This is a genomic window from Mycobacterium kyogaense (assembly GCF_003254575.1).
GTDB lineage: Bacteria > Actinomycetota > Actinomycetes > Mycobacteriales > Mycobacteriaceae > Mycobacterium > Mycobacterium kyogaense.
Window position 1 is genome coordinate 228071 of sequence record NZ_QJUA01000001.1, and the last position, 56952, is coordinate 285022.

A 56952-nucleotide genomic window follows, 5' to 3' on the forward strand; every position below is an offset into this window, starting at 1 on the left:
CTCGGCATCGTCAAGGCCGGGGCGATCCTGGTGAACGTCAACTTCCGCTACGTCGAGGGCGAGCTGAAGTACCTGTTCGACAACTCCGACATGGTCGCGCTGGTGCACGAGCGCCGCTACGCCGACCGGGTGGCCAACGTGCTGCCCGAGACGCCGAATGTGAAGACCATCCTCGTCGTCGAAGACGGCACCGACGACGACTTCCAGCGGTACGGCGGGGTGGAGTTCTACGAGGCCCTGGCGCAGGGCTCGCCCGAGCGGGACTTCGGTCCGCGTAGCGAGGACGACATCTACCTGCTCTACACCGGTGGCACGACCGGGTTCCCGAAGGGCGTGATGTGGCGCCATGAGGACATCTATCGAGTCCTGTTCGGCGGCACCGACTTCGCGACGGGTGAGCCCATCGCCGACGAGTACGACCTCGCCAAGGCGGCGGCGGCGAACCCGCCCATGATCCGGCTGCCCATCCCGCCGATGATCCACGGCGCGACCCAGTCGGCGACGTGGATGTCCTTGTTCTCTGGTCAAACCGTGGTGCTGGCACCGGAGTTCGACGCTGACGCGGTGTGGCGGATGATCCATGAGCACAAGGTCAACCTGCTGTTCTTCACCGGTGACGCGATGGCTCGACCACTGCTCGATGCGCTGCTCGCCCACCAGGATGCCGGGAACGAGTACGACCTGTCGAGCCTGTTCCTGCTCGCCAGCACCGCCGCCCTGTTCTCGACCAGCCTGAAGGAGAAGTTCCTCGAGCTGCTGCCCAACCGGATCATCACCGATTCGATCGGCTCGTCGGAGACCGGCTTCGGCGGCACCAGTGTGGTCGCCAAGGGACAGTCGCACACCGGCGGCCCGCGCGTGACCATCGACAAGAACACCAAGGTGCTCGACGACGATGGCAACGAGATCGAGCCGGGTTCGGGTAAGCGCGGCATCATCGCCAAGTGCGGCCACATCCCGGTCGGCTACTTCAAGGACGAGAAGAAGACGGCCGAGACGTTCCGCACCTATCACGGTGTGCGATATGCGATTCCGGGTGACTATGCCGAGGTGGAGGCCGACGGCACCGTGACGATGCTGGGCCGCGGCTCGGTATCGATCAACTCGGGCGGCGAGAAGATCTACCCCGAAGAGGTGGAGGCTGCTCTCAAGGGCCACCCCGACGTGTTCGACGCGCTCGTCGTCGGTGTGCCCGACCCCCGCTTCGGGCAGCACGTCGCTGCCGTCGTGCATGCCCGCGAGGGCAGCCGGCCGACGCTGGCCGAGCTCGACGCCTTCGTGCGCAGCGAGATCGCCGGCTACAAGGTGCCGCGCAGCCTGTGGCTGGTCGACGAGGTGAAGCGTTCCCCTGCAGGCAAACCCGACTACCGATGGGCCAAGGACGTGACCGAAGAGCGGCCTGCCGATGAGGTCCACTCCAAGCATGCGGCGGTGAAATAGTATGAGAACTGAACTGTGCGATCGCTTCGGCATCGAATATCCGATTTTCGTCTTCACCCCGTCCGAGAAGGTCGCCGCGGCCGTGACCAAGGCAGGCGGACTGGGCGTGCTCGGCTGCGTGCGGTTCAACGACGCCGACGACCTCGAGAACGTCCTGCAGTGGATGGATGCCAACACCGATGGCAAGCCCTACGGCGTCGACATCGTGATGCCGGCCAAAGTGCCGACCGAGGGCACGTCGGTCGACATCAACAAGCTCATCCCCGCCGAGCACCGCGAGTTCGTCGACAAGACGCTCGCCGACCTCGGGGTGCCCCCACTGCCGGCCGACGAGGAACGCTCCGAAGGCGTTCTCGGATGGCTGCATTCGGTGGCGCGCAGCCACGTCGAGGTCGCCCTCAAGCATCCGATCAAACTGATCGCCAACGCGCTGGGTTCACCGCCCAAGGACGTCATCGACCAGGTGCACGAGGCCGGCGTGCCGATCGCAGCGCTCGCGGGCTCGGCCAAACACGCACTGCGGCATGCCGAGAACGGTGTCGACATCGTCGTCGCCCAGGGCCACGAGGCCGGGGGGCACACCGGTGAGATCGGCTCGATGGTGCTGTGGCCGGAGATCGTCGATGCCCTCGACGGTAAGACGCCGGTGCTCGCGGCCGGCGGCATCGGCACCGGTCGGCAGGTTGCCGCTGCTCTGGCCCTTGGCGCACAAGGGGTCTGGATGGGCTCGGCGTTCCTCACCTCGGCGGAGTACGACCTCGGGGTGCGCCTGGACTCCGGCCGCTCCGTGATCCAGGAAGCGATGCTGAGCGCGACGTCGGCCGACACGGTGCGCCGCCGCATCTACACGGGCAAGCCGGCGCGGTTGCTCAAGAGCCGCTGGACCGACGCCTGGGACGCCGACGGCGCGCCCCAGCCACTGCCGATGCCGCTGCAGAACATCCTCGTCAGTGAGGCCCATCAGCGGATGAGCGAATCGAGCGATCCCACCGCGGTCGCGATGCCCGTCGGGCAGATCGTCGGTCGGATGAACGAGATCCGGCCCGTCGCCGACATCATCGCCGAACTGGTCAGCGGCTTCGACGAGGCGACGAAACGGCTGGACGGAATCCGCGGGGCCTGAGGGGGCGTATAAAGCAGGGGTGAACGGCGCGCACTCTCTGCTCACCACGCTGCTCGATGCCGGCGTGGACGTCTGCTTCGCCAACCCCGGCACGTCGGAGATGCACTTCGTCGCCGCTCTCGACACGGTCGACGGTATGCGCGGCGTTCTGACGCTGTTCGAGGGTGTGGCGACCGGCGCGGCCGACGGCTACGCACGCATCGCCGGCGGACCCGCCGCGGTGCTCCTGCATCTGGGGCCGGGACTGGGCAACGGACTGGCCAACCTGCACAACGCGCGCCGGGCGCACACACCGATGGTCGTCGTGGTCGGCGACCACGCCACCTATCACAAGAAGTACGACGCGCCACTGGAATCCGACATCGACGCGGTCGCGGGTACGGTCTCGGGCTGGGTGCGTCGCACGTTGCGTCCCGAGGACGTCGCCGAAGACACCATGGCCGCTCTGGCCGCGGTGCGCCGCGGCGAAGTGGCGACGCTGATCCTGCCCGCCGACGTGTCGTGGACCGACGGGGCCGATCCCGCACAGTCCGCCGCGACGTCGGCACAGCCCGCCGTCGACGGCGATGCGGTGCAGGCGGTCGCACAGGCGCTTTATTCCGGGGAACACACCGTGCTTCTCATCGGCGGCGACGCCACCCACGGGCCGGGACTCGCCGCTGCCGTCCGCATCGGCGAGGCGACCGGCGCGACGGTGCTCTGCGAGACCTTCCCCGCGCGGCTGCAGCGGGGCGCGGGCGTGCCCGCTGTCGACCGGCTCGCTTACTTCGCCGAAGCCGCAGCCGAACAACTGGCCGGTGCGCGGCACCTCGTCCTCGCCGGTGCCGCGTCCCCGGTCTCGTTCTTCGCCTACCCCGGCAAGGCCAGCGATCTGGTGCCCGACGGCTGCGCCGTGCACCTGCTGGCCCCGCACCGCGGCGCTGCCGACGCCCTGCAGCGGGTCGCCGACGACGTGGCACCCGGCACCACGGCGCCCCTCGCGCCACCCGCTCGGCCGGAGCTACCCAGCGGGGAGCTCACCGCGTTCACGGCGGCGGCGGTGATCGGCGCCCTGCTGCCCGACGACGCGATCGTGGTCGACGAATCCAACACCGCCGGTGTGGGTATCGCCGCGGCGACGGCCGGTGCACCGGCCCACGACGTGCTGACACTGACCGGCGGCGCGATCGGCTACGGCCTGCCCGCCGCGATCGGTGCGGCGATCGCGGCTCCGCATCGTCCCGTTCTCGCTCTACAGGCCGACGGTTCGGCGATGTACACGATCTCGGCGCTGTGGACGCACGCCCGCGAGAACCTCGACGTGACCACCGTGATCTTCAACAACGGCGCCTACGACATCCTGCGCATCGAGCTGCAGAGGGTCGGGGCGACCAGCGGCACCGAGCCCGGCCCCCGGGCCCGGCAGCTACTCGACTTGGGTTCGCCCGGAATCGATTTCGTGCAGATCGCCGAGGGTCTCGGGGTGCCGGGCCGGCGGGCGCGCACCGCGGAGGAATTCGCTGCCGCGTTGGCCGATGCGTTCGCCGAGCCGGGCCCGCACCTGATCGACGCGCTGGTGCCGTCCCTGCTGGGTTAACGCGGCTGCGTCTGCCCGGCCGTGTGCGCCCGTAGGTTCTCTTCCACTTCCTGCTGCCACAGGTCGTAGGCGTGGGTGGTGTCGACCTCCTGCTCGAAGCGGTCGGTCATGTCGGGGGTGACGTCCGCGGCGTCGACGTAGAACTGTTCGTACCAGCGCCGGTGCTGGTACACCGGGCCGTCCTCCTCTGTCAGCAGTGGATTGTCGATGCGCGACTTGTTCTTCCAGATTTCCACGTCTTCGAGAAATCCCTCGCCGAAACTGCGGTTCATCGCCGAGGCCAGTTTGGCGGCCTTGTCCGCGGGCAGACCGGGCATGGCGGCGACCGAGACGCCCCACTGCAGCATGAACGAGTCGTGGGTGACGGGGTAGTGGCAGTTGATCAGCGCCACTTCGACGGTGAAACCCGGTGCCAGGTCGTTGTGCAGCCAGTTGATCATGTACGCAGGCCCGAAGTAGGTGGCCTCAGACCGCAGATAGGTTCCCTCCCAGAGCTTTTCCGGGTCGGCGACGTAGTCGGGCCGAGGCTTCGACTCCATGTACTGACTGGCGGTGTGGCCCTCGATGACGTTCTTGAAGTACGTGGGATAGGCGTGGTGGATGTAGAAGAAGTGCGCCATGTCGACGTTGTTGTCGACGATCTCGCGGCAGTGTGACCCTTCGATCAACACCGAACTCCACTGCCACGGCGACCAGCGGCCCTCGGCGTAGCCGTCGATGGTCGGCGGGGTCAGTTCGGGGGCCGGCGTCGATCCCTGGGGGTCGTGCCACACCAGCAGCTGGCCGTTGACCTCGGTGGTGAGCCAGGCGCGGGTGCGCGCCATCCGCGGTGTGCGCTTGGCGTAGGGGACCAGCGAGCAGCGGCCGTCTCCGCGCCAGCGCCAGTCGTGGAACGGGCACGCGATGTCGTCACCCTTGACAGTGCCCTGGGCGAGGTTGCCGCCCATGTGTCTGCAGTAGCCGTCGAGGACCTTCAGCTCGCCCGAGGAATCGGCGAACACCACCAGCATGGTCCCGAACGCGTTGATGCCGTGCGGTTTTCCGTCCCGGAAGTCCTCGGCGAGACCCAGGCAGTGCCAGCCCCTGGCGAAACGCGTCGGTGTGGTGCCGGTGTCGATCTCGCGAATCGGCTGGGTCATGTGCCGTCTCCTGTCATGTCCAGCACGGCCAGGTGGCTGAACACCATGGACGTGCCGATGGGATTGCCGCCGCCGGGATAGGCGGTTCCGCTGGGGGCGGCCATGGTGTTGCCCGCCGCGTACAGACCGGTAATCACCGCTCCGGTGGTGTCGAGCACGCGGGCCGACGCATCGGTGCGCAGGCCGCCCTTGGTGCCCAGGTCGGAGACCCCGAAGGCGGCAGCGTGGAACGGCGGCCGGTCGATCGGGAGCAGCGGGGACGCGCCGCCGGAGAACGCGCGGTCGTACGGCTCACCACCGCGATCGAAATCCTCGTCCACACCGCGGCGCGCGAAGTCGTTGAATCGGCGCACCGTCTCGACGAGGGCGTCGGCGGGTACGTCGATGGCCGACGCGAGATCCTCGAGAGTGTCCGCGGTACGCCACAACCCGGCGTCCACGTAGCGCCTCGTCTCGACCATCGACACGTTGGGCGCCTTGACCGGCGGCACGGCCCCCTCGCGATCGTCGTAGACCATCCAGTAGGGCAACGTGACCCTCCCGTCGGTCATCGCGGCCAGCACGGCGCGCCCCAGCCGGTCGTAGGCGGCGGACTCGTTGACGAACCGCTCGCCACGATCGTCGACGAAGATGCCCCCGGTGAACCACAACGCGAATGCCGCTGTGCCGTCGGGATGGATCAGCCCCGGCGACCACCACGCCTGATCCATCAGATCGATGTCGGCGCCGACGGCGAGGCCGGCCTGGTGGGCGAGCCCACGGTTCGACGGCGGACCCATCGTGTCGTGGGACCGGCCCGGGACGCCGTATTGCTCTCGCATCTGGTCGTTGTGTTCGAATCCGCCGGCGGCGAGCAGGACTCCCCGTCGCGCCCGGATCGCGCGGCTGCCCTGCGCGTCGGTGACGACGGCGCCGACCACGGTGCCGTCCTCGACGACGAGGTCGGTGAGCTCGGTTCCGAGGCGGGTGTGTGCGTGGGGATAGCGGCGCAGCGCGATCAGGAATCGCGCGATCAGGGCTCGGCCGCCCACGAAGTAGTCCTCGGGCTGCGGCTGCCCGAGCCGGTCGGTGTCGAGCGGGCCGCGGATGAGTTCGCGAAGATCAGGCGCGGCAGCCACTTTCAGTGGTTTGGCTGCGATGTGTCGCATGCCGTCCGCACGTGCCTTCGGGGCGTGGCCGAAATAGTCCGGCCACGGCAGCAGCGAGAACTTCAGCTGGTCGTCGGATTCCAGGTAGGCGATCAGCGGGGCGCCGCCGCGTACGTAGGCGTCGCGCAGCGCGGCCGGGGTGCGGTCGCCGACGACGGCGTTGTAGTACTCCAGCGCGTCGTCCATCGTGTCGTCGGGTGCGTCTCCGTAACCGGCGCGCTGCAGAACGGGATTGCACGGGAACCACATACCACCGCCGCCGGAGTATGCGGTGGTACCGCCGAACCGGTCAGACGCCTCGACCAGCACGACGTCGAGGCCTTCACGGGCCGCGGTGTAGGCGCCGGTGACGCCACCGGCACCCGACCCGGCTACCACGACGTCGGTCTCGACGTCCCAGTGCCGAATGGTCTTCGCGCTCGTCCGATCAGACATGGCGGTCCCTTCCATGCGTTGCGAATTCGGAATCGAGTGCGTCACGGTCGGCAGCGCTCATGGCTCGATACTCGGGCCGGCCCCGACCGGCCCAGCGATACACGGGGTCGTCGGTGTGCCAGCGCTGCGCCTGCAGGTCCCGCTTGAGCACCTTGTTCGACCCGGTCACCGGCAGGTTCGCCGACACCCGCAGCAGCCGAGGCGCACCCTTGGCGCCCAGATCAGCTTGATCACACAGGAATCGGGCGAACCGACCGACGTCGAACGCCTGCGGGTCGGCGACCTCGATCGCGGCCATCACCTGATCTCCCGAGCGTGGGTCCGGCACGCCGTACACCGCGGCCGCGATGATGTCTGGATGCCGGCGCAGCACGCGTTCGGTGGTCAGCGCCGAGATGTTCTCCCCGTCGACGCGGATCCAGTCGCCGCGCCGACCCGCGAAGTAGAGGAATCCGTCGGCGTCCACATAGCCGAGGTCTCCCGACCAGTACCAGCCGTTGCGGGTGCGCTCGGCCTCGGCGGCATCGTTGCGGTAGTAGCCCTCGAAATCACGCGCGCCGCGCCGGTCGACGATCTCGCCGATCGCCTCGTCGGCATTGCAGACCCGGCCGGTGTGGTCGAGAACTGCTGCCGCACAGGGCTGTAGTGTGCCTGGATCGATGACGACGACATCGTCGTGTGCGGGCCGCCCCAGCGCGCCTGACGGCGCCTGCGGCGCGGGTGCGGCCACTGCGCCGCCCTCGCTGGAGCCATAGCCTTCGAACAGTTCGGCGCCGAAGCGGCGGCGGAACTCCTTCTGGTCTTCCGGTGAGGCCTCGGTGCCGAAGCCCCGCTGCAGCGTGTTGTCGGCGTCGTTGGGCAGTTCGGGGGTGGCCAGCAGGTAGGCCAGCGCCTTGCCGACATAGGTGAAGAACGTGGCGCCGAAGAACCGCACATCGGGCAGGAAACCGGAGGCGGAGAACGATGGTGTGAGGCAGACCGTCGCGCCGTTGGCCAGGGCGGGCGCCCACAGCGCCATGAGCGCGTTGCCGTGAAACAGCGGCATGCAGCAGTAGTCGACATCGCCGCGGTGGTGCCCGAACTTCTCCGTTGCCGTGTACGCGATGCGGGCCAGCCGACCCTGTGTGCACCGGACTGCCTTCGACGCGCCCGTCGTGCCGGAGGTGAACAACAGCAGAAGCAGCGTCCTCGCGTCGACACCCGTAGCCCTGACGGCGGTCACCCCCGCATGGTCCTCGACCCGGCGCCGGTACTGCGGATCGTCGACGTTCCAGATCAGATCTGCAGCGACACCGTGATCGAGGGATCGCAGCCGGTCCGCACCTTCGGTGTCGGTGACGATCACCGCGCAATCGGCATGGCGGATGTCGGCCGCCAGATCCTGCGCGCCGCGGGTCGGATTGAGCCCGACGACCGTGGCGCCGGCCAGTGCGGCACCGCAGAGCCAGAACACGAACTCGGGCTCGTTGGCGAGCAGCACACCGATGTGAAACGGTGTGTCAGTAGCCATCCGGGATCGTGCCGTGCTCCCCAGCGCTGCCCGCGCTGCCGCACACGACACCACCTCGTCCCAGGTCCAGGTCTGCTCTCGCGTACGTAGCCCGGGATGGGTGTCACCGGCACGCGCCAAGAGCATCGACGCGATGTCCTCGTGTCTGGTCATGGCCGGACGATCTCGTGCACGGCATCGGAGCAGTCGATGCCTTCGGCCGACAACTGCCGTTTGATCACCTTGAAGGTCTCGGTGCGCGGCAGCGTGGTCGCCACCCGCACGTAGACCGGCCACTGCTTCGGGCCCAGGTCATCCTGGGCGGCGAGGAATTCGGTGAATGCTTCCTTGTCGAACATCGCGGGATCGGGCAGCACCAGTGCCGCCATGACCCGGTCGCCGACGGCCTCGTCGGGTATCGGATAGACGACGGCTTCGGTCACCCCTGGATGGCGCATCAGGATGCGTTCGATCGGCGCGGTGCCGAGGTTCTCCCCGTCGACCCGCAGCCAGTCACCCAGTCGGCCGGCGAAGTAGGCGAACCCGAGGTCGTCGCGGTATGCGAGGTCGCCGCTGTGGTAGACGCCGCCCCGCAGCCTCTCGGCGTCGGCGTCGGGGTCGTTGTAGTACCCGCGGAATTGACCGGGGCCCGCGGTGTTGACCAGCTCGCCGACCACCCTGGCAGGACATTCGGTTCCCGTCTCGACGTCGACGATGGTCACCCCGCCGACGAGTGGGCCGAGCGCGCCCTCCGGGGTGTCGGGCGTTCGCGCGATCGCGACGCCCCCCTCGCTCGACCCGAATCCGTCGACGACCTCGACGGCGAAGCGCTGCGCGAACCGACTCAGATCCCGCGGAGCGCCCTCGTTGCCGTAGGCGATCCGCAGCGGATTGTCGGCGTCGTCGTCGCGCTCGGGAGTGGCGAGAATGTAGGACAGCGGCTTGCCTACGTAATTGGCGTACGTCGCACCGATCCGGCGGACATCGGGGAAGAATTGCGAGGCAGAGAACCTGCGCCGCAATGCAATCGAGGCGCGGCCGGCTAACGCCGGGGCCCAACCGGCCATGATGGCGTTGGAGTGGAACAGCGGCATCGACAGATAGCAGGTGTCCGAAGGTCCGAGACCGAACCGCTGGGCCAGCATCAACCCGGGTACCGCGACCTTCTCGTGCGTGCACCGCACCGCCTTCGGGTCCCCGCTGGTGCCCGAGGTGAAGATCAGCATGAAGAGATCGTCGGGGCCGGCGTCGCGGAACCCGATCTCAGCACCGGCGTAGGTGGCGAGTTCGGCAGCGAACGAACAGGATTCGATGTCGACGGAAGCGATTCCTGGCACGGCACTGTCGCGGTCGGCCAGCACCAGCTGGCAATCCGCGTGGTCGATGTCGCGCTGCAGTGCAGCCCCGCGTCTGGTCGGGTTGAGCCCGACCGGAACGATGCCCGACATCGCCGCGGCGATCAGCACGCAGGAGAAGAACGGTGTGTTCCCGGCGAGCACGCCGACATGCGGCGGCCGATCCGGGTCCAGTCGCGCCCGCAACGCAGCGGCCAGCGCGGCGGCGTCAGCGAGGTGATCACGCCAGGAGACGAACGAGATCTGTCCGGAGCCATCGATGCCGTGCACCCCGCCGTCCTGCACATCGGCCAGCGGGGCCACTAGGGCGGTGACGGTGGATTCGACGGGGGCGCCCACCGTGTCTCAGGCCGGCGTGTCGGCCAACTCCCGGCCGATACGCAGTAGCTGCCCGGTCGCCCCACCGAGCGTGAACTCCGTCTGCTTGGCGGCCAGGAAGTAACGGTGGATCGGGTGATCGGTGTCGATACCCACGCCACCGTGCACGTGAACGGCGGTGTGCGCCACCCGATGTCCCGCCTCGGCCGCCCAGAACGCCGCGCTGGCGACGTCGATGTCGGCCGGTAGGTCTTCTGAGACCCGCCACGCGGCTTGGGTCACGGTGAGCCGCAGCCCCTTGATGTCGATGTAGCCGTCGGCAAGCCGCGCCGACACCGCCTGGAAGCTGCCGATGGGGCGGTCGAACTGTTCGCGTTCCCGGGCGTAGACGGCCGTCATCTCCAGCGCGCGTTCCACGACGCCCAGCTGGTAGGCGCTGCGGCCGAGTGAGCCGCGGGTGATGAGCCAGTCGACGACCTCGGGTCCGCCGATGCGGCGGTCTGCGGGCACGGTGACCTCATGCAGGTCGATTGCTCCGACACTGCCGTGCCCCGTGGTGTCGAGTGCGGTGACAGTCACCCCGCTGTCGCTCGCAGCGATCAGGAAAACGCCGACGCCCGAATCGGTTTCGGCAGGGACGAGGAACGCGTCGGCCTTCTGCGCGAAGGGCACCAACGTCCGCGCGCCGGTGAGCGTCACCTCGGAACCCTCGGTGCGCGCTCGGACCGGGCCCTCACCCATCTCGCCGTCGAGCGCGACGGTGAGGATCTTCTCGCCGCGCACAGCCGGCGCGGCCCACACCTGTGCGACGTCATCGGAGCCGAACCTCGTCAGGGCTCCTGCGCCCAGCACGACCGACTCCAGGTAGGGCACGGCAGCCAGTTGCCGTCCGAGTGCGACGAGCACCGCCACCTCCTCGAGCACGCCGTACCCGCCGCCGCCCACCGCGTCGGGCGCTGTGGTCGACAAAATGTCGGCGTCGATCAGCTTGCGCCACAGGGCGTCATCGAATCGGCCCCCCTGCTGCGGACCCAGCCCGTCGAGCTCGCGCTGATGCTCGGCCGTGCACACCGATTCGGTGATCGTGCGAACCAGCCCGCCGAGATCGTCACTGGCCTCTGTCGTCGAGAAATCCATGTCGTTGGTCCCCTTTACCGGTTCACTCGGGGTAGCCCGAGCGCCACCATGCCGATGATGTCGCGCTGGATCTCGTTGGTGCCGCCGCCGAACGTGAGGATCAGGCAGGACCGGTGCATCCGCTCGATCCGGCCGCGCAGCAGTGCACCCGGAGTGTCGGCACGCAGCGTGGCCGCGGTGCCCATCACCTCCATCAGCAGCCGGTAGGCCTCGGTGGCCAGCTCGGTGCCGTACACCTTGGCCGCCGACGCGTCCGCGGGGGAGGGGGCGGCGTCCTCCGTGGACGCCAGCTCCCAGTTGATCAGCTTGAGGACCTCGGCTTTGGCGTGCACGCGGGCGAGGTTGAGCTGCACCCACTGCGCGTCGATGAGCCGGCTGCCGTGCACGTCCTTGGTGTTCTGGGCCCACTCGCGCACGGCGCCGAGGGCGACGAAGATCGGCTGCGCCGACACGAGGGCGACCCGTTCGTGATTGAGCTGGTTGGTCACCAGCTTCCAGCCGGCGTTCTCCTCGCCGACGAGGCTGCTGACTGGGACCCGGACATCCTGGTAGTAGGTCGCGCTGGTGTCCACGCCGGCGACGGTGTGCACCGGTGTCCACGAGAAGCCCTCGGCCGTCGTCGGCACGATCAGCATCGAGATGCCGCGGTGCTTCTTGGCCTCGGTGTTGGTGCGCGCGGCGAGCCACACATAGTCGGCGTAGGCGATCAGCGACGTCCACATCTTCTGCCCGTTGATCACGTACTCGTCGCCGTCGCGCACCGCGGTGGTGCGCAGTGAGGCCAGGTCGGTGCCTGCGCCGGGCTCGGAGTAGCCGATCGAGAAGTGCAGTTCGCCGGCCGCGATCTTGGGCAGGAAGAAGTTCTTCTGCTCGTCGCTGCCGAAATGCATGATCGTCGGCGCCACGCTGTTGATGGTCAGGAACGGCACCGGGACATTGGCGATGGCCGCCTCGTCGTTGAAGATCAGGCCGTCCATCGGGGGCCGCGCTTGGCCGCCATACTCTTTCGGCCAGGACAGTGTCAGCCAACCGTCCTTGCCCATCTGTGCCACGGTCTCGCGGTAGACGTTCCCGCGTCCCATCTCGCCGTCGTTGCTCGCCAGCGCCTCGGCACGCTCGGGGGTCATCAGCTTCGAGAAGTACGCGCGCAGCTCGCGGCGCAGCTCCTCTTGCTCGGGGGTGTAGCCGATCCGCATCGTGATCCTCACTAGTCTGCGAGCCTGTACCCGGTGCCATCCCGGACGCCCGCGTGGATACCTCAGGTCTTCCCCGGTTGTAACACGTTCTAGTCTTGGGGTCCAGGCTGGTGTCACACTGGGTGCTCTGCGAATCGGCCTACAGCCCTAGACCGTCAGGAGGAAGTCATGCGAGTTGAAGTGGATCGTGACCGTTGCGAGGGCAATGCCGTGTGCGTCGGAATAGCGCCCGACCTGTTCGACCTCGATGACGAGGACTACGCGGTGGTCAAGGCCGACCCCGTCCCCGAAGGGGAGGAGGCGGTGGCCGAGCAGGCCATCATCGAGTGCCCCCGCGCCGCCCTGATCCGGCACGACTAGAGGTATTCGTAAGTGACAACTTCTGCAGCTGACATCGACCTGTCCGGACGCGTCGCGGTCGTCACCGGCGCCGCCGCCGGACTGGGCCGGGCCGAGGCCGTCGGGCTCGCGCGCGCCGGGGCCACCGTGGTGGTCAACGACATCGCTCCCGCGTTGGACCGTTCCGACGTTCTCGACGAGATCGCACAGGTGGGCGCCAAGGGAGTCGCCGTGGCCGGCGACATCAGTGAACGCTCGACCGCTGACGAACTCGTCGAGACCGCCGACGGTCTCGGGGGTCTGGGCATCGTCGTCAACAACGCCGGCATCACCCGCGACCGCATCCTGTTCAACATGACCGACGACGAGTGGGATGCGGTCATCAACGTGCATCTGCGGGGGCACTTCCTGCTGACGCGCAATGCCGCGACCTACTGGCGATCCAAGGCCAAGGCCGGAGACGGTCAGATCTACGGCCGGATCATCAACACGTCGTCGGAAGCCGGACTCTCGGGCCCTGTCGGGCAGCCCAATTACGGCGCGGCGAAGGCGGGCATCACCGCGCTGACGCTGTCGGCGGCGCGCGCACTGGGACGCTTCGGCGTCCGGGCGAATGCAATCGCCCCGCGGGCCAGGACGGCCATGACGGCCGGGGTTTTCGGTGACGCGCCCGAGTTGCCGGAGGGTGCGGTGGATCCACTGTCACCCGAGCACGTGGTCAACCTCGTGCGGTTCCTGGCGTCTCCGGCCGCCGAAGCGGTCAACGGACAGCTGTTCATCGTCTATGGTCCGACGGTGACGCTCCTGGCGGCGCCGACGGCCGAGAAGCAGTTCAGTGCCGACGGTGACGAGTGGGACGCGTCCGCGTTGTCGACGACCTTGCAGGATTACTTTGCTGATCGCGACCCGGAAAAGAGCTTCTCGGCGGCGATGGGGCTCGGCGACCGAGACTGACAGTCTCTGTTGTCACAGGTAGTCCCCAGGTAGAACGTGTTCTAGAATGACCTAGGTCACACTGGCCCTGAACAGCGCGAACATAAGAATTTGGCGCGGATTAGCGGTCTTTGACACTGCGAACGTGTTCTAGTTAGTATGATCCCGCTCACGGGAGCTAGCGCTGGGCGCGGGGGTAGGAACCCGACGCAGGCAGCTTCTCAGTAAGAGTTCGCCAGGCGTACGTAGTCGACACCTTCGGACCGAGATCGGAGCACAGGTTTGATCGAACAGCTTGCGGCGCCCGCGCGGGCCGTGGGCGGGTTCGTCGAGATGTCCTTGGACACGTTCGCCAAGTCGTTCCGTCGCCCGTTCCAGTTCCGCGAATTCCTGGATCAGACGTGGATGATCGCGCGCGTCTCCCTGGTCCCCACCCTGCTGGTGGCGATCCCGTTCACCGTCCTGGTGGCGTTCACGCTGAACATCCTCCTGCGCGAGATCGGCGCGGCGGATCTGTCCGGTGCCGGTACGGCGTTCGGCACGATCACCCAGTTGGGGCCGGTCGTGACGGTGCTGGTGGTCGCCGGGGCCGGGGCGACGGCAATCTGTGCCGACCTGGGGGCCCGCACCATCCGCGAGGAGATCGACGCCATGCGGGTGTTGGGCATCGACCCCATCCAGCGGCTGGTCGTGCCCCGCGTACTCGCGTCGACGTTCGTGGCGCTGCTGCTCAACGGACTGGTCTGCCTGATCGGCCTCGCCGGTGGCTACGTGTTCTCGGTGTTCCTGCAGGGCGTCAACCCGGGTGCGTTCATCAACGGGTTGACGGTGTTGACCGGTCTCGGGGAACTGGTGCTCGCCGAGATCAAGGCGCTGTTGTTCGGCGTGGTCGCCGGCCTGGTGGGCTGCTACCGCGGCCTCACCGTCAAAGGTGGCCCCAAGGGCGTCGGCAACGCGGTCAACGAGACCGTGGTCTATGCGTTCATCTGCCTGTTCGTGATCAACGTGATCATGACGGCCGTAGGAGTGAGAGTGCTGGCCCGCTGATGAGCGCTCGCGCGAAGAACAGACGATCATGAGCTATGACCTCACTGTCCGGTTCCGCCGTGCGTTCCGCGGCGTGCCGCGCGCCGTGGACACCGTGGGCGAACAGGCGCTGTTCTACGGCGAATCGGTCAAGTACATCCCGAACGCGATCACGCGGTATCGCAAGGAGACCATTCGGCTCATCGCCGAGATGACCATGGGCACAGGCGCGCTCGTGATGATCGGCGGCACCGTCGGCGTGGCGGCGTTCATGACGCTGGCCTCGGGCGGCGTGATCGCCGTGCAGGGTTACTCGTCGCTGGGCAACATCGGTATCGAGGCGCTCACCGGGTTCCTGTCGGCGTTCCTGAACGTGCGCATCGTCGCCCCGGTGATCGCAGGAATCGCACTCGCCGCGACCATCGGCGCGGGTGCCACGGCGCAGCTCGGCGCGATGCGCGTGGCCGAGGAGATCGACGCCGTGGAGTCGATGGCCGTGCATGCGGTGTCCTATCTGGTGTCGACGCGGTTGATCGCCGGGCTGATCGCCATCGTTCCGCTCTATGCGCTGTCGGTGCTCGCGGCGTTCTTCGCCGCCCGCTTCACCACCGTCTACATCAACGGCCAGTCTGCGGGTCTGTACGACCATTACTTCAACACGTTCCTGGTGCCCAGCGATCTGCTGTGGTCCTTCCTGCAGGCCATCGTGATGTCGATCGCGGTGATGCTGGTGCACACCTACTACGGGTTCAACGCCTCCGGCGGTCCGGTCGGCGTGGGCATCGCGGTGGGCCAAGCTGTGCGTACCTCGCTGATCGTCGTCGTGACGATCGTGCTGTTCATCTCCCTGGCGGTCTACGGCGCCTCGGGCAACTTCAACCTCTCCGGATAGGACAGACCAGCCATGGCCAACGGTGACGCCAAGCGCAGCCACGTGAGAATCGCTGCGGCGATTCTCGCTGTGGTGGTGCTCGCCGCCGTGGTCTTCACGTACCTGTCCTACACGGCGGCCTTCACCTCCACCGACAAGGTGACGGTGCTCTCGCCCCGCGCCGGTCTGGTGATGGAGACCAAGGCGAAGGTGAAGTACCGCGGTATCCAGGTCGGCGAGGTCGAATCGATCGACTACGCCGGGCAGGACGCCAAGTTGACGTTGGCGATCCGCAGCGACGACATGCGCTACATCCCGAGCAATGCGCAGGTCCGCATCGCCGGGAACACGATCTTCGGCGCCAAGTCGGTGGAGTTCCTGACCCCGCAGGATCCGGATACGACGTCGCTACGGCCGGGCACCCAGGTGCAGGCCAAAGATGTGCAGCTCGAGGTCAACACGCTGTTCCAGACTTTGACCGACGTGCTGGGCAAGATCGATCCGGTCAACCTGAACGCGACGCTCTCGGCGCTGGCCGAGGGGCTGCGTGGGCACGGCGACGATCTCGGTGCCGGCCTCTCGGGCCTCAATTACTATCTGCAGCAGCTCAATCCGAAGCTCCCCACCCTGCAGGACGACTTCCGCAAGGCGGGGATCGTCACCAACATCTATGGTGACGCCGCACCGGATCTGGCCAAGATCTTCGACAACGCGCCGACGGTCAGCAAGACGGTCGTCGACGAGCAGGACAATCTGAACACCACACTGCTGGCCGCCACCGGTCTGGGCAACAACGCCGCCGACACCCTGGAGCCGGGGGCGGACAACCTCATCGCAGCCATCCAACGGCTGCGGGCGCCGCTGAAGGTCGTCGGCGACTATTCGCCGGAATTCGGCTGCCTGCTCAAGGGCATCTCGATCGGCATCGACCGGTTCGCGCCGATCATCGGCGGTATCCGGCCCGGCCTGTTCGTGGCCTCGAACTTCATCCCCGGCTCGCCGGCCTACACGTATCCCGAGAGTCTGCCCATCGTCAACGCCTCAGGCGGTCCGAACTGCCGCGGCTTGCCGGATGCACCGAGCAAGCAGTTCGGTGGATCGTGGTACCACAGCCCGTTCCTCGTGACCGACAACGCCTACGTGCCCTACCAGCCGAACACCGAATTGCAGTTCGATGCACCATCGACCCTGCAGTTCCTGTTCAACGGGGCCTTCGCCGAACGGGATGATTTCTAGTGGCGCGCAGACTCGGTGCGCAGGACCGCACCATGATCAACGTCGGGGTGTTCACCGTCGTCATGCTGCTCGTCGCCGCCATGCTGGTCGTGGTGTTCGGCGAGTTCCGCTTCGGGTCGGACAAGAACTACCACGCCACCTTCGCCGACGCGTCGCGGCTCAAGGCCGGTCAGGACGTGCGCATCGCCGGCGTTCCCGTCGGCGCGGTCAAGGACGTGACGCTCAACGACGACAACACCGTCGACGTCGCTTTCACCCTTAACGAGCGCTACCAGCTCTACACCTCCAGCAAGGCGATGGTCCGCTACGAGAACCTGGTGGGCGATCGGTACCTCGAGATCGCCTCGGGTCCCGGAGATCTGGTCAAGCTCCCGCTGGGGGGCACGATCACCAACACCGCGCCCGCCCTCGACCTGGATGCCCTGCTGGGCGGTCTGAAGCCAGTCTTCAAGGGCCTGGACGGACGGAAGATCAACGAGGTCAGCAACGCGATCATCGAGTTGCTGCAGGGCCAGGGCGGTGCGCTGTCGCAGATGCTGTCGTCGACCAGCGCCTTCACCCAGGACTTGGCTGCGCGTGACCAGCTGATCGGCGACCTGATCACCCACCTGAACACGGTGCTCGGCACGGTCGACGAGAAGGGTGCCGAGTTCGACGCAACGGTGGACAAGCTGCAGAAGGTGATCACCGGTCTGGCGCAGGGGCGTGACCCGATCGCCGGCGCCATCGGCCCGCTCGCCTCGGCGACGAACGATTTGACCGAGACCCTGGAGAAGAGCCGCCGACCGCTGCAGGGTGTGCTGGAGAACGTCCGGCCGCTGGCGCAGCGCATGGACGAGCGCAAGGGTGACATCAACAAGGTGATCGAGCCGCTCGCGGAGAACTACCTGCGGCTCAACGCACTCGGCGCGTACGGCTCGTTCTTCAACATCTACTACTGCTCGATCCGTATGAAGATCAACGGCCCGGCCGGTAGTGACATCCTCATTCCGTTCGGCGGCCCGGCGGACCCGTCGAAGGGGAGGTGTTCTGAGAATGGCTAGGCCCGACGGTGGAAATCCGTTACGCACCGGCATCTTCGGCATCGTGTTGGTCACCTGCCTGGTGCTGGTGTCGTTCGGCTACAGCAACCTGCCGTTCATGCCGCAGGGCAAGGTGTACGAGGCGTTCTTCACCGACGCCGGCGGCATCTCGCCGGGCAATGACGTCAACGTCTCGGGCATCAACGTCGGCAAGGTCAAGAACGTGGCGCTGGCGGGGGACGCCGCGAAGGTGACGTTCACCGTCGACCGCAAGATCATGGTGGGCGACCAGACGCTGGTGGCGATCAAGACAGACACCGTGCTGGGCGAGAAGTCGTTGGCCGTGACCCCCAAGGGCGGCGGGTCGGTGACCTCGATTCCGGTGGGGCGCACCACGACTCCGTACACGCTCAACACCGCGCTGCAGGATCTCGGGCAGAACGCCAGTGAATTGGACAAGCCGCGATTCGAGCAGGCGCTGCAGACGCTGACCGACTCGTTGCGCGATGCCAAGCCCCAGTTGCGCGGCGCGCTCGACGGAGTCACTAACCTCTCGCGCAGCCTGAACAAGCGCGACGAGGCGCTCGAGCAGTTGCTCACCCACGCCAAGCGCGTCACCGACACGCTGGCCCAGCGGTCCGGCCAGGTCAACCAGCTCATCGTCGACGGGAACATGCTGTTCGCCGCCCTCGACGAACGCCGTCAGGCGCTGAGCACTCTGATCGGCGGGATCGACGATGTCTCACAACAGCTCTCGGGCTTCGTTGCGGACAACAAGCGCGAGTTCGGCCCGGTGCTGGAGAAGCTGAACCTGGTGATGGACAACCTGTTGGAACGACGCGAGCACATCGGCGAGGCGCTCAAGCGGTTGCCGCCGTACGCCACCGCGCTCGGCGAGGTGGTCGGGTCCGGTCCCGGGTTCCAGATCAACCTCTACGGTCTGCCACCCGCCACGTTGTCCGAAGTCCTGCTCGACACCTACTTCCAGCCGGGCAAACTTCCCGACAGCCTCGCCGACTACCTGCGCGGATTCATCTCCGAGCGCCTCATCATCAGGCCGAAATCGCCCTCGCGCGGTGGCAACAAGGTGGTCGCCTACTTCCCCTCGGCGGTCGGCCTGTACTCCGGCGACGAGGTGCGGGTGATCGGCGTCCCGGTCGGGCGCATCGACTCGATTGAACCCCGTGCCAAGGACGTCAAGATCACGATGTCGATCGACGACGGCGTGAAGATCCCCGCGAACGCTCAGGCGCTGATCATCTCGCCGAACCTCGTCGCCGCGCGGTTCGTGCAGCTGACACCCGCCTACACCGGTGGCCCGGTCATGGCCGACGACGCCGAGATCGGGCTGGACCGAACCGCGGTACCCGTGGAGTGGGACGAGGTCAAAGAACAACTGACGCAACTCAGTTCGCAACTCGGACCTCAGCAGAACGCGGTGCAGGGTCCGCTCCAGGCATTCGTCGATCAGGCCGCCGACACCCTCGATGGCAACGGGGACTCGTTCCGCTCGGCGATCCGCGAGCTGTCCCAGACCGCGGGGCGTCTCGGCGATTCCAGGACCGATCTGTTCGGCACGGTGCGCAATCTGCAGGTGCTCGTCAACGCGCTGTCCAACAGCAATCAGCAGATCGTCCAGTTCACCGACCACGTGGCGTCGGTGTCACAGGTGCTGGCCGACAGCTCCGCCGACCTCGACAACACACTGGGCACCCTGAACCAAGCGCTCTCAGATGTCAAAGGCCTTCTCAGCGACAACAACAAGGCGCTCATCGACCAGGTGGGCAAGCTGACGGACTTCACCAATCTGTTGACCGAACACAGCGACGACATCGAGCAGATCCTGCACATCACGCCGAACGGCCTGGCGAACTTCTACAACATCTACAATCCGGCCCAGGGCACCGTCGGTGGTCTGCTGACGCTCCCGAACTTCGCGAACCCGGTGCAGTTCATCTGCGGCGGTACGTTCGACATCGGCGCGAATCCGGACAACTTCAAGCGCGCGGAGATCTGCCGCCAGCGGATGGGGCCCGTCTTCAAGCGCATCGCGATGAACTTCCCACCGCTGCTGTTCCACCCGATCAACAGCATCACGGCCTACAAGGGCCAGATCATGTACGACACCCCGGCGACGGAAGCCAAGGCCCAGACGCCCGTGCCGTACCTGCAGTGGCAGAACGCCCCCGGCACCACGCCGCCGCAGATCGCCCCGGGCACGGCGGATCTCGCGTCGATGTTCTTGCCGACGGCGCCGACGCAGGGCGCGGGTCCCGCGCCAGGTCCCGCCCCGGGTCCCGTGCCCGCTCAGGGTTCCGGACCGGCACCCGGTCCCGCTCCGGCAGCGGCGGGGGGAGGCTCATGATTCGCAAGGCCATCCGTCCCGCCCTCGCGCTCGGAACCCTGACGGTCCTGGTGTCCGGATGTGAGTTCGGCGGGCTGAACTCGTTGGACATGCCGGGCACCGCGGGGCACGGCGCCGGTTCCTACACGATCACCGTCGAGCTGCCGGATGTGGCGACGCTGCCGCAGAACTCGCCGGTGATGGTCAACGACGTGACCGTGGGCAGTGTGTCCGGCATCGACGCCGTGCAACGTCCCGACGGGACGTTCTTCGCGGCGGTGAAGCTCTCGCTCGACAAGGACGTCAATCTGCCGGCCAACGCGACCGCGAAAGTCGCACAGACCTCACTGCTGGGTTCCCAGCACGTCGAACTGGCCGAGCCTCCCGAGAAGCCCGTCGGCCGGTTGGCCGAAGGTTCCAACATCCCGCTGGACCGTACGGGTCGCTACCCGACCACCGAGGAAGTGCTGTCCTCGCTTGGCGTCGTCGTCAACAAGGGCAATCTCGGTGCGTTGCAGGACATCACCGAGGAGTTCTACAACGCCGTCGTCGGCCGCGAAGGCACGTTCACCGACCTCATGCCCCGGCTGGCCGAGCTGACGTCCTCGCTGGATCGGCAAACCGACGACATCATCTCCGCCGCCGAAGGTCTCGACCGCTTCGCCGGAATCCTCGCGCGCAGCAAGGACAGCCTGGGCCGCACTCTGGACACGCTGCCCGCGGCCCTGGACGTGCTGGACCGCAACCGCGCCAACATCGTCGACACCTTCACCGCGCTGCGCAGGCTCGCGGTGGTGGGCTCGAAGATTCTCGCCGAGACGAAGGTGGATCTGGCCGCCGACCTCAAGGACCTGTTCCCGGCTGTCAAGGCGCTCAACGACAACGCCGACGACTTCATCAAGAGCCTCGAGTTGTTGCCCACGTTCCCCTTCCACTACCAGTACCTGCGCAAGGCCGTGCGCGGCGACTACCTCAACGTGTTCGTCACGTTCGACCTGACCTTGCGCCGCCTCGGGGAGACGGTGTTCACCACGTCATTGGGGCTCGACCCGAACATGAAGCGCCTCAACGAGGTCGTCAACACGCCGGACTTCCTGACCGGCGAGATGGCGAACCTGTCCGGTCAGGCGGCTGATCCCTTCAAGATCGCGCCGGGCACGGCGACCCAGCACGGGGGGACACCGTAGATGTTGGACCGGCTCTCCAAGATCCAGCTGTCGATCTTCGCGGTCGTCACCGTGCTGACCGTCGGCGCGATCTCGATCTTCTACTTGCGGGTGCCCGAGGCGATCGGGTTGACCTCCTATCAGGTGACCGCCAATTTCACCGCGGCCGGTGGCCTCTATCAGAATGCCAACGTCACCTATCGGGGCGTCACCGTCGGCCAGGTCGAATCAGTCGGCTTGTCCGACAACGGGGTCGTCGCGCACATGCGGCTCGACAGCGGAACGCCGGTACCGGCGAACGTGACCGCGACGGTCAAGAGCGTCTCGGCCGTCGGTGAGCAGTATGTCGACCTGGTGCCGCCCGAGGATCCCGCCGGGGACGAGCTGCGCAACGGTGCGGACATCCCGGTGAGCCGGACGGCCATCGGGCAGGACATCGCGGGCCTGCTGCAGCAGGCGGATTCGTTGGTCAACAGCCTCGGAAACAGCCGGATCAAAGATCTGCTGCGCGAGACGTTCAAGGCGTTCAACGGTTCCGGGCCCGAACTCGCCCGACTTATCCAGTCCGCCCGGTTGCTCGTCGACGAGGCCAATGCCAACTACGGGCAGACCACTCAGCTGATCGATCAGGCCGGCCCGTTCCTGGACTCGCAGATCGCCAGCGGGGACAACATCCGCTCGCTCGCTGACGGCCTGGCCAGGTTCACCGGCGAGGTCGCCGGCGCCGACCCGCAATTGCGCGAGCTGCTCCAGACCGCCCCGGGCGCGGCAGGCGTCGCGAACGAGACCTTCGAGGGCATTCGCCCCAATTTCCCAATGCTGGCAGCGAATTTGGCCAACCTGGGCCGAATCGGGGCGATCTACCACAAGTCGATCGAGCAGGCCTTGGTGATCTTCCCGGCGCTGATGGCCGGCCTGAACACCGTCGCCGGCGGCGTGCCCGCCGACGAGGGCGGCAAGCTGGACTTCAAGATCCACCTCAACGATCCGCCGACCTGCTCGGTCGGGTTCCTGCCGCCGACGACCATCCGCTCGCCGGCGGACACGACGCTGCGCGAGTTGCCGACCGATCTGTACTGCAAGACGCCGCAGAACGATCCGTCGGTGGTGCGCGGTGCGCGCAACTATCCGTGCCAGGAGTTCCCCGGTAAGCGCGCGCCGACGATCCAGCTGTGCCGCGATCCGAAGGGCTACGTGCCGGTCGGTACGAACCCGTGGCGCGGGCCGCCGGTGCCCTTGGGCACTCCGATCGAGGACGGGCGGAACATTCTGCCGCCCAACAAGTTCCCGTTCATTCCGCCACAGGTGGATCCGGACCCGGGACCGCCTGTCGTGCAGCTGCCCCCGGGCGCGGTACCCGGGCCCGGGCCGGCACCGCACGCGCCGTTCCCGCTGCCGGTGCCGCCCAACGAGCCGGGGACGCCGCCCCCGCCGTGGCCTTACTTCGCGCCCCCGGACCAGGTGGTGCCGCCGTACGGCCGGACACCACCGGGCCCGCCCGCGGCACCCGCCCCCGTGGCGCCCGCTCCCGCGCCAGTCGCGCCACCCGCACCCGGCGCGCCTGCTGCCCCGTCGGGTCCGCTGCTGCCCGCCGAGGCGGTGCCGCAACCGACTGGGCCGACGCCGCAGGCGGCGGGACCAGCGATGGCGAGCTATGACCAGAACGGGAAGTTCGTCGACCCCGCGGGCGGAACTGGCACCTTCGCCCCCGGAGCTGACAAACTGGCGCCTGCAGAGAACTGGGTCGATCTGATGCTGGCCCCGAAGCAGCTATAGGCAGGACGAGTTGGTAGAAGCTAGCCCGCGTGAGGCGAGCCGGCCCGCCCGGCGTCGCGCTTCCCGCGCCGCCGGGCCGGCCGCCGGTGCCGAACCGGAGACCCCGCGCGCCGTGGTCCTCGACACCCCCGGGACCACGAAGGTCCGTCGACCGGTCTCCACGTCGGCGGCACCGCCGCCGCGTCGCAGGGCCAACCGTGGTCTCGTCGCGCTCGTCTCGCTGCTGTCCCTGGTGGTGCTGCTCGGCGCGCTGGGCGGCGGGGTGGCGTGGATGCTGCACGAACAACGCGTCCAGGAGGCGCAGTTGGCTCGCGACCAACGGTTCGTCGACACCGCGTCCCAGCTGGTGGTCAACATGTTCAGCTACACGCAGGACGACATCGACGACAGCGTGAACCGCTTCGTCAACGGCACGAGTGGGCCACTGCGTGACATGCTCAGCCAGGGCAACAACGTCGACAACCTCAAGGCGATCTTCCGCGACACCAACGCGAGCTCCGAGGCCGTCATCAACGGTGCCGCCCTCGAGAAGGTCGACCAGGTGAGCGGGAATGCCGCGGTGCTGGTGTCCGCGCGGGTCACCGTGACCGACATCGACGGCACCAACAAGCCGTCGCAGCCCTACCGGATGCGGGTGATCGTGCACGAGGACGACAACGGCCACATGACGGGCTACGACCTCAAGTACCCCGACGGCGGGAACTGATGGGAAACGGGTTCGCGCGGCTGCTCGCCGCCCTGGGCGTGCTGTTGGCGCTCGGTGTGGTCGCGCTCGGCGGCGTCGGAGGCTGGCTGTACTGGGACAGGGTGCAGCTGCAGGGTGAGCAGACGGCTCGCGAGGAGCTCGCTCCGCTTGCCCAGCAACAGATCCCGCAGGTGTTCGGCTACGACTACCAGACGGTCGAGGGCAGCCTGGGCAAGGTGTATCCGCTGCTGACGCCGAGCTATCGCCGGGAGTTCGAGGACCGCGCCACCAAAGACATCATCCCGCAGGCGCGAGATCGTCAGCTGGTCAGCCAGGCCAACGTGGTGGGCGTCGGAGTGCTGGAGGCGCAACGCAATTCGGCGTCGGTGATGGTCTACATGAATCGCACCGTGACCGACAAATCCCGCCAGCCCATCTACGACGGCAGCCGCCTGCGTGTCGATTACCAGAAGATCGACGGCAAGTGGCTGATCAACTACATCACGCCGATCTAGAGTCGGCCAGCGCCTCGAGGAAGGACCGTGCCCAGCGGTCCACGTCGTGGGCGAGTACCTGCCGGCGTAGCGCCCGCATCCGGCGCCGGCCCTCCTCCGGTGCCTGGGCCAGCGCCGCCTCGATCGCGTCCTTGACGCCTTCGAGGTGGTGGGGGTTGGTCAGGTAGGCCTGGCGCAATTCGGCTGCGGCGCCGGTGAACTCGCTCAACACCAGCGCGCCGCCGAGATCGCTGCGGCAGGCCACGTACTCCTTGGCCACCAGGTTCATCCCGTCGCGCAGCGGTGTCACCAGCATGACGTCGGCGGCGACGTAGAAGGCGATCAGGTCTTCGCGCGGCACCGGACGGTGCAGATAGTGCAGCACCGGGTGCCCGACCTCGCCGTATTCGCCGTTGACGTGCCCGACCTGACGTTCGATGTCCTCCCGCATCGCGATGTAGCTCTCCACCCGCTCGCGGCTCGGCGTGGCCAGCTGCACCAGCACGGTGTCCGTCGGATCGATGCGGCCCTCGTCGAGCAGTTCGGAGAACGCCCGCAACCGCACGTCGATACCCTTGGTGTAGTCCAGTCGGTCGACGCCGAGCAACACCTTGCGCGGGTTGCCGAGTTCGGCGCGAATTTCCCTGGCCCGCTGGCGGATTCGGCGGGTACGGGCCTGCTGGTCGAGATCGCCGGAGTCGATAGAGATCGGGAACGCGCCGACCTTGACGGTGCGGAAACCGACGAACACCTCGCCGAAGCGGGAGCGGACCCCGACATTGCCGCGCGAGGTGTTGGCGCCCACCAGCCGGCGCGACAGGATCAGGAAGTTCTGGGCGCCGCCCGGGAGATGGAAGCCGACCAGGTCGGCGCCGAGAAGCCCTTCGACGATCTCGGTGCGCCAAGGCATCTGCATGAACAGCTCGACCGGCGGGAACGGGATGTGTAGGAAGAAGCCGATGGTCAGGTCGGGCCGCAGCATGCGCAGCATCTTCGGCACCAGCTGCAGCTGGTAGTCCTGCACCCAGACCGTGGCGCCCTCCGCGGCGGTGCGGGCCGTCGCTTCGGCGAAGCGACGGTTGACCTCGACGTAGCGGTCCCACCACTGCCGGTGATAGATCGGCTTGACGATGACGTCGTGGTACAGCGGCCACAGGGTCGCGTTGGAGAACCCCTCGTAGTACTCGGCGACGTCGTCGGCAGACAGCCGGACCGGCACCAGCGTCATGCCGTCCTGCTCGATCGGCTGATCGAAGCTGTCCGGGTCGTCGGCCTCTTCAGGAACGCCGGGCCAGCCGATCCAGGCACCGCTGCGCTTGCGTAGGAGCGGCTCGAGCGCGGTCACCAAGCCACCCGGGCTGCGCTTGTACTCCGTGGAACCGTCGGGCCGGCGGACGATGTCTATGGGGAGACGATTGGCGACGACGACGAAGTCGGCCGACGCAGCCGAGCCCGAGCGGACGTCAGGGCCGCTCGGATCGGGCATTACGCGTCGAGCTTTGCCGGTCCGATGCCGAGCATCGACAGGAAGACCCGGCATTCATCGGGGTCGGTGGAGTAGGCGGCGACGACGCGTCGCGCCTGGCGCTCGGTGCTGTCGGCGATGGGCTCGACGTCGCCGATCTCGGCGGGATCAGGTTTGGCAGGCATGGGGACAACTGTAGCCAATACACAGGCGGGAAGCCGAAGCCTGTTCGCGGCCTCGCTCAGTGCCGTATAACTGGAACACGTTCTCGTTTTCTGCCGTGGAAGGTGTGCCGATGCAGCTCTCCGATGCGATGTTGTCCGGGCGAACGGTGCTGGTCACCGGCGGGGGCAGCGGAATCGGCAAGGGGGTGGCGGCGGCCGTCGTCGCCGCCGGCGGCAACGCGATGCTGATGGGTCGCAACGCGGACAAACTGGCAGCCGCCGCTGACGAGATCGGTGGCGCGGTCCGCTACGAGCCCGGCGACGTCACCGATGAGGACGAGGTGGCCCGCACCGTCGACGCAGCCGCGGCGTGGACCGGTCGCCTGGACGGTGTGGTGCACTGCGCCGGCGGTAGTGACACCATCGGCCCGATCACCCAGCTGGACTCCGAAGCATGGCGGCGGCTGGTCGACCTCAACATCAACGGCACCTTTTATGTCCTCAAGCATTCGGCGCGCGCGATGGTGCGCGGCGGTGGGGGATCCTTCGTCGGCATCTCCTCGATCGCGGCGAGCAACACCCACCGCTGGTTCGGTGCCTACGGGGTGTCGAAGGCGGGTGTCGACCACCTGATGCAACTGGCCGCCGACGAACTCGGCCCGTCGTCGGTGCGGGTGAACTGCATCCGACCGGGTCTGATCCGCACGGACCTGGTGGCGGCGATCTTCATGTCACCGGAGGTGAGCGGCGACTACGCGGCGGCCACCCCGCTCCCTCGGCCCGGCGAGGCCGAGGACGTGGCCAACGCCGCGGTGTTCCTGCTCAGTGATGCCTCGAGCTACATCACCGGACAGCTGATCAACGTCGACGGCGGCATGATGCTGCGCCGCGGACCGGACTTCTCGGCGATGCTGGAACCGGTGTTCGGCGCCGACGGGCTGCGCGGCGTCGTCTCGGGGTAGCCCACCCCGGCACTACGTGTCGTGATGGATGCGACCGTCCGTTTCTGTCAGCGGCCGGCCACCGCCGCCCCACCGCGACGAGATGATCTCCGCCGCGATCGACACCGCGGTCTCCTCCGGGGTGCGGGCACCGAGATCGAGTCCGATCGGGCTGGACAACCGGCGCAACTCGTTGTCGGTGAGTCCGATCTCTCGCAACCGGCGCATTCGGTCCTCGTGGGTGCGCCGCGAGCCCATCACGCCGACGTACCCGACGTCGAGCCGCAACGCCACCTCCAACACCGGGACGTCGAACTTGGCATCGTGGGTGAGCACGCAGATCGCGGTGCGGGTGTCGACAGCGCCCCGTTCGGCCTCGCCGGCGAGGTAGCGGTGCGGCCAGTCGACCACGACGTCGTCAGCTGCGGGAAACCTTGCGGCGGTGGCGAATACAGGCCGGGCGTCGCAGACCGTGACCCGATAGCCGAGCAGAGCTGCCTGGGCGGCGAGCGCCGTGCCGAAGTCGATGGCGCCGACGATGATCATCCGCGGCCGCGGGGCGTGACTGGCGACGAAGACGTCCATCCCGGCGTCCTGTCGCTGACCGTCCGGCCCGTAACTCAGGACACCGGAGCGGCCGGCGGCGAGCAGGCCCCTGGCGTCGTCGACGATCGCGTTGTCGGCGCGTCCGGAACCGACGGAGCCATGTGCGAAGTCGGGGCCGACCACGATCCGTCGTCCCTGCCACGTCGGATCGGGATGGTCGATGACCGTGGCGACGGCCACCGCCCGATGCGCGGCGATGTCGTCGGCGACGGTCTGCAACTGTGGAAAGGTCTGGCGCGAGACCGGTTCGGTGAAGATGTCGATGGTGCCGCCGCACGTCAACCCGACTGCGAACGCCTCGTCGTCGCTGACGCCGTAGCGCTGCAACTCCGGTCGACCATTCGCGACGACATCAGCCGACACCTCGTACACGGCGGATTCCACGCAGCCGCCCGACACCGAACCGGCGACCGAGCCGTCCGGAGCGACCACCATGGCCGCACCGGGCGGACGGGGTGCCGAGTGCATCGTGCGGACGACCGTCGACAGCCCTGCCGTGGCGCCGGCCCGCCAGACGGCGAGCAACTCGTCGAGCACGTCACGCACGTGCGCAGTCTAAGCCCGTCGTGGACGCCCTACACCTTGGTCAGATCGGTGTGCATCAACATCACGTTGTAGCTCGACCACAGCGAGAGATTGAAGTACAGATCCGATCCGGTGCCGTCGGTCGACGGCGACCACGGGTGCAGCATCGGTGCGTAGATGCCGCCGGGCTGTTGCGTCATCAGGACCGTGGCATCCGACCAGACGCCCTCGGGGGTGTCGGCGGTGCGCATCACGATGCTGTTGTTCTGATCGCCGTACAGCACGATGTACTTGCCCAGATATTCGTTGTACTGCACCGACATCTCGCTGACGGTGTAGCCGGGCTTGGTGAAACCGAGGAAACCGCCGGTCTTTCCGATGATCGCCGTCGCGGCCGACGGATTGCCCTTCACCCAGCTGGCCGGTGAGCTGCCCAGCCAGCTCCTCGACGCCGCCTTGTAGTACTCGTATTTCGACGGATCGAGGATGTTCTCCGGTGCGACGCGGGAGAGGTATGCCGCGCCCTGGCGGCCGTTCGGCGTGCCGTACATGTAGATGTAGCCGTCGTCGCCCTTGACGAAGGCGGACTGCTGAAAGTTCTTGTTGCCGCTCAAGAACGAGTTGTTACGGATGCTTTTCGGGTCGATGGTGAAATTCTCGCCGTTGTCCGTCGAGTAGCCGATGGCCGAGTAATTGGTGGTCCATTTACCTGACGAACCCCACTTGCTGACCGACATGTAGCTGACGTACTGGATGGTGCCGTACGGCGTGTCCTTGGTGACCGGCACGTTCACCGAGACACCCGCGGTCGGGATCATCGTCACCGAACTCGGCAACCACTTCTGCGGGTTGATGATCGGCCGCGCATTCACGGGGCCGTCCAGCGGCGCACCACCGAAGTAGTTGCCGGTGAACCACTCTCCGTTGGGGATCGTGATGCCGTCGCTCAAATCGGTGTCGGAGCTGCGGAACAGCGTGTTGAAGATGTGCCGGCCGGTCATGTTCGGGCCGCTGAACGTGTCGCCGACGGCGATCAGCACCTGGTGCTCGTTGTACGGGGTGGACGGATCGTCGACCATGCCGTTGTCCCACATCGTGCCGACGTCGGTGCCCCACACGCTGAACCGGTCCACGGTGTTGGCCTTCAACGGGTCACCGTAGGAGTAGCCGCCGGTCACCCAGCTGACGAAGTTGGTCGACGTGCTGACCTGAGGGTTCAGCCACGGCGAGTACGGCGTGACCGCTGCCGCGGCCGCCGCCGTGGCCAGCGGGGCGTCGGCGGTCAGGCTCGCCGCGGTCACGCGTGTGGTGCGCGCGGCCGACAGCGTCTCGAGTTCGCGCCGCGCCACCGACAGCAGTGCCCACAGGAACGGCGGAGGAGCCGTCTGGCCCTGGCCCGCGTCGGCTTTCTGGTGCGCCCAATCGACCATGCTGCGGGCCACCTCGACGACGGCCTTGACCACCGGTCGTTCGACGGCGCGCGCGGGTGGATCGGCCTCGGCTGCGGCGCGCACCAGTGTCAGCTTCCCTGTGCTGCGCGCCGGTGCGGCGGGGTCGGGGGAGACGACTTTCGTGGAGCGGACCGAGCGCGTCGGTGCGGGTGTCGTCTCGGTGCTGTCGGCGGTGGACTCCGCCGTCTGCTGCGTGGTGTCGGGCTTGGTGGCGGGCGTGGTGTCGGGCTTCTTCCACGACGGGTGCTTCCCGGTGGGCTTCGCGGCCGGCTCGTCGGTGGACCCGGCATCCGATCCGGCACCGGCGTCGGCCTCCGACTTGTCGGATTTGTCGGCCTTACCCCACCGTCGTGGCTTCTCGGCGCGGACCTTCGGCCCTGTTGTGGTCGCTGGCCTTTCTACCGACGAGGACGACGAAGTCGAAGCCGAGGAGGATGAGGACGCCGTGTCGTCGGCCCACGCCTGGCCCGCGAACACCGCCGATCCGATGCCCAGGGCCACGGCCAATGCACCGACACGGCCGACGTACGCTGCGGAACTCAACTGAAAACCCCTCCGGAACCGGTCTCTCGTCCCCCGACGTATGCGTCATTCAATCGCATCTCACAGGAGTCGGCCAGCAAAAGGGAGTAACGGCCCCGATTTCGTTTCGCGACTGTGATCGTTGGGTTTTCCAGCTGGGCGGGGCCAGGTGCGCAAACCTGAACGTCGACGCGGGTCGCAGTGCCGCCCGGCACACGTGGAGCCCCCTGTCAGGATTGAACTGACGACCTACGCTTTACAAGAGCGTTGCTCTACCGCTGAGCTAAGGAGGCACTGGCCACTGGAGCTTATCGGGTCAGGGCTCACTCCTCGACATCGATCACCCGCTGCGGTGTCGCCGGTCGCGCCATGAACCGGGCTCGTGGGCGGCGGCCGGGCAGCGGGATGCGGTCGGCGATGTTGCTCAGCGGGTTCACCACCTGGCTCAGCACGATGACGGCCTCCCGCAACGCCTCGATCGTCGGCTCCAGCGCCTCGAGTCCCGGAGTCAACCGGTTCAACGTGTCCGCCACCGCCGCGAGTTGCTCGAGCGGGCCGTTGCGTGCGGTCAGGGTGTCGACGACGCCACCCTCGGCGAAGAGCCGGTCTGCCACCCCGTCCTCCGCGAGCAGTCGGTCGACCAGGCCGTCCTCGGCGAGCAATTGATCGACCAGCCCGCCCGGCGCGATCGCGCGCATCAGCCCGCTGTCCTCTTCGGTCAGCCGCTCCAGCGCGCCGCCGGGGGCGGTCAGCCGGTCGACGACGCCGCCGGGCCGCAGCAGGCGATCGAGCGCACCGTCGGGGGCCAGCGCCCGGCCCAGCGGCTGATCCTCGTCCATCAAGCGCGCCAGCCGGTTCGCCCGCTCGACGGCATCCTGGACGCCGATCATCGCGGCGAAGGAGGTCGGTGGCTGGCGGGTCCCGCTCCCGGGCTCACCGAGGGCCTTGCGGGCGATGCCCAGCCCTCCGCTGGCCATCCCGAGCCCGGCGTCGGTCATGGCGAGACCCACCCGCACCGGCGTCAACGCGAGATCGGAGAGAGATCTGCCGAGGTTCATCCGCCCAGTCTAGGAACAGCGCAAGAATGAACTCACAGGAACCACACAGCGAGCGTGCAGCACTTTTCCAAGTCAGAGGATGAAACTGAGGATCATGGCCATGCCGGTGCAGGAAAACATCCCCGAAGCTCGCATTCTGGTGGTCGACGATGAGACGAACATTGTCGAGCTGCTGTCGGTGAGCTTGAAGTTCCAGGGCTTCGAGGTGCACACCGCGTCCAACGGTCCGGCCGCCCTCGACCTGGCTCGGGAGATGCGCCCGGACGCGATCATCCTCGACGTGATGATGCCGGGCATGGACGGCTTCGGGTTGCTGCGCCGGCTGCGCGCCGACGGCATCGATGCCCCGGCCCTGTTCCTGACCGCGCGGGATTCGCTGCAGGACAAGATCGCGGGACTGACGCTCGGTGGCGACGACTACGTGACCAAGCCGTTCAGCCTCGAAGAGGTGGTGGCCCGGCTGCGGGTGATCCTGCGCCGTGCCGGTGGCGGTGTGCAGGAGCCGCGCACCTCGCGGTTGAAGTTCGCCGACATCGAGCTCGACGAGGACACACATGAGGTGTGGAAGGCAGGCGAGCCGGTATCGCTGTCGCCCACGGAGTTCACTCTGCTGCGCTACTTCATCATCAACGCCGGCACCGTGCTGTCGAAGCCGAAGATCCTCGACCACGTCTGGCGCTACGACTTCGGCGGCGACGTGAACGTCGTCGAGTCCTACGTGTCCTATCTGCGCCGCAAGATCGACACCGGAGACAAGCGTCTGCTGCACACCCTGAGGGGTGTGGGGTATGTACTTCGCGAACCCCGGTGACAATGGGGGTGTGCCCCAGATCAGACGCGGGATTCCGCTTCGGGTAGGACTGGTCGCAGCGACGTTGTTGCTGGTCGGCTGCGGTCTGTTGGCGTCCGGCATCGCGGTGACGACGATCATGCACCACACGCTGATCAACCGCGTCGACGACACACTGCGTGACGCGTCCCGCGGCTGGGCCCAGGTACCCCGACAATCACCTGCCGATCCGGAGGATCAGGGCCCCAATCCGGGCAGGCCTCCGTCGGACTACTACGTGCGGGTCATCGAGCCCGGCGGCACCGCCTGGGTCGCGGTCAACGACCGCGACGCCGAGCCCGACCTCCCCGAGGACAACGACGTCGGGCCAGAACCGGTGACGGTCGGCAGCGCCGGCGATTCAGCGGTGGAGTGGCGCGCGATGACCGTGCCGGGGACCGGCGGCGAACTCACCACCGTCGCGATCGATCTGTCTGACGTGAAGTCCACGACCCGCGCGCTGGTCGCCGCCCAGGTGGGCATCGGCGTGGCGGTGCTGCTGGTGCTGGGCATCGTCGGGTACGCCGTGGTGCACCGCAGTCTGCGGCCGCTGGCCGAGGTCGAGCAGACCGCGGCCGCCATCGCCGCGGGGCAGCTGGACCGCCGTGTTCCCGAGCGCGATCCCCGCACCGAGGTCGGGCGGCTGTCCCTGGCGCTCAACGGCATGCTCTCCCAGATCCAGCGGGCATTGGCGTCCTCGGAGTCATCGGCGGATCAGGCGCGCGAGTCCGAGGACCGGATGCGCCGGTTCATCACCGACGCCAGCCACGAACTGCGCACGCCACTGACGACGATTCGCGGCTTCGCCGAGCTGTACCGCCAGGGCGCGGCCCGCGACGTGGAGATGCTGATGGGCCGCATCGAGAGCGAATCCCGCCGCATGGGCCTGCTGGTGGAAGACCTGCTGCTGCTGGCCCGGCTCGACGCGCAGCGACCGCTGGAGCAGCGCCGAGTGGACCTGCTCGCGTTGGCCAGTGACGCCGTGCACGACGCCCAGTCCATCGCGCCGCGCCGGCCTATCCGCATGGAGGTGTTCGACGGCCCTGGCACGCCGGAGGTGCTCGGCGACGAGGCGCGGCTTCGCCAGGTGCTGTCCAACCTCGTCGCCAACGCGCTGCAGCACACCCCGGAGACGGCTGCGGTCACGGTCCGTGTCGGCACGGACGGGGATTCCGCGGTGCTGGAGGTTCGCGACGAGGGCCCGGGGATGAGCACCGAGGACGCTCAGCGGGTGTTCGAACGCTTCTACCGCGCCGATTCGTCGCGGGCCCGCGCCAGCGGCGGCACCGGCCTCGGGCTGTCGATCGTCGACTCGCTGGTCTACGCCCACGGCGGCGCGGTGGGAGTGAGCACCGCGCCCGGCCAGGGCTGCACGTTCCGGGTCAGCCTCCCGCGCATCGCGGAAACCTCCGAGGCCAAGATGCCTGCCGAGGTCGACGTCCCGGTCAGCTGAGCTCGGCCAGGGCCGCCTTGATGCGGCGTTGCGCGTCGTCGAGCGATTCCGGCGACGGATTGTCGTCGACGTTGGCGAATCCGAAGTCCGCCAGATCGCGTGCCGGGAAGACGTGCACGTGCAGGTGCGGCACCTCGAGACCGGCGATGATGACACCGGAGCGCTCGGTGTCGAACGCCTTGCACACGGCCTTGCCGATCAGCTGGCACACCTGCATGACGCGGGCGAACTCACCGGGGTCGATGTCCTGCCAGTTGTCGATCTCGGCGCGCGGCACCACCAGCGTGTGCCCCTGCGTCATGGGCTGGATGGTCAAGAACGCCACCACGTCGTCGTCTTCGTAGACGAATCGGCCCGGCAGTTCGCCGTTGATGATCTTGGTGAAGACGGTCGCCATGGCACCGAGCATTCCATAGCCTGGCCCCATGCTGGGTTTGATGCAGGACCGACCACTGTTGATCTCGTCGCTGATCGATTACGCCGCCGCGTTCCACGGGGACGCCGAGATCGTGTCGCATGTGCCCGATGGCCCCAAGGGCACGGTACGGCGGTCTTCGTGGCGGGAGGTCGGCGAGGCGTCCAAGCAGGTCGCCAACGCGCTGGCGACATGGGGCGTGGAGGCGGGGGACCGGATTGCGACGCTGGCCTGGAACAGCGACCGTCATCTCGCGCTGTACTTCGGTGTCTCGGGGTCCGGCGCGGTGATGCACACGGTGAACCCGCGGTTGTTCCGTGAGCAGATCGTCTACATCATCAACCATGCCGAGGATCGAATCCTGTTCTTCGACATCACGTTTGCGGCACTGGTGGCAGAATTGGCGCCCGAGTTGACCACGGTCACGACCTATGTCGCGATGACCGATCGCGACCACATGCCCGAGGTGCCCGGGTTGCCCGACGGCGCACTGCTGTGCTGGGACGACGTGATCGCAGGGCAGTCCACGCACTACGAGTGGCCGGAGTTCGACGAGCGCAGCGCGTCCTCGCTGTGCTACACCTCGGGTACCACCGGCAACCCGAAAGGTGTTCTGTATTCCCACCGTTCGACGATGCTGCACACCCTGATGGCCGCGGCGCGCGATGCCAACGACGTCCACAGCGGTTCGGTGATCCTGCTCGTCGTGCCGATGTTCCACGCCAACGCCTGGGGTACTCCGTACACCGCGGCGATGGTCGGCGCCAAGCTGGTGCTGCCCGGCCCCCACCTCGATGGCGAATCGGTGTACCAGCTGATGAAAGCCGAAGGGGTGAACCAATCCCAAGGCGTGCCGACGGTGTGGATGATGCTGTTCTCCTATCTCGACGATCATCCGGAGATCGATCCCCACGAACTGGGTTTGCGCATCGCGGGTACGGGTGGGGCGGCCCTGCCGCTGTCCATGATCGAGCGGTTCGAACGGGACTTCGGCGCACAGGCCATGCAGGGCTGGGGCATGACCGAGACGTCACCGCTGTGTGTGATCGGCCGGCTGCTGCCCAAGCACGACGGGCTCTCCCAAGCCGAGAAGAATCAGATCATGCTCAAGCAGGGACGCGGGATCTGCGGGGTGGAGCTGAAGATCGTCGACGACGACGGCAACCGATTGCCATGGGACGGTAAGGCTTTCGGTGAGGTGTGGCTTCGCGGACCGTGGATAGCCAGCGGCTACTACCGGGGTGAGGGTGGGGAGAAGCTCGACGCCGAGGGGTTCTTCCCGACCGGCGACGTCGCGACCATCGATCCCGACGGCTATCTGCAGTTGGTCGACCGCGCCAAAGACGTGATCAAGTCCGGCGGCGAATGGGTCAGTTCGATCGACCTGGAGAACGCCGCCCTGGGGCACCCCGCGATCGCCGAGGCGGCGGTCATCGGGGTGCCGCATCCGAAGTGGCAGGAGCGACCGCTTCTGGTGGCCGTTCTCCGTCAGGGGCAGAGTGCGACGCGGGAGGACATCCTCGAGTATCTGGCGGGTGAGGTAGCCAAGTGGTGGCTGCCCGAGGACGTGGTGTTCGTCGACGAACTGCCGCACACCGCGACGGGCAAGATCCTCAAACTCGAACTGCGCAAGCAGTACCGGGAACACCAACTGCCCGGCGTCAGCTCCTGAGCTGTTCGCAGACTTTCCGGGAGATCTCAGCGACCGTCCACGGTGGCGCGTCGTGGTGGTCACGGTAGGCGAGGATCTGCGGAGAGGGCCGATCGAAGCGGCCCACGAAACCGCCTGCAGCGATGAAGATCTGGCCGGTGACGTCGGCGGCACGGTCGCTGACCAGGTAGGCGTAGGTGGGGGCGGCGTACTCCGGCGGTGCAGCGTCCAGGGCGCCGGCCATGCTGACGTCGTCGAGCAGCCCGCGCCGGTTCAGCTCGGCGATGTGTGCCTCGTAGTCGGGTCCACTCGACAGTCGCGTCTTGGCTCCCGGGCACACCACGTTCGCGCGCACCCCGTGTTCGGCCAGTTCGGCGGCGATCGCCAGCGTGAGGCCGTTCACCGCGCCCTTGCCGGCCGGATATCCGGTGCCCCCGTAATCGCCGAGGAACGCGAACGATCCGGTGTTCACGATCGCCCCCGAACGCTGCCGGGCCATCACCGGCGCCGCGGCCCGGCAGGTCTGGAACACCGTGCCCAGGTGGGCGTCGATGAGGTCCTGGAACTGCGTGGCGGTGACGGTGAGGATCGACGAGCCGGCCGGCTCGGGCGTGCCGGCGCAATTGACCAGGATGTCGATGCGGCCGAATTCCCGCACGCAGTCGCCGATCAACGCGTCCGCGGTGGCGGGATCCGCAGGCGAGCCCGCGAATCCGACGGCGCCGGGGATGGCGCGTGCGGCATCGTCGACGGCATCAGGGTCCCGGCCGTTGACGACGACACCGGCGCCGAGGTCGGCCAGCAGCGCCGCGACGGCCCGCCCGATGCCGCGCGTGCCGCCGACGACGACGGCAGCGCGACCGGCGAGCTCGCCGCTAATGCGTGCTTCCCGCTTCGGGGGATGTCGCTTCGGTGAACGTCATCGCGTCCATGTTCCAGTAGCCGCGCAGGTTGGTGATCAGACCTGCGTCGTCGACCCGGTAGGTGAACGCGCCGCGGACCGTCGCGACGAACCCGTTGGGAAACGTGGTCTCGAGCACCAGGATGTAGGCGATCTCGCGGGGGCTGCTGGACGGGAACGTCTCCTCGCACGTGACGCGGAGTGTGTTGGGTCCGATGTTCGTGTCGAAGAAGGCGGCCACCGCCTCCTTGCCCCGCACGCCGGTGCCGTCGGGATTGGTGACGGCCTCCCCGATCGGGTCCTCGATCACGATGTCGTCGGACATCAGCGCCAGCCAGCCCTCGCGGTCACCGCTCTGCACGCAACGCCACGACGCCTGGGACGCTGCGACCACCGGAGCCAGCGCGGTCTCGGTCATCGCGGTCTACCGGTCGGCGTCGGTGTAGCGGATGACACCGCGGATGTTGCGGCCCTCGAGCATGTCCCGGTAGCCGTCGTTGATCTGCTCGAGCTTGTACTGCCGAGTGACCATGTCGTCGAGGTTGAGCCGCCCGGCCTTGTACATCGACAGCAGCTGCGGGATGTCGAAGTGGGGGTTGCCGCCGCCGAAGATGGTGCCCTGCAGGTTCTTCTGCAGCAGGGTCAGCATCGACAGGTTCAGCGTGACGTCGGAGTTGGCCATGTTGGCGACCGCGGTGACCACGCAGGTGCCGCCCTTGGCGGTGATGTTGAGGTAGTTGTCGATCTCCTCGCCCTTGAGCTCGCCGGTGGTGATGATCGTCTTCGACGCCATCCGTCCCTGCGTGGTCTCGGCGACGCCCATCATCGCGGCGCCGATGTCGGGGTAGGCGTGCGTGGCGCCGAACTTGAGCGCCTGGTCGCGCTTCCACTCGACCGGGTCGATCGCGAAGATGTTGCGGGCGCCGGCGTTCAGCGCACCCTGCAGCGCGCCCATGCCGACGCCGCCGATACCGGCGATCACCACATCGTCACCGGGGCGCACGTGCGCGCTGCGCACCGCCGAGCCGTACCCGGTGGTGACGCCGCAGCCGACCAGGCAGGCCACCTCGAACGGGATCGACGGATCGATCTTCACCACCGAGCTCTTGTGGACGACCATGTACGGGCTGAACGTGCCCAGCAGCGTCATCGGGATGACGGGCGTGCCGTCCTTGACCGCGTGGATGCGGTGGGTGTTGTCCGAGACCGCGGTGCCCTGCAGCAGCATCGCGCCCAGGTCGCAGAGGTTGCGCATGCCGGCCTGACACGAGGGACAGGACCCGCAGGACGGGATGAACGACAGCACCACGTGGTCGCCGGGCTCGAGACCCTCGACGCCGGGTCCGACCTCGGTGACGATGCCGGCGCCCTCGTGCCCGCCGAGCACCGGGAAGCCGGCCATCGGGATGTCACCGGTGACCAGGTGATGGTCCGAGTGACACATGCCCGAGGCTTCCATCTGGATCTTGACCTCGTCTTTGACGGGGTCGCCGATCTCGATCTCCTCGATCGACCAGGGCTGGTTGAACTCCCAGATCAGGGCACCTTTGGTCTTCATATCTCCTGCTTTCGACGAGTGCTCGCACATCCAGACTAGAGGCTCTAGTTAGCCACATCACACCCTCCCCAAGCAACTGCTTGGTGGTGTGCTCACCAGATCGGGACGGGAGCCTCGCCGAGCGGGTAGTAGCCGGGCAGCTTTTCCCCTGCCAGCGAGCGCTCGATGCGCTTCTGCATCGTCGGCGTGAGGTCACCGGATCCGATGAGCTTCATGAACGCCTTCTGCACGTGGCCGAAGTCGAAGAAGTCCCGCTGCCACTCGATCAGCAGCTCTCCTTTTTCCCCACAAGCGGAGAGCCGGAACCAGCTGCCACCGATGCCGTAGATCTCGTCGCTGCTGCCGTCGCTCTTCTGGGCGATCTGCTTCCAGAACCCGACGATCTCGTTCTGCTTGTCGTCGATGAGCACCTTCTGGTACTCGTACACCCAGTTCTCCAGGCCTTCCATCTCCAGACCCAGTGCCACGTCTCGGATTTCGTCCTTGCTGACGCACATGACGTCTTCTTTGGGGCCGATGTTCCAGCCGTAGGTCGCGTCCTCGGTGTAGAACTCGGCCAGCGGCTTCCAGTCCCCGGCGGCCTCAGCAGCGCGGTTGGCATCCAGCCAGCGCTGTACCCAGTCTTCCAGTTCGTTTCGTGACGCCATTGTCGTTGCCTCTCAGTCTTTCTCGATGATGGATAGGGCCCTGGTCGGGCACATCTCGACCGCCATCTCCACCGCGTCGCGTAGGTCGTCGGGTGGTTCAGCATCGAGGATCTCGACCGCGCCGCGTTTGGGGACCCGGAACACGTCGGGCGCCTCCAGCTCGCACATGGCGTGCCCCTGGCACAGATCCTCGTCGAGTTCGATGCGATAGCAGCCCACGGCTCTCAACCCTTCACGCGCTTGCGGTAGCGCACCTTCGCGGGCTGGGCGAGCTGGACGACCATCTTCGAGTGGTCGTTCTGATATGTCTCGGCGGGTTGTGACATCTCGAATTCGTACTCGCGCAGCAGGACCGAGAAGATGGCCTTGATCTGCATCTGCGCGAACGCGGCGCCCACGCAACGGTGTTTGCCCGCGCCGAAGGGAATCCAGGTCCACCGATTGATGAGATCTTCCTGGCGGGGCTTCTGGTAGCGGTCGGGGTCGAAAGCGTCCGGGTTCGGGAAATCCTCGGGGATTCGGTTGGAGATGGCCGGCGAGGCGGCCACCATCTGCCCCTTGTGGATCGGATGGCCGACCACTTCGAATTCGTCCTGGGCCACCCGCATCAGGATGATCAGCGGCGGGTGCAGCCGCAGGGTCTCTTTGAGTGCATTGTCGATCTTCGGAATCTGGCGCAGCGCATGGAAACTCACCTCTTGACCGTCGGCGTAGAGCTCGTCGAGCTCCTGCTGCACCTGCGCGTAGTACTCGGGGTTGCGCAGCAGTTCGATCAGCGTCCAGCTCGAGGTGCCCGAGCTGGTGTGGTGCCCGGCGAACATCAGCGAGATGAACATGCCGGTGACCTCATTGGCAGTGAACCGGGGATCGCCCTGCTCGTCCTTGATCGAGACCAGCACGTCGAGCAGGTCGCGATCCTCCTTGCCCTTGGGTGGGCTGGCGATCCTCCCGTCCATGATCTCCTGCACCAGCGCAACCAGTTTGACGCGCGACTCGTCGCGGATGCGGAAGCTCTCGATGTCGAGGTACGGGTCGACGTAGCAGAGCGGGTCGGTTCCTCGCTCGAGTTGGTGGTAATAGTGCGCGAAGCGACTGTCGAGCTGTTCGCGGAACTTCAGTCCGATCAGGCAGGCCGTCGAGGTGTAGATGGTGAGTTCGGAGAAGAAGTCGAGCAGTTCGATCTCCCCGTCGTCGCCCCAGTTCTCGATCATCTTGCGGACTTCGTTCTCGATCGTCGCGGCGTGGCCCTTCATCTGCTCCCCGCGTAGCGCGGTGTTGTGCAGCATCTCCGCCCGGCGTTCCGGATCGGCGTCGAACACCACGCCCTCACCGAAGATCGGCGTCATGAACGGGTAGGCCTCGGCCTGGTTGAGCTCGCTGTCGCTGGACCGGAAGAAGAACTCGTTGGCCTCCGCGCCCGAGAGCATGACGACCTGCTTGTCCGCGAGCTGGAACCATCCGACGTCACCACACTCGTCGCGCAGGCGCTGCATCAGACCGATCGGGTCGGTGCGGAACTCCTCGAGGTGGCCGTGTTCCTCCCCGCCACCTGACACACGTTCCACGTCTTTGAGGATGGTCATTGATTCGGCATCCCTTCCTCGCCCAGTGCGAGCTTCTGGCGGTCCTTGGTGTCGGCCAACGGCGCCTCCGGCTGCAGCTCCATGTTCGCGATGAAGCCGCCGCGTGGTGTCTCGGCGACAAACGTGATCGCACGTGCGAGGTCCGCTGCGCGCAGGAAGTAGTCGTGCCGGGCCTGCCCCCACTTCGCCCAGTCCTCGAGTGCGGGCCCGATCAGCTCGGCAGGCAGGCTCCAGCCCATCGACGTCTTCGTCGGTCCCGGATGCACGATCGACGCGCGGACCCCGGTGCCCTCGAGTTCCATCTGGTAGTTGGTCACCATCGCGACCAGTGCCGCCTTCGCCGCACCGTAGGCACCCATGTGTGGCCGTTGCCGCAGTGCCACATCGGATCCCACGAAGATCAGGTCGCCACGTCGCCGCTCGAGCATTCCGGGGAGCACGGCGGTGGCCACCCGGTTGGCGCCGATCAGGTGGATCTGGATCTGCGATTCGAACTGCTCGGTGCTGATCGAGTCGAGCTTGCCGAAGTAGGTGTCTCCGGCGCCGGCCACCAGCACCTCGATGTCGCCGAGCTCTGAGGTGGTCTGCTCGACGCAGGCCTTCACCGAGTCGGGGTCGGTCACGTCGAGGTGCACCGCGATGGCCTCGCCACCGTCTGCGCGGATCTGCGCGACGATCTCTTCCAGCTTCTCCACCCGGCGAGCGCCGAGCGCCACGGGAAAACCGCGGGAGGCCAGATCGACGGCGGTGGCGGCGCCGATTCCGGAGGATGCGCCGGCGACGAGCGCCGGTCTGCGGTCGGGCAGGGGATCGAAACGGGGCATCAGCGCACTCTCACGTCGATGGGCAGATGGGCGAACCCGCGCACGTTGCTCGAGTGGACGCGGACGGCGTTGTCCTCGTCCACCTCGTAACCGCGGATCCGGGTGAACAGTTCGGTCAGGGCGACGCGGGCCTCCATGCGGGCCAGGTGGGCGCCCAGGCAGAAGTGCGCGCCGCTGCCGAAACTCATCAGCTTCGAGCCGATGTCGCGTCCGATGAGGAAATCGTCGGGCCGCTCGAACACGCGCTCGTCCCGGTGTGCCGATCCGGGGAGCAGCAGCACGATGTCCCCGTCGGGAATCACGGTGTCGTAGAGGGTGAGGTCGCCGCTGACGGTGCGGGCCAGGATCTGGCTCGACGTGTCGTACCGCAGCGTCTCCTCGACCCATGGGGCCACCCTGCTCAGGTCCGCGTACACGGGATCGAGCTGATCCGGGTTGCGATGGCCCCAGAAAGCCGCGTTGGCAAGCAGTTTGGTGGTGGTCTCGTTACCGGCGATCACCATCAGGAACATGAACCCGAGGATCTCGTCGTCGGCGAGGCGGTCGCCGTCGATCTCGGCCTCCAGGAGCGCCGAGGTGAGGTCGTCGGTCAGCGTCTTGCGACGTTCGGCCACCATGTCCTGGTAGTAGACGATCAGGTTCAGCGATGCCTCGATCGCCGCGGGCGGCACGTCCGTCACGCCCTCGTCGCGGTGCATCACCCCGTCGGCCCACGCCCGCACCTGCGTGCGGTCGGCTTCGGGCACGCCCATCAGCTCGGAGATCACGTCCATCGGCAGCTTGCCCGCGAACTCGTCGACGTAGTCGACCGTCTCACCGCCGGCGGCCTTCTCGAGCATCGTGTCCAGGTGACGGACCGCGATCTCGGTGACGCGGGGTTCGAGCTCCCGAATCCGGCGGGGGGTGAAACCTTTGGAGACCAGCGTGCGCAGCCGCAGATGCGCGGGATCGTCCATGGCGAGGAACGACATGGTCTTCGATGCGTGCGGACCGCGTGACGCCGGATCCAGCGAGACCCCGAACTTGTTGGACAGCGTGGTGCTGTTACGGAAACCGGTCAGGACGTCCTGGTGGCGCGACAGTGCCCAGAACCCCAGTTCGTCGTTGCGGTACAGCGGTGCATCGTCACGCAGCCGTCGGTAGTAGGGGTACGGATCTTCATGGAACGCATAGTCGTAGGGGTCGAGCAGGATCTCACTGACTGTCATTGATCGTCTCCGACGATGAGGCCCACCACGTAGCTGAGGCGGTCGGCGATCTGGTGATAGGTGAAAGCGCCGCTCCCGGCGTTGACCAGCGCGCCGAAGAACGTCATCTCCAATGCGGCCAGGGTGCGTGGGTCGGCATCGGGGCCGACGGCGGAGCGGATGCGGCGGTGGATCTCGGCGCCGATGCGGTCCCGCACCGTCAGTACTGCGGGGTCGCCGCCCGACAGCAGCGCTGTCGTGCACGCCGCCGCCACCTCGGGCTCGTCGGCGACGGTCAGCGCCAGGGCGCGCAAAGTCTTCTCGACGCGGTCGGCCGTCTTGTCGTTGACGTCGGTGAAGTACTCGACCTGGCGGATCAGATCGAGGTAGATCTCCGCGATCAGGTGGTTCTTCGACGAGAAGTAGGTGTACGCCGTGGCCGGAGCCACCTTCGCGCGCGCCGCGACCGCCCGGACCGTCAACTCCGCATACGAGGATTCCCTCAGCATCATCAGCCCGGCGTCGAGCACCTTGCGGAAGGTTTCCTCCTGTCGCCGGTTGCGACGGGAAGCACGGTCCGCGCCTGTGATCGCGGTGACGGCATCGCTGGACACATGTCCAACTTATCGGACGGCTGTCCAGGCAGGCAAGTGGTCGATGAAATCAACTGATGGAGAGCGTGATCGAGTGACGCCCGATGGCTGTCCTTGCTTGCCGACGACCACGACGCTATGGTGCGTCGGAGGGCATTGCCAGACAGCTGTCCAGAAATCAGACAGGGAGTGCGGATGGGTATCTCGGCCGACCGTGAGAGCAAACTGCTCATCGACGGCGCACTCGTCGCGGGCCGCGCCGGGGTCTTTTCGACGATCAATCCCGCCACCGAAGAGGTGCTGGGTGTCGCGGCCGACGCCGACGCCGACGACATGGGCGCCGCGATCGCCGCCGCCCGGCGCGCCTTCGACGAGACCGGCTGGTCCACCGACACCGATCTGCGGGTGCGGTGTCTGCGCCAGCTGCAGCAGGCCATGCGCGACCACATCGAAGAACTGCGTGAGCTGACGATCGCCGAGGTCGGTGCGCCGCGCATGCTGACCTCGGCGGCCCAGCTCGAGGGCCCGGTCGAGGATCTCAGCTTCTGCGCCGACACCGCCGAGTCCTACGCTTGGACGACCGATCTCGGCATCGCCGCGCCCATGGGGATCAAGACCAAGCGCACCATCGCCCGCGAGGCTGTCGGTGTGGTGGGCGCGGTGACCCCGTGGAACTTCCCGCACCAGATCAACCTCGCCAAGGTGGGTCCGGCGCTGGCCGCGGGAAACACGTTGGTGCTCAAGCCTGCTCCCGAGACACCCTGGGCCGCAGCGATCCTCGGCGAACTGATCGTCGAGCACACCGACTTCCCGGCGGGGGTGGTCAACATCGTCACCTCCAGCGACCACGGCGTCGGCGCGCTGCTGTCTCGTGACCCCAGGGTGGACATGGTGTCGTTCACCGGCTCCACCGCCACCGGCCGCGCGGTGATGACCGACGGTGCCGCCACTCTGAAGAAGATGTTCCTCGAACTCGGCGGCAAATCGGCGTTTCTCGTCCTCGACGATGCCGACCTGGCCGGGGCGTGCTCGATGGCGGCGTTCACCGCGTCGATGCACGCCGGCCAGGGATGCGCGATCACCACCCGGCTGGTCGTTCCCCGCGACCGGTACGACGAGGCGGTCGAGGCGGCAGCCGCCACCATGGGTGGTCTCAAACCCGGTGACCCGACCAAGAAGAGCACGATCTGCGGCCCGGTGATCTCCGAGCGGCAACGCGACCGGGTGCAGGGCTATCTCGACCAAGCGGTCGCCGAAGGTGGCCGATTCGCCTGCGGCGGCGGCCGACCCGCGGACCGCAACACCGGATTCTTCATCGAACCGACGGTGATCGCCGGGCTGGACAACGACTCCACGGTGGCGCGCGAGGAGATCTTCGGCCCGGTGCTCACGGTCATCGCCCACGACGGCGACGACGACGCCGTGCGCATCGCGAACGACTCGCCCTACGGGCTGTCGGGCACGGTGTTTTCTGCCGACGAGGAGCGCGCCAACGGTGTGGCCGCGCGGATGCGCGTCGGAACAGTGAATGTCAATGGCGGCGTGTGGTATTCGGCCGACATGCCGTTCGGCGGCTACAAGCAGTCCGGCATCGGCCGGGAGATGGGGATCGCAGGTTTCGAGGAGTACCTCGAGATCAAGGCGATCGCCACCGCGGTATGACAGCCCGAAACGACGAGAACGGAGGGCCTGCGCATGGGTCTTTATGGTGATCAGTTCAAGGACAAGGTGGCCATCGTGACCGGTGCCGGCGGCGGCATCGGGCAGGCCTATGCCGAAGCGCTCGCCCGCGAGGGTGCGGCCGTCGTGGTCGCCGACATCAACACCGAGGGCGCGCAGAAGGTCGCCGACGGCATCACCGGTGAAGGGGGCAACGCGCTGGCGGTGCGCGTCGACGTGTCCGATCCCGAATCGGCGAAAGACATGTCGGCGCAGACGCTGTCGCAGTTCGGCGGCATCGACTACCTGGTGAACAACGCGGCCATCTTCGGTGGCATGAAGCTGGACTTCCTGGTGACCGTCGACCCGGAGTACTACCGCAAGTTCATGAGCGTGAACCTCGATGGCGCGCTGTGGTGCACCCGCGCGGTGTACCGCAAGATGGCCAAACGCGGTGGCGGTGCCATCGTCAACCAATCGTCCACTGCCGCATGGCTCTACGCGAACTTCTACGGGCTGGCGAAGGTCGGTATCAACGGGCTGACGCAGCAGCTCTCGCGCGAACTCGGCGGGCAGAACATCCGGATCAATGCGATCGCTCCCGGTCCGATCGACACCGAGGCCAACCGCACCACCACGCCCCAGGAGATGGTCGCCGACATCGTCAAGAACATCCCGCTGTCCCGGATGGGCCAGCCGGATGACCTCGTGGGGATGTGCCTGTTCCTGTTGTCCGACCAAGCCAAGTGGATCACCGGGCAGATCTTCAACGTCGACGGCGGACAGATCATCCGCTCATGAGCGAGCCGAGGCTGGGCTACATCGGCCTGGGCAACCAGGGCGCCCCGATGGCGAAGCGGCTGGTCGACTGGCCCGGCGGGCTCATCGTGTTCGACATGCGAGCCGAGGCGATGACACCGCTGGTCGAGGCGGGCGCCACGGCGGCTGACAGCGTGGCCGATGTCGCCGCAGCCGACGTCATCAGCGTCACCGTCCTCACCGACGCGCAGGTGCGCGACGTCGTCGGCGAACTCGCCGCCCACGCGCGGCCCGGCACCGTGATCGCGATCCACTCGACGATCGAACCCGGCACTGCGCCCGAACTCGCAGAGACGCTGCGTAACAGGGGGATACGGATCGTCGACGCACCCGTCAGCGGTGGTGCGGGCGCCGCCGAGAACGGTGAGCTGGCCGTCATGGTCGGCGCCGACGACGACTCCTACGACATCGTCAAGCCCGTCTTCAAGCGGTGGGCCTCGATGGTGGTCCGCGCCGGCGAGCCCGGCGCGGGAACCCGGATGAAGGTGGCCCGCAACATGCTGACGTTCGTCGGGTTCGCGGCCGCCTTCGAAGCGCAGCGGCTCGCCGAGGCGGCAGGCATCGACCTGCAGAAGCTCGGGCGGGTGGTCCGGCACAGCGACGCGCAGAGCGGCGGGCCCGGCGCGATCATGGTGCGAGACGATCTCGGCCCGCTGGCCCCCGACCACTGGCTCTACCAGATGTTCAGCCACACCCGCGGGCTGGCTGACAAGGATCTGCGGCTGGCGCTGACGATGGGGGAGGCGAGCGGAGTGGAGCTTCCGTTGGCCAAGATCGCCCTGCGCGACCTGGCTGCCGGACTGGGTGTGTCGGAACAGATTCCGACGGGACAGGAGTGAGCGACATGGACGAGCTACGCCGCAAGGGCCTCGACAAGATGAACGAGGTCTACGGGTGGGAGATGCCCGACATGCCGGGCGACTACTTCGCGCTGACCGCCGATCATCTCTTCGGCACCATCTGGACGCGGCCGGGTCTGTCGATGCGCGACAAGCGGATCATGACGCTGACCGTGGTGACCGCCCTGGGCATCACCGACCTGGCCGAGATCCAGGCCAACGCGGCGCTGGCCAATGACGAGCTCACCGAGGACGAGCTCAAGGAGATGGCGATCTTCTTGACGCACTACCTCGGTTTCCCGCTGGGCTCCAAACTCGACGGCGTGGTGGCGAAGGTGGCCAAGCAGCGCCGCAAGGCCGCGCAGGCCGGCGGCGGCGAGGACAAGAAGGCCAACATGGACGCGGCGCTGAAGATGCACTCCGGGGGATCGGCTCATGAGCAGTAGGTTCGCCGCACTGACGCGCGAGCAGCTCGCAACGCTGGTGCCCGAACTGCTGCTCATCGGCCAGATGATCGACCGTTCCGGAATGGCCTGGTGCATCAGCAATTTCGGCCGCGAAGCCATGCTGGAGATCGCCATCGAGGAGTGGATGGGGGCCAGCCCCATCTACACCCGGCGGATGCAGAAGGCGCTGCGCTACGAAGGTACCGACGTCATCACGATCTTCAAGGGCCTGCAGCTCGACATCGGGGCACCGCCGCAGTTCATGGACTTCCGCTACACCGTGCACGATCGCTGGCACGGAGAATTCCACCTCGACCACTGCGGGGCGCTGCTCGACGTCGAACCGATGGGCGAGGACTACGTGCGTGGCATGTGCCACGATATCGAGGATCCGACGTTCGACGCGACGGCCGTCGCGACCAATCGGCGGGCGCAGATCCGGCCCATCCACCGGCCGCCCCGGCTCCCCGCCGATCGTCACCCGCACTGCGCGTGGACGGTCGTCATCGACGACGACCACCCTGAGGTGGCCGATCACCCGGTCCTGGAGACCATTGCGGGCACCCGCGCGGCACGCACCGAACTCGACCCGATCGACGCCAGCGACGAGGGCAGCAGCGACTACAGCGGAGAACTGTTGTCGGACTTCGACTTCGATGCATTCTCGCACTCAGCGCTGGTGCGGATGGCGGACGAGGTCTGCCTGCAGATGCACCTGCTCAACCTGTCGTTCGTGACCGCAGTGGGTGCTCGTGTGGGCGCCGATCAGGCCCTGGCGACCGAGATCTGCACCAAGCAGCTCACCGGGGTGGCCGGCCTGGCCGCCGAGCGCATCCACCGCGCGCTGGGTCTGCCTGCCGGCATCGACGGCGCCGTGGAGATGCTGCGGCTGCACCCCCTGTTCAATCCCTCCGCCTACGTCGACGCGGAGTTCGGGTCCGACTCGGTGCACGTGCAGCGCTCACCGGCGCACGATGACGGGGCCTGGGTGGCGCTGGTGCATCCCGGGGAGCGCCGCCCCCTGCAGGCGGCCGTCGCGGCCCTGGATCCCCACCTCGATGTGGAGCTGACGGGAACTCCCACCGAGTGGACCGCGCAGGTGGTGCGCCGCGAGACCCCGGCGCGGGAACTCGGCGAGGTGTCGGTGGTGAAGTTCAGCGGGGGAGCTTCCTTCGAGTTCCAGCCGAGGCGGTCGCTGCCGCTGACGGTGGTGTAGCGCGCAGCGCGCCGCCCACCCACCGCCGCAGGTAGGCGCGAAGCTCCGCGCCGCGGCGCGGTGGACGGCCCGGGTCGATGACGAACGACTGGATCACCCTCAGCAGATGCTCGGCGAGTTCGTCGACATGCTCTGCCGGGTAGCCCGCCGCTGCCCAGTCGACATCGAGCCGGCCCACCATGTCGCGGGCGAACCGCAACCCCACATCCGAGGTGACCGACTCGACGTGGGAGGTGCCGCCCGGCGCCATGAGCAATCCGATGTACTTCTCCTTCGGGAGCCACTCCAGGGCGGTGGCGACGGCTTCGGTGACCGCATCGGCGGGATCGGTGATGCCGGCGACATGGTCGGCCAGCCGCTGCAGGAAACCGTCGACGGCGCGCACTGCCGCGGCCACGAGCAACGCTTCGGTGCTGGGGAAGTACCGATACACGGTCTGCCGGGTCACCCCGACCGAGCGGGCGACATCGGAGATGGAGAAGTCGGCGCCGCGCTCCTCGATGGCCTTGCCCGCCGCCGCCAGGATCCGCGCGATGGCCTCCTCGTCGGAGGCCGGTTTGGCTCCTGACCAACCGTGGGTGCGCACGATGGCACCTTAGATCGCGGCCGACCGGACCGGGCGATGCTAGCGGTAGGCGACCCGCAACTCTTTGACTCCGTTGATCCAGCCCGAGCGCAGCCGCGTCGGTTCGGCCAGCTTGGAGATGTCGGGAATCTGCTCGGCGATCTGGTCGAAGATCAGCTTGATCTCCATACGGGCCAGGTTGGCGCCGATGCAGTAGTGCGCGCCGTTGCCGCCGAACGCCAGGTGTGGATTGGGGTCACGGGAGATGTCGAACTCGAAGGGGCGGTCGAAGACTGCCTCGTCGAAGTTCGCCGAGCTGTAGAACAGCCCGACCCGTTGGCCCTCGCCGATCAGCGTCCCGCCCAGCTCGACATCCTGGGTCGCCGTGCGCTGGAAACAGTGCACGGGGGTGGCCCAGCGGATGATCTCGTCGACGGCCGTGTGGGGGCGCTCGCGGGTGAACAGCTCCCACTGGTCGGGGTTCTCGAGGAACGCGTTCATGCCGTGCGTCATCGCGTTGCGGGTGGTCTCGTTGCCCGCCACGGCCAGCAGTATGACGAAGAAGGCGAACTCGACGTCCGACATACCGTCACCGTCGAGATCGGCCTGCACGAGCCGGGTGACGATGTCGTCGGCGGGACACCGGCGGCGCTCCTCGGCCATCGTGTAGGCGTAGCCCATCAGCTCGGCGTTGGCGGCCACGTGGTCGGTCTCGAAATCCGGGTCGTCGGTGTTCATGATCGCGTTGGTCCAGTCGAACAACTTCTCCCGGTCGGCTTCCGGCACGCCGATGAGATCGGCGATGGCCTGCAGGGGCAGCGCCATGGCGATGTCGTGCACGAAGTCGCCGCTGCCCTTCTCGGCGGCCGTGGCGACGATCTCGCGCGCGGATTCGGCCAGCTTGTTCTCCAGCGTCGCGATGGCCCGCGGGGTGAACAGCCGCGACACGATCTTGCGCAGCCGGGTGTGCTCGGGTGCGTCGTGGTTGATGAGCAGCGCTTTCGTCAGTTCGAGCTGGTCGCCGGTCACCCCGTCGGGCAGGCGCATCACCGCGCCCTTGCGGTTGGTCGACCACAGCGCGCCGTCCCGCGAGATCGCCTTGATGTCGGCATGGCGGGTGATCACCCAGTACCCGCCGTCGTCGAACACCGACTCCTGCTGGGGGTTCCACCAGACCGGGGCGGTCGCGCGCAGCTCGGCGAACTCGCGTGCCGGCAGGCCTCGGACCAGCACGTCCGGGTCGGTGAAGTCGTAGCCGGCGGGCAGGAAGGGGCAGCTGGTCATGCGGGCCTCCGTGGTGTGACGTAGAGCACGTGAGGTTGACCATACACCTAACGCTGCAACTGTATGATCGGTCGGCGCCATGGCCGTGCGATTAGGGTGTTCACCTGTGCACGTCCTGGTGATCGGCTCCGGAGCCCGTGAACACGCGCTGCTGCTCGCACTGCGCCGAGACCCCGCGGTGGATGGGCTGTCCGTCGCGCCAGGCAACGCCGGCAGCGCTGCAGTCGCCGACCAGTACGACGTCGACGTGACGTCGGCCGACGAGGTCGTCGCGCTGGCTCGCAGGGTGGCGGCGGACCTGGTGGTCATCGGTCCGGAGGTGCCGTTGGTCCTCGGGGTGGCCGATGCCGTGCGGGCGGCCGGTATCGCCTGCTTCGGCCCGACTCGGGACGCTGCGCGCATCGAGGGCTCCAAGGCCTTCGCCAAAGACGTCATGAGCGCCGCGGGGGTGCGTACCGCGACCAGCGAGATCGTCGACAACCCCGGACATCTCGACGCAGCGCTGGACCGCTTCGGCCCGCCCGCTGGCGAACAGGCCTGGGTGGTCAAGGACGACGGTCTCGCGGCCGGCAAGGGCGTGGTGGTCACGAGCGATCGCGAGGTGGCCCGGGCGCACGCTGCGAGCCTGTTGGAGGCCGGCCACCCTGTGCTGCTCGAATCGTTCCTCGACGGCCCCGAGGTGTCGCTGTTTTGCCTCGTCGACGGCGACACCGTGGTGCCGCTGCTGCCGGCCCAGGACTCCAAGCGGGTCGGCGACGGTGACACCGGGCCCAACACCGGCGGCATGGGCGCCTACACCCCGCTGCCGTGGCTGCCCGCCGAGATGACCGCGCGCATCGTCGACGAGATCGTCAGACCTGTTGCCGCGGAACTGGTTCGGCGCGGCAGTGCATTCTCCGGACTCCTGTACGCAGGTCTGGCGATCACGTCGAAAGGCCCCGCCGTCGTCGAATTCAACTGCCGCTTCGGCGATCCCGAGACCCAGGCGGTGCTCGCCCTGCTCGATTCGCCGCTCGGGGCCCTCCTGATGGCCGTCGCCACCGGCGACCTGGCTGCCGCGCCGGCGCCGCGCTGGCGCGACGGCGCCGCCATCACCGTCGTCATCGCCGCCGAGAACTACCCCGGCCGGCCACGAGTCGGTGACGTCATCACCGGCGCCGACGCCGACGAGGTGCTGCACGCGGGCACCGCACGCCGTGACGACGGGGCGCTGGTGTCCTCCGGAGGGCGGGTCCTCTCCGTCGTCGGCACCGGTGCCGATCTGGCCGCCGCGCGTACCTCGGCCTACTCGACCATCGAATCGATTCGCTTGCCGGGCAGCCACTTCCGCACCGACATCGGACTCGCCGCCGCCGACGGGAAGATCAGCCTCTAGGCCGTCAGCAGCGGTGCCATCCAGGTCAGCTCCGAGCTCAGCTGCGACGACCAGAACGCGGCGTTGTGGCCGCCGGGGGAGAATCCGCCGGCGGGCGGATTCGGCAACTGGGCGATGAACTGCCGGGTCGCCGACGCGAACGGATCGTCGTTGCCGATGTCGATACGCAGCGGGATGCCGGTGAGCCCCGGCAGACCCCACACACTGTTCGCCTGGTAATCCTCCGCGCCGTCGAACGCGCCGGGAGCCGCCGACCCCGGTGACGTCCACAGTGCCGGGCTGACCGCACAGATCGCCGCGGTGCGCGGCGCGCCCAGCCGGGCGCCCAGCAGCATGGCGCCGTAGCCGCCCATCGACCACCCGAGGAATCCGACCCGTGATGTGTCGAGGCCCTGCCCGGCCAACAGCGGCAGGAACTCGTCGAGCACCATCGCGCCCGCATCGTCTCCGGAGACACGCCGATGCCAGTAGCCGTTGCCGCCGTCGACAGCGGCGAGCGCGAACGGCGGCACACCTGCGGCCACCGCGTCGGCGAGGAACTGTTCGGCGCCCATCGACATGACCGTCGCGGCGCTGCTGTCCTTGCCGTGCAGCAGGATCACCGGGCGCAGCGGCGCGCTCTGGCCGGGCGGGCGGGCGATGATCCAGTTGGTCGGTGCGCCGCCCCGGGCGGCGGAGGTGAACGTGCCGGCCGCGTACGTCGGCGCCGCGGCAGGCGGTGCCCCCGCTGCCGCTGCCCGGGTCAACGCGGACACGGCGGTGGCTCCTGCTGCGGTCACGAGTCCCGCCCGGCATCCGAGGCCGAGCATGGCTCGCCGGCTGATCGTCGGCATGCGCGCCATCATGCCATCGGTGCGGAGGCGAATTGCCGAAAGCCCGATGCCGTACCCCCGTGGCTGGCACGATGCTAGACGTGACGGCAGCAGTCACTCCCAAGGGAGAACGTCGGCGGTATGCGCTGGTCAGCGCCGCTGCCGACCTGCTGTGCGAGGGTGGCTTCGACGCGGTGCGCCATCGCGCGGTCGCCCGCCGCGCCGGCCTTCCGCTGGCCTCGACCACGTACTACTTTTCTTCGCTGGACGACCTGATCGCCCATGCCGTCGAATACGTCGGCCTGCTGGAGACCCAGGACCTCCAGAACCGGGTGGCGGACCTGTCGCGGCGGCGGCGAGGCCCCGAGTCGACCGCCGACATCCTGGTCGACCTCCTCGTCGGTGACAGCCGCGAACGGGTGACCGAACACCTGATCTCCCGGTACGAGCGGCTGATCGCGTGCGCGCGCCAACCCAACCTGCGCGACATCCAACGCAGAATCCTCAAACACCGCACCGACGCGGTGATCGCGGTCGTCGAACGGTGTGGCCGTTCGGTACATCCCGAGTTGCTGACCGCCCTGGTGTGCGCCGTCGACGGTGCGGTGGTGGCCGCGCTCGTCGGTGACGGCGACGGACCGCGCGCCACGGCGAGGGCGACGTTGATCGACGTGATCGACGTGCTGGCTCCCTACACTTAGCCTCTGCGCCGCAGGGCGCCGTGACCGAAGATGGGTGGACCGAGCGAGAGGTAGGGGGAGGCGCATGGCGGATTCGGCGACCGATCAGGAGACTCAGCAGCCCGAGTTGAAGCGGGTGATGGGACCCGGCCTGCTGCTGCTGTTCGTGGTCGGCGACATCCTCGGCACCGGCGTGTACGCGCTCGTCGGGGATGTGGCAGCCGAAGTCGGTGGTGCAGCGTGGCTTCCGTTCTTCGTCGCGTTCGGCGTCGCCACGATCACCGCGTTCAGCTACCTGGAGCTGGTCACGAAGTATCCGCAGGCGGCGGGCGCTGCGCTCTATGCGCACAAGGCGTTCGGCATCCACTTCGTCACGTTCCTGGTCGCCTTCGTCGTCATGTGTTCTGGAATCACCTCGGCGGCAACGGCTTCCAGAGCCTTCGCGGCAAATTTCTTCACCGGTATCGATGTCGACGCATCCAAGCTCGCCGTGGCCCTGTTGGCCCTCGGATTCATGGCGGCCCTGGCCGCCATCAACTTCCGCGGTGTGGGGGAGAGCGTCAAGCTCAACGTCGTCCTGACGATCGTCGAGATCACCGGTCTGGTCATCGTGATCCTCGTCGGGCTGTGGGCGTTCACCAGCAGCGCCGACGTGGACTTCTCCCGAATCGTCGCGTTCGAGACCGCCGAGGACAAGAACACGTTCCTCGCGGTGACCGCCGCGACGTCGCTCGCCTTCTTCGCGATGGTCGGTTTCGAGGATTCGGTCAACATGGCCGAGGAGACCAAGGACCCGGTCAAGACGTTCCCCAAGATCCTGCTGTCGGGGCTCTCGATCGCCGGCGTCGTCTACATCCTCGTCTCGATCGTCGCGGTGGCGCTGGTCCCGATCGGCGAGCTGGAGGCCAGCGACACCCCGCTGGTCGAGGTCGTCAAGGCCGGTGCGCCCGGGCTGCCGATCGACTCGATCCTGCCGTTCATGACGATGTTCGCCGTCTCGAACACCGCGCTGATCAACATGCTGATGGCGAGCCGGCTGATCTACGGCATGGCCCGCCAACACGTGCTGCCCCCGGTGCTGGGCACCGTGCATCCCACGCGCCGCTCGCCCTGGGTGGCGATCGTGTTCACCACGCTGATCGCGTTCGGTCTGATCCTCTACGTCAGCGCCTTCGCGAGCAGCAACGCCATTTCGGTGCTCGGCGGCACCACGAGCCTGCTCCTACTCGCGGTGTTCGCGGTGGTCAACGTGGCGGTTCTGGTGCTGCGCCGCGACGTGCGCGAGACAGGCGGTCATTTCACGACCCCGACGATCCTGCCCGTCATCGGATTCCTGGTCTCGCTGTACCTGGTGACGCCGCTGTCCGGCCGTCCTGCTCAGCAGTACATCGTGGCCGGGGTGCTGGTGGCGCTCGGCGTCGTGTTGTTCTTCGTCACCCAGCTGATCAACCGGCAGCTCGGCATTCGCGACGCCCACATCAGCGATCCGACGCATCTGGGCGCCGGACCGGACGACTGAGTCAGACCGCCGCGGGGTGGTCGTGCCTGCGGGCAGCGGCCCGGTCCAGCAGATCCTGATCGGCGGGCGCCAACGGCACATGCGCCGAGAGGTACACGTCGACGACAGCGTCGAACCGGCGAATGACCGCGCCCGGAGTGAGGCCGAACCCGCGGCGGCACTCCGTGTCCGGCAGTGGCCGGTCGGCCGGCCGCGCGGTCACGAACGACAGAATCTGGCGGTCGTACCAATCAAGGTGCATCTCTTCCACCTCAGCATTCGACGTAGTTCACGGGCACATTGACGGCCAAGCCTCCGGTGGAGGTCTCCTTATATTTGGCGAGCATGTCGGCTCCGGTGGTGCGCATCGTCTCGATCACCTGATCCAGCGTCACGTGGTGGGACCCGTCGCCGCGCAGCGCCATCCTGGCGGCGTTGATGGCTTTGCCCGCCGAGATCGCGTTGCGTTCGATGCACGGGATCTGCACCAGGCCCCCGATGGGATCGCAGGTCAGACCCAAGCTGTGTTCCATCGCGATCTCGGCTGCGTTCTCCACCTGTTCCGGTGTGCCGCCGAGGATCTCGGCCAGCCCGGCGGCCGCCATCGACGCGGCTGAGCCGACCTCGCCCTGGCACCCGACCTCGGCCCCGGAGATCGACGCGCGTTCCTTGTACAGCGAGCCGATGGCCCCCGCCGCCAGGAGGAAGCGCACCGCGGTGCCGTCGGGATCGCGCTTGCCGGCATCGGTGTAGTGCACCGCATAGTGCAGCACTGCGGGCACGATACCCGCGGCGCCATTGGTGGGTGCAGTGACGATCCGTCCGCCGGAGGCGTTCTCTTCGTTGACGGCCAGCGCCACGAGATTGACCCAGTCTAAAGCGAATTCGGGCAGTCGGTCGGGGTCCTCGGCGATGAGGCGGTCGTACCAGTCCTTGGCACGTCGCCGGACGCGCAGCGTGCCCGGCAGGTAACCGGCCCGGCTGACACCGCGCTTCTCGCACTCGACCATGACGTCGCGGATGTGCAGCAACCGGCGCCGGACCTCGTCTTCTGCGCGGTTCTCACACTCGACGGCCAGCATGAGTTCGCCGACGCTGCAGGTGCGTCGGTGGCAGAGTTCGAGCAACTCTTTTCCCGAGCCGAACGCCAGCGACTGTGGGTCCGCGGTGCGAGGTGCCGTATCGAGGGTCTCGGCCTCGGAGACGACGAACCCGCCGCCGACCGAGAAATAGGTCTGGCGGTACAGTTCGCGACCGTCGGCGTCGACTGCGGTCAGCGTCATGCCGTTGGGATGAAACGGCAGGATCGTCAGCGGCCGCAGTGTGAGGTCCTGCTCGCTCAGCCGGATGGGATGGGTGCCCGCCAACTGGATCGTGCCCGTCGCGCGCATCGCGTCGACGCACGCCTCCAGATCCGCGGACAGGATCTCGTCCGGCCGGTGGCCCTCGAGCCCGAGCAGTACTGCGGTGAACGTGCCGTGCCCGGCGCCGGTGGCCGCCAGGGACCCGTACAAGTCGGCGCGCACGTCGGCAACCGCGTCGACGGCGGCGAGTGTCTGCAGATCGTCGACGAACCTTGCGGCGGCCCGCATCGGACCGACCGTATGGGAACTCGAGGGGCCGATACCGACCGAGAAGAGGTCGAATACGCTGATCGTCATGCGGGGCCTCCTCTGATCGAATATTGATATATGAGTTGAGACGTCAACCGTAGGTCAGCCTGGTCAGCGCGTCAAGGAAGGAAGCCTGACTGATTCGACCGCTTGACCACGGGCTTGCGGTGGAATACCTTGCTCCCAAGCTGAGGTTTTAGTAAGTACCTCTGAAATGTCAGAAAGCTGGTGCCCGATGACGCAGCTCATCGATCCCCTCCTGCAGCCCTTCGCGCTGAAGCAGATGACGCTGCGCAACCGCGTCGTGAGCACGTCGCACGAGCCCTCCTACACCGAGGACGGGATGCCGAAGCGGCGCTACCGCCTCTATCACGAGGAGAAGGCCAAAGGCGGAATCGGTCTGACCATGATGGGCGGATCCGCTGTCGTGGCGCCCGACAGCCCCGCCGCCTTCGGCAACCTGCACCTCTACAAAGACGAGATCGTGCCCTGGCTGAGCGAACTCGCCTACGGAGTGCACGAGAACGGCGCGGCTGTCATGTGCCAGATCACCCATCTCGGCCGCCGCACGAGCAACTACGACGGCGATTGGCTGCCGGTCATCGCCCCCTCGCCGATCCGCGAACCCGCGCACCGCGCCTTTCCGAAAGTCGCCGAGGAGTGGGATCTGGATCGCATCGTCAAGGCCTATGCCGACGCGACCACGCGATGCCGCGAAGCGGGACTCGACGGCGTCGAGATCGAGGCCTACACCCACCTTCTCGACTCCTTCTGGTCCCCGCTGACCAACCGTCGCGACGACGCCTACGGGATGGGCAGCATCGAGAATCGACTGCGGTTCCCGCTGAGAGTGATTCGCGCCGTTCGGGAAGCCGCCGGCCCGGACTTCGCGGTCGGCATCCGGATGTCGCTCGACGAGGACATCGAGGGCGGCCTGCAGTACAACGAAGGTGTCGAGATCGCCAAGCTCCTCGTGGCCGAGGGCATCGACTTCATCAGCGTCATCAAGGGCTACATGGCCAGCGACGAGGCGCTCTCTCGCGTGATCCCCCCGATGGGCACCCCGGTGGCACCCCATCTCGAGTTCGCCGGCCAGGTGAAGGCGGCTCTGCAGATCCCGGTGATGCACGCCGCCCGCATCAACGACGTCTCGACCGCGCGTCACGCCATCCGCGACGGGCTGGTCGACCTCGTGGGAATGACCCGGGCGCACATCGCCGACCCCCATATTGTCGCGAAAATCCATGCGGGAGAGGAAGACCGAATCCGGCCCTGCGTCGGGGCGAGCTACTGCCTGGACGAGATCTACCAGGCCCGCGACGCTAAATGCGTACACAATGCGTCGACCGGGCGTGAGGACCGGATGCCCCACCGAGTGCCCGCAGCCACCGGAACTCCCCGCCGCGCGGTCGTCATCGGCGGCGGCCCGGCAGGCCTGGAAGCCGCCCGCGTGCTCGGTGAGCGCGGACACAAGGTCGTCGTGTTCGAGGCCGCCGACGCCCCCGGCGGCCAGATCCGGCTCGCC

General features: G+C 67.4%; 53 protein-coding genes, 1 tRNA gene and 1 pseudogene (2 of these 55 only partly in view). 28 read left to right on the forward strand and 27 right to left on the reverse strand.

The window, feature by feature from the left end; translation table 11 throughout:
- The 3 genes in view from DMB80_RS01125 to DMB80_RS01135 are tightly spaced (at most 19 nt apart) and all read left to right on the forward strand, a layout consistent with a single transcriptional unit that may run on beyond the window.
- A protein-coding gene (locus tag DMB80_RS01125) for an acyl-CoA synthetase (protein WP_111508182.1) crosses the window boundary here: on the forward strand, positions 1 to 1440 show its 3' portion. 210 nt of this gene lie to the left of the window's left edge; 1440 of the gene's 1650 nt are visible here — the last part of the coding sequence; the start codon falls outside the window, past its left edge; its stop codon occupies positions 1438 to 1440.
- 1 nt (position 1441) lies between these two features.
- Positions 1442 to 2563 carry an NAD(P)H-dependent flavin oxidoreductase gene (locus DMB80_RS01130; protein ID WP_111508183.1) on the forward strand — a complete coding sequence of 374 codons (1122 nt, stop codon included), beginning with the start codon at positions 1442 to 1444 and terminating at the stop codon, positions 2561 to 2563.
- Between the two features lie 19 nt (positions 2564 to 2582).
- Positions 2583 to 4139 (forward strand): acetolactate synthase large subunit, encoded by a 1557-nt coding sequence (locus tag DMB80_RS01135; RefSeq protein WP_111508184.1) that lies wholly within the window; start codon positions 2583 to 2585, stop codon positions 4137 to 4139.
- On the opposite strand, the gene DMB80_RS01140 is transcribed toward DMB80_RS01135, so the two are convergent.
- The 6 genes from DMB80_RS01140 to DMB80_RS01165 are packed head-to-tail and all read right to left on the reverse strand — an operon-like array spanning position 4136 to position 12356.
- Positions 4136 to 5278, reverse strand: a complete 1143-nt coding sequence (locus tag DMB80_RS01140; protein WP_111508185.1) for a 3-ketosteroid-9-alpha-monooxygenase, oxygenase component — start codon at positions 5276 to 5278, stop codon at positions 4136 to 4138. The genes DMB80_RS01135 and DMB80_RS01140 overlap by 4 nt on opposite strands.
- Entirely contained in the window at positions 5275 to 6861 is a 1587-nt protein-coding gene (locus DMB80_RS01145; protein ID WP_111508328.1) for an FAD-binding protein, read from the reverse strand. Before DMB80_RS01145 ends, DMB80_RS01140 begins: the two co-directional genes overlap by 4 nt.
- On the reverse strand, positions 6854 to 8524 hold the full coding sequence (gene casI, locus DMB80_RS01150) for a steroid-22-oyl-CoA synthetase (RefSeq protein ID WP_111508186.1): 1671 nt from the start codon (positions 8522 to 8524) through the stop codon (positions 6854 to 6856). The genes DMB80_RS01145 and casI overlap by 8 nt, the downstream gene beginning before the upstream one ends.
- Entirely contained in the window at positions 8521 to 10044 is a 1524-nt protein-coding gene (fadD17, locus tag DMB80_RS01155; protein ID WP_111508187.1) for a long-chain-fatty-acid--CoA ligase FadD17, read from the reverse strand. The genes casI and fadD17 overlap by 4 nt, the downstream gene beginning before the upstream one ends.
- Positions 10045 to 10050: 6 nt before the next feature.
- The gene (locus DMB80_RS01160; protein WP_111508188.1) at positions 10051 to 11160 is read right to left on the reverse strand and encodes an acyl-CoA dehydrogenase family protein; all 1110 of its coding nucleotides are present in this window, start codon (positions 11158 to 11160) and stop codon (positions 10051 to 10053) included.
- A gap of 14 nt (positions 11161 to 11174) precedes the next feature.
- Positions 11175 to 12356, reverse strand: a complete 1182-nt coding sequence (locus tag DMB80_RS01165) for an acyl-CoA dehydrogenase family protein (protein ID WP_111508189.1) — start codon at positions 12354 to 12356, stop codon at positions 11175 to 11177.
- Between the two features lie 168 nt (positions 12357 to 12524).
- Between DMB80_RS01165 and DMB80_RS01170 the strand changes: the two genes are divergently transcribed.
- The 12 genes and pseudogenes from DMB80_RS01170 to DMB80_RS01220 all read left to right on the forward strand — a co-directional run bounded on the left by DMB80_RS01170 (position 12525) and on the right by DMB80_RS01220 (position 24269).
- A complete protein-coding gene (locus DMB80_RS01170; RefSeq protein ID WP_046365490.1) occupies positions 12525 to 12716 on the forward strand; it encodes a ferredoxin in 192 nt (63 codons plus the stop codon).
- 12 nt (positions 12717 to 12728) lie between these two features.
- Complete coding sequence (locus DMB80_RS01175; protein WP_048421786.1) at positions 12729 to 13649, forward strand: 3-oxoacyl-ACP reductase; 921 nt, start codon at positions 12729 to 12731, stop codon at positions 13647 to 13649.
- Positions 13650 to 13910: 261 nt separating this feature from the next.
- Complete coding sequence (locus tag DMB80_RS01180; RefSeq protein WP_046365488.1) at positions 13911 to 14675, forward strand: MlaE family ABC transporter permease; 765 nt, start codon at positions 13911 to 13913, stop codon at positions 14673 to 14675.
- Positions 14676 to 14703: 28 nt separating this feature from the next.
- Positions 14704 to 15546 (forward strand): MlaE family ABC transporter permease, encoded by an 843-nt coding sequence (locus tag DMB80_RS01185; protein ID WP_111508190.1) that lies wholly within the window; start codon positions 14704 to 14706, stop codon positions 15544 to 15546.
- A gap of 12 nt (positions 15547 to 15558) precedes the next feature.
- Complete coding sequence (locus DMB80_RS01190) at positions 15559 to 16761, forward strand: MCE family protein (RefSeq protein WP_111508191.1); 1203 nt, start codon at positions 15559 to 15561, stop codon at positions 16759 to 16761.
- A gap of 32 nt (positions 16762 to 16793) precedes the next feature.
- The gene (locus tag DMB80_RS01195) at positions 16794 to 17804 is read left to right on the forward strand and encodes an MCE family protein (RefSeq protein ID WP_111508329.1); all 1011 of its coding nucleotides are present in this window, start codon (positions 16794 to 16796) and stop codon (positions 17802 to 17804) included.
- A pseudogene (locus DMB80_RS28465) lies at positions 17797 to 18852 on the forward strand (MCE family protein); the annotation flags it as partial. The gene DMB80_RS01195 and the pseudogene DMB80_RS28465, both read left to right, overlap by 8 nt.
- Positions 18832 to 20148 (forward strand): MCE family protein, encoded by a 1317-nt coding sequence (locus DMB80_RS28330; protein WP_420812107.1) that lies wholly within the window; start codon positions 18832 to 18834, stop codon positions 20146 to 20148. The pseudogene DMB80_RS28465 and the gene DMB80_RS28330, both read left to right, overlap by 21 nt.
- Complete coding sequence (locus DMB80_RS01205) at positions 20145 to 21314, forward strand: MCE family protein (protein ID WP_111508193.1); 1170 nt, start codon at positions 20145 to 20147, stop codon at positions 21312 to 21314. Before DMB80_RS28330 ends, DMB80_RS01205 begins: the two co-directional genes overlap by 4 nt.
- Positions 21315 to 23069, forward strand: coding sequence for a virulence factor Mce family protein (locus tag DMB80_RS01210; protein ID WP_111508194.1), 1755 nt, complete (start codon positions 21315 to 21317; stop codon positions 23067 to 23069).
- A gap of 10 nt (positions 23070 to 23079) precedes the next feature.
- A complete protein-coding gene (locus DMB80_RS01215) occupies positions 23080 to 23775 on the forward strand; it encodes a mammalian cell entry protein (protein WP_111508195.1) in 696 nt (231 codons plus the stop codon).
- Positions 23775 to 24269 carry a mammalian cell entry protein gene (locus DMB80_RS01220; protein WP_111508196.1) on the forward strand — a complete coding sequence of 165 codons (495 nt, stop codon included), beginning with the start codon at positions 23775 to 23777 and terminating at the stop codon, positions 24267 to 24269. The genes DMB80_RS01215 and DMB80_RS01220 overlap by 1 nt, the downstream gene beginning before the upstream one ends.
- Here the strand turns inward: DMB80_RS01220 and DMB80_RS01225 are convergent.
- Positions 24256 to 25734: an alpha,alpha-trehalose-phosphate synthase (UDP-forming) gene (locus DMB80_RS01225; protein ID WP_111508197.1), complete on the reverse strand. Its 1479-nt coding sequence runs from the start codon at positions 25732 to 25734 to the stop codon at positions 24256 to 24258. The two genes, DMB80_RS01220 and DMB80_RS01225, sit on opposite strands and share 14 nt — an antisense overlap.
- Complete coding sequence (locus DMB80_RS27950; protein WP_162938363.1) at positions 25734 to 25898, reverse strand: hypothetical protein; 165 nt, start codon at positions 25896 to 25898, stop codon at positions 25734 to 25736. The genes DMB80_RS01225 and DMB80_RS27950 overlap by 1 nt, the downstream gene beginning before the upstream one ends.
- A gap of 110 nt (positions 25899 to 26008) precedes the next feature.
- On the opposite strand from DMB80_RS27950, the gene DMB80_RS01230 reads away from it, so the two are divergent.
- The gene (locus DMB80_RS01230; RefSeq protein ID WP_111508330.1) at positions 26009 to 26839 is read left to right on the forward strand and encodes an SDR family oxidoreductase; all 831 of its coding nucleotides are present in this window, start codon (positions 26009 to 26011) and stop codon (positions 26837 to 26839) included.
- A 12-nt stretch (positions 26840 to 26851) separates the two neighbouring features.
- On the opposite strand, the gene DMB80_RS01235 is transcribed toward DMB80_RS01230, so the two are convergent.
- From DMB80_RS01235 to DMB80_RS01250, 4 genes are all read right to left on the reverse strand, one after another.
- Positions 26852 to 27970, reverse strand: a complete 1119-nt coding sequence (locus tag DMB80_RS01235) for an XdhC family protein (RefSeq protein WP_111508198.1) — start codon at positions 27968 to 27970, stop codon at positions 26852 to 26854.
- Positions 27971 to 27999: 29 nt separating this feature from the next.
- Positions 28000 to 29943 (reverse strand): DUF4185 domain-containing protein, encoded by a 1944-nt coding sequence (locus DMB80_RS01240; RefSeq protein WP_111508199.1) that lies wholly within the window; start codon positions 29941 to 29943, stop codon positions 28000 to 28002.
- Between the two features lie 197 nt (positions 29944 to 30140).
- Positions 30141 to 30215, reverse strand: a tRNA-Thr gene (locus DMB80_RS01245).
- 30 nt (positions 30216 to 30245) lie between these two features.
- Positions 30246 to 30980, reverse strand: a complete 735-nt coding sequence (locus tag DMB80_RS01250) for a hypothetical protein (RefSeq protein ID WP_111508200.1) — start codon at positions 30978 to 30980, stop codon at positions 30246 to 30248.
- A gap of 79 nt (positions 30981 to 31059) precedes the next feature.
- On the opposite strand from DMB80_RS01250, the gene DMB80_RS01255 reads away from it, so the two are divergent.
- Positions 31060 to 31791 carry a response regulator transcription factor gene (locus tag DMB80_RS01255; protein WP_420812092.1) on the forward strand — a complete coding sequence of 244 codons (732 nt, stop codon included), beginning with the start codon at positions 31060 to 31062 and terminating at the stop codon, positions 31789 to 31791.
- A complete protein-coding gene (locus DMB80_RS01260) occupies positions 31769 to 33262 on the forward strand; it encodes a sensor histidine kinase (RefSeq protein WP_162938364.1) in 1494 nt (497 codons plus the stop codon). Before DMB80_RS01255 ends, DMB80_RS01260 begins: the two co-directional genes overlap by 23 nt.
- On the opposite strand, the gene DMB80_RS01265 is transcribed toward DMB80_RS01260, so the two are convergent.
- Positions 33255 to 33659, reverse strand: a complete 405-nt coding sequence (locus DMB80_RS01265) for an HIT family protein (RefSeq protein ID WP_162938365.1) — start codon at positions 33657 to 33659, stop codon at positions 33255 to 33257. The genes DMB80_RS01260 and DMB80_RS01265 overlap by 8 nt on opposite strands.
- A 28-nt stretch (positions 33660 to 33687) precedes the next feature.
- On the opposite strand from DMB80_RS01265, the gene DMB80_RS01270 reads away from it, so the two are divergent.
- Positions 33688 to 35349, forward strand: a complete 1662-nt coding sequence (locus DMB80_RS01270; protein WP_111508203.1) for a long-chain-fatty-acid--CoA ligase — start codon at positions 33688 to 33690, stop codon at positions 35347 to 35349.
- Here the strand turns inward: DMB80_RS01270 and DMB80_RS01275 are convergent.
- The 9 genes from DMB80_RS01275 to DMB80_RS01315 all read right to left on the reverse strand — a co-directional run bounded on the left by DMB80_RS01275 (position 35339) and on the right by DMB80_RS01315 (position 42642).
- Positions 35339 to 36208, reverse strand: a complete 870-nt coding sequence (locus DMB80_RS01275; RefSeq protein ID WP_111508204.1) for an SDR family NAD(P)-dependent oxidoreductase — start codon at positions 36206 to 36208, stop codon at positions 35339 to 35341. The two genes, DMB80_RS01270 and DMB80_RS01275, sit on opposite strands and share 11 nt — an antisense overlap.
- Entirely contained in the window at positions 36204 to 36647 is a 444-nt protein-coding gene (locus tag DMB80_RS01280; RefSeq protein WP_111508205.1) for a nuclear transport factor 2 family protein, read from the reverse strand. The genes DMB80_RS01275 and DMB80_RS01280 overlap by 5 nt, the downstream gene beginning before the upstream one ends.
- 6 nt (positions 36648 to 36653) lie before the next feature.
- A complete protein-coding gene (locus DMB80_RS01285) occupies positions 36654 to 37787 on the reverse strand; it encodes an NDMA-dependent alcohol dehydrogenase (RefSeq protein WP_111508206.1) in 1134 nt (377 codons plus the stop codon).
- Positions 37788 to 37879: 92 nt separating this feature from the next.
- A complete protein-coding gene (locus DMB80_RS01290; protein ID WP_111508207.1) occupies positions 37880 to 38434 on the reverse strand; it encodes a nuclear transport factor 2-like protein in 555 nt (184 codons plus the stop codon).
- A 12-nt stretch (positions 38435 to 38446) separates the two neighbouring features.
- Positions 38447 to 38653 (reverse strand): ferredoxin, encoded by a 207-nt coding sequence (locus tag DMB80_RS01295; protein WP_111508208.1) that lies wholly within the window; start codon positions 38651 to 38653, stop codon positions 38447 to 38449.
- Between the two features lie 5 nt (positions 38654 to 38658).
- Positions 38659 to 40017, reverse strand: coding sequence for a cytochrome P450 (locus DMB80_RS01300; RefSeq protein WP_111508209.1), 1359 nt, complete (start codon positions 40015 to 40017; stop codon positions 38659 to 38661).
- Positions 40014 to 40841 (reverse strand): SDR family oxidoreductase, encoded by an 828-nt coding sequence (locus DMB80_RS01305; RefSeq protein ID WP_111508210.1) that lies wholly within the window; start codon positions 40839 to 40841, stop codon positions 40014 to 40016. The genes DMB80_RS01300 and DMB80_RS01305 overlap by 4 nt, the downstream gene beginning before the upstream one ends.
- Positions 40841 to 42049 (reverse strand): cytochrome P450, encoded by a 1209-nt coding sequence (locus DMB80_RS01310; protein ID WP_111508211.1) that lies wholly within the window; start codon positions 42047 to 42049, stop codon positions 40841 to 40843. Before DMB80_RS01310 ends, DMB80_RS01305 begins: the two co-directional genes overlap by 1 nt.
- Complete coding sequence (locus tag DMB80_RS01315; protein ID WP_111508212.1) at positions 42046 to 42642, reverse strand: TetR family transcriptional regulator; 597 nt, start codon at positions 42640 to 42642, stop codon at positions 42046 to 42048. The genes DMB80_RS01310 and DMB80_RS01315 overlap by 4 nt, the downstream gene beginning before the upstream one ends.
- Positions 42643 to 42816: 174 nt before the next feature.
- On the opposite strand from DMB80_RS01315, the gene DMB80_RS01320 reads away from it, so the two are divergent.
- Genes DMB80_RS01320 through DMB80_RS01340 form a run of 5 tightly spaced genes read left to right on the forward strand, consistent with a single transcriptional unit; the run spans position 42817 to position 47600 of the window.
- On the forward strand, positions 42817 to 44283 hold the full coding sequence (locus tag DMB80_RS01320; RefSeq protein ID WP_111508213.1) for an aldehyde dehydrogenase: 1467 nt from the start codon (positions 42817 to 42819) through the stop codon (positions 44281 to 44283).
- A gap of 33 nt (positions 44284 to 44316) precedes the next feature.
- On the forward strand, positions 44317 to 45081 hold the full coding sequence (locus tag DMB80_RS01325) for an SDR family oxidoreductase (RefSeq protein WP_111508214.1): 765 nt from the start codon (positions 44317 to 44319) through the stop codon (positions 45079 to 45081).
- Positions 45078 to 45938, forward strand: coding sequence for an NAD(P)-dependent oxidoreductase (locus DMB80_RS01330; protein ID WP_111508215.1), 861 nt, complete (start codon positions 45078 to 45080; stop codon positions 45936 to 45938). Before DMB80_RS01325 ends, DMB80_RS01330 begins: the two co-directional genes overlap by 4 nt.
- A gap of 5 nt (positions 45939 to 45943) precedes the next feature.
- Positions 45944 to 46384 carry a carboxymuconolactone decarboxylase family protein gene (locus tag DMB80_RS01335; protein WP_111508332.1) on the forward strand — a complete coding sequence of 147 codons (441 nt, stop codon included), beginning with the start codon at positions 45944 to 45946 and terminating at the stop codon, positions 46382 to 46384.
- Entirely contained in the window at positions 46374 to 47600 is a 1227-nt protein-coding gene (locus DMB80_RS01340) for a hypothetical protein (protein WP_111508216.1), read from the forward strand. Before DMB80_RS01335 ends, DMB80_RS01340 begins: the two co-directional genes overlap by 11 nt.
- Here DMB80_RS01340 and DMB80_RS01345 read toward each other — a convergent pair.
- Together DMB80_RS01345 and DMB80_RS01350 are read right to left on the reverse strand one after the other, a co-directional pair.
- Entirely contained in the window at positions 47539 to 48186 is a 648-nt protein-coding gene (locus DMB80_RS01345; RefSeq protein ID WP_111508217.1) for a TetR/AcrR family transcriptional regulator, read from the reverse strand. The two genes, DMB80_RS01340 and DMB80_RS01345, sit on opposite strands and share 62 nt — an antisense overlap.
- A gap of 39 nt (positions 48187 to 48225) precedes the next feature.
- Positions 48226 to 49449: a cytochrome P450 gene (locus DMB80_RS01350; RefSeq protein WP_111508218.1), complete on the reverse strand. Its 1224-nt coding sequence runs from the start codon at positions 49447 to 49449 to the stop codon at positions 48226 to 48228.
- A gap of 106 nt (positions 49450 to 49555) precedes the next feature.
- On the opposite strand from DMB80_RS01350, the gene purD reads away from it, so the two are divergent.
- Positions 49556 to 50824, forward strand: a complete 1269-nt coding sequence (purD, locus tag DMB80_RS01355; protein WP_111508219.1) for a phosphoribosylamine--glycine ligase — start codon at positions 49556 to 49558, stop codon at positions 50822 to 50824.
- Here purD and DMB80_RS01360 read toward each other — a convergent pair.
- On the reverse strand, positions 50821 to 51669 hold the full coding sequence (locus DMB80_RS01360) for an alpha/beta hydrolase (RefSeq protein WP_205538445.1): 849 nt from the start codon (positions 51667 to 51669) through the stop codon (positions 50821 to 50823). The two genes, purD and DMB80_RS01360, sit on opposite strands and share 4 nt — an antisense overlap.
- Positions 51670 to 51728: 59 nt before the next feature.
- Between DMB80_RS01360 and DMB80_RS01365 the strand changes: the two genes are divergently transcribed.
- Together DMB80_RS01365 and DMB80_RS01370 are read left to right on the forward strand one after the other, a co-directional pair.
- Positions 51729 to 52337 (forward strand): TetR/AcrR family transcriptional regulator, encoded by a 609-nt coding sequence (locus tag DMB80_RS01365; protein WP_048423885.1) that lies wholly within the window; start codon positions 51729 to 51731, stop codon positions 52335 to 52337.
- A 64-nt stretch (positions 52338 to 52401) separates the two neighbouring features.
- Entirely contained in the window at positions 52402 to 53835 is a 1434-nt protein-coding gene (locus tag DMB80_RS01370) for an APC family permease (protein WP_111508220.1), read from the forward strand.
- Between the two features lies 1 nt (position 53836).
- Here DMB80_RS01370 and DMB80_RS01375 read toward each other — a convergent pair whose 3' ends face one another.
- Both DMB80_RS01375 and DMB80_RS01380 read right to left on the reverse strand, forming a co-directional pair.
- Positions 53837 to 54076 carry a hypothetical protein gene (locus tag DMB80_RS01375; RefSeq protein WP_111508334.1) on the reverse strand — a complete coding sequence of 80 codons (240 nt, stop codon included), beginning with the start codon at positions 54074 to 54076 and terminating at the stop codon, positions 53837 to 53839.
- 10 nt (positions 54077 to 54086) lie between these two features.
- Complete coding sequence (locus tag DMB80_RS01380; RefSeq protein ID WP_111508221.1) at positions 54087 to 55475, reverse strand: L-serine ammonia-lyase; 1389 nt, start codon at positions 55473 to 55475, stop codon at positions 54087 to 54089.
- A 187-nt stretch (positions 55476 to 55662) separates the two neighbouring features.
- Between DMB80_RS01380 and DMB80_RS01385 the strand changes: the two genes are divergently transcribed.
- A protein-coding gene (locus tag DMB80_RS01385; protein ID WP_111508222.1) for an NADH:flavin oxidoreductase crosses the window boundary here: on the forward strand, positions 55663 to 56952 show its 5' portion. It continues 756 nt past the right edge of the window; the window shows 1290 of its 2046 coding nt (coding positions 1–1290); the start codon lies at positions 55663 to 55665; its stop codon lies off the right edge, out of view.

Bases quoted from the DNA above. Each gene is read 5' to 3' on its own strand.
- DMB80_RS01270 (WP_111508203.1), top strand. From the start codon at position 33,688: ATGCTGGGTTTGATGCAGGACCGACCACTGTTGATCTCGTCGCTGATC.
- DMB80_RS01325 (WP_111508214.1), top strand. From the start codon at position 44,317: ATGGGTCTTTATGGTGATCAGTTCAAGGACAAGGTGGCCATCGTGACC.
- DMB80_RS01230 (WP_111508330.1), top strand. From the start codon at position 26,009: ATGCAGCTCTCCGATGCGATGTTGTCCGGGCGAACGGTGCTGGTCACC.
- DMB80_RS01220 (WP_111508196.1), top strand. From the start codon at position 23,775: ATGGGAAACGGGTTCGCGCGGCTGCTCGCCGCCCTGGGCGTGCTGTTG.
- DMB80_RS01340 (WP_111508216.1), top strand. From the start codon at position 46,374: ATGAGCAGTAGGTTCGCCGCACTGACGCGCGAGCAGCTCGCAACGCTG.
- DMB80_RS01140 (WP_111508185.1), bottom strand. From the start codon at position 5,278: ATGACCCAGCCGATTCGCGAGATCGACACCGGCACCACACCGACGCGT.
- DMB80_RS01320 (WP_111508213.1), top strand. From the start codon at position 42,817: ATGGGTATCTCGGCCGACCGTGAGAGCAAACTGCTCATCGACGGCGCA.
- DMB80_RS01260 (WP_162938364.1), top strand. From the start codon at position 31,769: ATGTACTTCGCGAACCCCGGTGACAATGGGGGTGTGCCCCAGATCAGA.
- DMB80_RS01160 (WP_111508188.1), bottom strand. From the start codon at position 11,160: ATGGATTTCTCGACGACAGAGGCCAGTGACGATCTCGGCGGGCTGGTT.
- DMB80_RS01335 (WP_111508332.1), top strand. From the start codon at position 45,944: ATGGACGAGCTACGCCGCAAGGGCCTCGACAAGATGAACGAGGTCTAC.
- DMB80_RS01380 (WP_111508221.1), bottom strand. From the start codon at position 55,475: ATGACGATCAGCGTATTCGACCTCTTCTCGGTCGGTATCGGCCCCTCG.
- DMB80_RS01285 (WP_111508206.1), bottom strand. From the start codon at position 37,787: ATGAAGACCAAAGGTGCCCTGATCTGGGAGTTCAACCAGCCCTGGTCG.
- DMB80_RS01300 (WP_111508209.1), bottom strand. From the start codon at position 40,017: ATGACCATCCTCAAAGACGTGGAACGTGTGTCAGGTGGCGGGGAGGAA.
- DMB80_RS01310 (WP_111508211.1), bottom strand. From the start codon at position 42,049: ATGACAGTCAGTGAGATCCTGCTCGACCCCTACGACTATGCGTTCCAT.
- DMB80_RS01265 (WP_162938365.1), bottom strand. From the start codon at position 33,659: ATGGCGACCGTCTTCACCAAGATCATCAACGGCGAACTGCCGGGCCGA.
- DMB80_RS01225 (WP_111508197.1), bottom strand. From the start codon at position 25,734: ATGCCCGATCCGAGCGGCCCTGACGTCCGCTCGGGCTCGGCTGCGTCG.
- DMB80_RS01370 (WP_111508220.1), top strand. From the start codon at position 52,402: ATGGCGGATTCGGCGACCGATCAGGAGACTCAGCAGCCCGAGTTGAAG.
- DMB80_RS27950 (WP_162938363.1), bottom strand. From the start codon at position 25,898: ATGCCTGCCAAACCTGATCCCGCCGAGATCGGCGACGTCGAGCCCATC.
- DMB80_RS01185 (WP_111508190.1), top strand. From the start codon at position 14,704: ATGAGCTATGACCTCACTGTCCGGTTCCGCCGTGCGTTCCGCGGCGTG.
- DMB80_RS01250 (WP_111508200.1), bottom strand. From the start codon at position 30,980: ATGAACCTCGGCAGATCTCTCTCCGATCTCGCGTTGACGCCGGTGCGG.
- DMB80_RS01145 (WP_111508328.1), bottom strand. From the start codon at position 6,861: ATGTCTGATCGGACGAGCGCGAAGACCATTCGGCACTGGGACGTCGAG.
- DMB80_RS01170 (WP_046365490.1), top strand. From the start codon at position 12,525: ATGCGAGTTGAAGTGGATCGTGACCGTTGCGAGGGCAATGCCGTGTGC.
- DMB80_RS01330 (WP_111508215.1), top strand. From the start codon at position 45,078: ATGAGCGAGCCGAGGCTGGGCTACATCGGCCTGGGCAACCAGGGCGCC.
- DMB80_RS01210 (WP_111508194.1), top strand. From the start codon at position 21,315: ATGTTGGACCGGCTCTCCAAGATCCAGCTGTCGATCTTCGCGGTCGTC.
- DMB80_RS01130 (WP_111508183.1), top strand. From the start codon at position 1,442: ATGAGAACTGAACTGTGCGATCGCTTCGGCATCGAATATCCGATTTTC.
- DMB80_RS01350 (WP_111508218.1), bottom strand. From the start codon at position 49,449: ATGACCAGCTGCCCCTTCCTGCCCGCCGGCTACGACTTCACCGACCCG.
- DMB80_RS01375 (WP_111508334.1), bottom strand. From the start codon at position 54,076: ATGCACCTTGATTGGTACGACCGCCAGATTCTGTCGTTCGTGACCGCG.
- DMB80_RS01190 (WP_111508191.1), top strand. From the start codon at position 15,559: ATGGCCAACGGTGACGCCAAGCGCAGCCACGTGAGAATCGCTGCGGCG.
- DMB80_RS01255 (WP_420812092.1), top strand. From the start codon at position 31,060: ATGAAACTGAGGATCATGGCCATGCCGGTGCAGGAAAACATCCCCGAA.
- DMB80_RS01290 (WP_111508207.1), bottom strand. From the start codon at position 38,434: ATGGCGTCACGAAACGAACTGGAAGACTGGGTACAGCGCTGGCTGGAT.
- DMB80_RS01360 (WP_205538445.1), bottom strand. From the start codon at position 51,669: ATGATGGCGCGCATGCCGACGATCAGCCGGCGAGCCATGCTCGGCCTC.
- DMB80_RS01305 (WP_111508210.1), bottom strand. From the start codon at position 40,841: ATGCCCCGTTTCGATCCCCTGCCCGACCGCAGACCGGCGCTCGTCGCC.
- DMB80_RS01280 (WP_111508205.1), bottom strand. From the start codon at position 36,647: ATGACCGAGACCGCGCTGGCTCCGGTGGTCGCAGCGTCCCAGGCGTCG.
- casI (WP_111508186.1), bottom strand. From the start codon at position 8,524: ATGACCAGACACGAGGACATCGCGTCGATGCTCTTGGCGCGTGCCGGT.
- DMB80_RS01205 (WP_111508193.1), top strand. From the start codon at position 20,145: ATGATTCGCAAGGCCATCCGTCCCGCCCTCGCGCTCGGAACCCTGACG.
- DMB80_RS01195 (WP_111508329.1), top strand. From the start codon at position 16,794: ATGATCAACGTCGGGGTGTTCACCGTCGTCATGCTGCTCGTCGCCGCC.
- DMB80_RS01365 (WP_048423885.1), top strand. From the start codon at position 51,729: ATGCTAGACGTGACGGCAGCAGTCACTCCCAAGGGAGAACGTCGGCGG.
- DMB80_RS01165 (WP_111508189.1), bottom strand. From the start codon at position 12,356: ATGCGGATCGGCTACACCCCCGAGCAAGAGGAGCTGCGCCGCGAGCTG.